This is a genomic window from Microbacterium sp. NPDC076768, from assembly GCF_040687205.1.
Classification (GTDB): domain Bacteria; phylum Actinomycetota; class Actinomycetes; order Actinomycetales; family Microbacteriaceae; genus Microbacterium.
The window spans coordinates 1-56,028 of the sequence record NZ_JBFBMU010000004.1; the positions used below are offsets into that span (position 1 = coordinate 1).

At 66.3% G+C, this 56,028-nt stretch carries 57 protein-coding genes (1 of these 57 only partly in view); 21 read left to right on the top strand and 36 right to left on the bottom strand.

Annotated elements, in window-relative coordinates:
• Positions 1-244 precede the first annotated feature (244 nt).
• The 32 genes from AB0O87_RS14230 to AB0O87_RS14385 form a co-directional block, all read right to left on the bottom strand.
• Positions 245-832: a hypothetical protein gene (locus AB0O87_RS14230; protein ID WP_234001773.1), complete on the bottom strand. Its 588-nt coding sequence runs from the start codon at positions 830-832 to the stop codon at positions 245-247.
• Positions 829-1,077, bottom strand: a complete 249-nt coding sequence (locus AB0O87_RS14235; protein ID WP_234001772.1) for a hypothetical protein — start codon at positions 1,075-1,077, stop codon at positions 829-831. The genes AB0O87_RS14230 and AB0O87_RS14235 overlap by 4 nt, the downstream gene beginning before the upstream one ends.
• Positions 1,074-1,787, bottom strand: a complete 714-nt coding sequence (locus tag AB0O87_RS14240) for a hypothetical protein (protein WP_234001771.1) — start codon at positions 1,785-1,787, stop codon at positions 1,074-1,076. Before AB0O87_RS14240 ends, AB0O87_RS14235 begins: the two co-directional genes overlap by 4 nt.
• A gap of 94 nt (positions 1,788-1,881) precedes the next feature.
• Positions 1,882-2,310: a DNA polymerase gene (locus AB0O87_RS14245; RefSeq protein WP_234001770.1), complete on the bottom strand. Its 429-nt coding sequence runs from the start codon at positions 2,308-2,310 to the stop codon at positions 1,882-1,884.
• A gap of 115 nt (positions 2,311-2,425) precedes the next feature.
• Entirely contained in the window at positions 2,426-2,785 is a 360-nt protein-coding gene (locus tag AB0O87_RS14250) for a hypothetical protein (protein ID WP_234001769.1), read from the bottom strand.
• Positions 2,786-2,833: 48 nt separating this feature from the next.
• The gene (locus tag AB0O87_RS14255; RefSeq protein ID WP_234001768.1) at positions 2,834-3,409 is read right to left on the bottom strand and encodes a hypothetical protein; all 576 of its coding nucleotides are present in this window, start codon (positions 3,407-3,409) and stop codon (positions 2,834-2,836) included.
• Positions 3,409-8,436: a CHC2 zinc finger domain-containing protein gene (locus tag AB0O87_RS14260; RefSeq protein ID WP_234001767.1), complete on the bottom strand. Its 5,028-nt coding sequence runs from the start codon at positions 8,434-8,436 to the stop codon at positions 3,409-3,411. The genes AB0O87_RS14255 and AB0O87_RS14260 overlap by 1 nt, the downstream gene beginning before the upstream one ends.
• A 218-nt stretch (positions 8,437-8,654) precedes the next feature.
• Positions 8,655-8,972 carry a hypothetical protein gene (locus AB0O87_RS14265; protein ID WP_234001766.1) on the bottom strand — a complete coding sequence of 106 codons (318 nt, stop codon included), beginning with the start codon at positions 8,970-8,972 and terminating at the stop codon, positions 8,655-8,657.
• Positions 8,973-9,472: 500 nt separating this feature from the next.
• A complete protein-coding gene (locus AB0O87_RS14270) occupies positions 9,473-10,519 on the bottom strand; it encodes a hypothetical protein (RefSeq protein WP_363517444.1) in 1,047 nt (348 codons plus the stop codon).
• 2 nt (positions 10,520-10,521) lie between these two features.
• Positions 10,522-10,668 (bottom strand): hypothetical protein, encoded by a 147-nt coding sequence (locus tag AB0O87_RS14275; protein WP_234001764.1) that lies wholly within the window; start codon positions 10,666-10,668, stop codon positions 10,522-10,524.
• A 9-nt stretch (positions 10,669-10,677) separates the two neighbouring features.
• Entirely contained in the window at positions 10,678-10,830 is a 153-nt protein-coding gene (locus AB0O87_RS14280; RefSeq protein ID WP_234001763.1) for a hypothetical protein, read from the bottom strand.
• Entirely contained in the window at positions 10,827-11,192 is a 366-nt protein-coding gene (locus tag AB0O87_RS14285) for a hypothetical protein (protein ID WP_193599371.1), read from the bottom strand. The genes AB0O87_RS14280 and AB0O87_RS14285 overlap by 4 nt, the downstream gene beginning before the upstream one ends.
• Complete coding sequence (locus tag AB0O87_RS14290; RefSeq protein ID WP_234001762.1) at positions 11,189-11,467, bottom strand: hypothetical protein; 279 nt, start codon at positions 11,465-11,467, stop codon at positions 11,189-11,191. Before AB0O87_RS14290 ends, AB0O87_RS14285 begins: the two co-directional genes overlap by 4 nt.
• Before the next feature lie 277 nt (positions 11,468-11,744).
• Positions 11,745-12,809, bottom strand: a complete 1,065-nt coding sequence (locus AB0O87_RS14295) for a PDDEXK nuclease domain-containing protein (RefSeq protein ID WP_234001760.1) — start codon at positions 12,807-12,809, stop codon at positions 11,745-11,747.
• A 45-nt stretch (positions 12,810-12,854) separates the two neighbouring features.
• Positions 12,855-13,688, bottom strand: a complete 834-nt coding sequence (locus AB0O87_RS14300) for a hypothetical protein (protein WP_363517450.1) — start codon at positions 13,686-13,688, stop codon at positions 12,855-12,857.
• A 45-nt stretch (positions 13,689-13,733) separates the two neighbouring features.
• Positions 13,734-14,330 carry an A24 family peptidase gene (locus AB0O87_RS14305; protein WP_234001758.1) on the bottom strand — a complete coding sequence of 199 codons (597 nt, stop codon included), beginning with the start codon at positions 14,328-14,330 and terminating at the stop codon, positions 13,734-13,736.
• 9 nt (positions 14,331-14,339) lie between these two features.
• Entirely contained in the window at positions 14,340-17,651 is a 3,312-nt protein-coding gene (locus AB0O87_RS14310) for a LysM peptidoglycan-binding domain-containing protein (protein ID WP_234001757.1), read from the bottom strand.
• A gap of 15 nt (positions 17,652-17,666) precedes the next feature.
• On the bottom strand, positions 17,667-18,698 hold the full coding sequence (locus tag AB0O87_RS14315; RefSeq protein WP_234001756.1) for a hypothetical protein: 1,032 nt from the start codon (positions 18,696-18,698) through the stop codon (positions 17,667-17,669).
• Positions 18,692-19,270: a hypothetical protein gene (locus AB0O87_RS14320; protein ID WP_234001755.1), complete on the bottom strand. Its 579-nt coding sequence runs from the start codon at positions 19,268-19,270 to the stop codon at positions 18,692-18,694. Before AB0O87_RS14320 ends, AB0O87_RS14315 begins: the two co-directional genes overlap by 7 nt.
• Positions 19,271-19,280: 10 nt before the next feature.
• A complete protein-coding gene (locus AB0O87_RS14325) occupies positions 19,281-19,691 on the bottom strand; it encodes a pilus assembly protein TadG-related protein (protein WP_234001754.1) in 411 nt (136 codons plus the stop codon).
• Complete coding sequence (locus AB0O87_RS14330) at positions 19,688-20,137, bottom strand: pilus assembly protein (protein WP_234001753.1); 450 nt, start codon at positions 20,135-20,137, stop codon at positions 19,688-19,690. Before AB0O87_RS14330 ends, AB0O87_RS14325 begins: the two co-directional genes overlap by 4 nt.
• Positions 20,137-20,550: a TadE/TadG family type IV pilus assembly protein gene (locus tag AB0O87_RS14335; RefSeq protein ID WP_276315069.1), complete on the bottom strand. Its 414-nt coding sequence runs from the start codon at positions 20,548-20,550 to the stop codon at positions 20,137-20,139. Before AB0O87_RS14335 ends, AB0O87_RS14330 begins: the two co-directional genes overlap by 1 nt.
• Before the next feature lie 15 nt (positions 20,551-20,565).
• Positions 20,566-20,760 (bottom strand): hypothetical protein, encoded by a 195-nt coding sequence (locus AB0O87_RS14340; RefSeq protein WP_234001752.1) that lies wholly within the window; start codon positions 20,758-20,760, stop codon positions 20,566-20,568.
• A gap of 101 nt (positions 20,761-20,861) precedes the next feature.
• Positions 20,862-21,743: a type II secretion system F family protein gene (locus AB0O87_RS14345; protein WP_234001751.1), complete on the bottom strand. Its 882-nt coding sequence runs from the start codon at positions 21,741-21,743 to the stop codon at positions 20,862-20,864.
• Positions 21,740-23,197, bottom strand: a complete 1,458-nt coding sequence (gene iscB, locus AB0O87_RS14350) for an RNA-guided endonuclease IscB (RefSeq protein WP_363517457.1) — start codon at positions 23,195-23,197, stop codon at positions 21,740-21,742. The genes AB0O87_RS14345 and iscB overlap by 4 nt, the downstream gene beginning before the upstream one ends.
• A 183-nt stretch (positions 23,198-23,380) precedes the next feature.
• Complete coding sequence (locus AB0O87_RS14355) at positions 23,381-24,262, bottom strand: type II secretion system F family protein (protein WP_234001750.1); 882 nt, start codon at positions 24,260-24,262, stop codon at positions 23,381-23,383.
• A 1-nt stretch (position 24,263) separates the two neighbouring features.
• On the bottom strand, positions 24,264-25,850 hold the full coding sequence (locus tag AB0O87_RS14360) for an ATPase, T2SS/T4P/T4SS family (RefSeq protein ID WP_234001749.1): 1,587 nt from the start codon (positions 25,848-25,850) through the stop codon (positions 24,264-24,266).
• Positions 25,847-26,674, bottom strand: coding sequence for a hypothetical protein (locus AB0O87_RS14365; protein WP_234001748.1), 828 nt, complete (start codon positions 26,672-26,674; stop codon positions 25,847-25,849). The genes AB0O87_RS14360 and AB0O87_RS14365 overlap by 4 nt, the downstream gene beginning before the upstream one ends.
• A 6-nt stretch (positions 26,675-26,680) precedes the next feature.
• Positions 26,681-27,373 (bottom strand): SAF domain-containing protein, encoded by a 693-nt coding sequence (locus AB0O87_RS14370; RefSeq protein WP_363517462.1) that lies wholly within the window; start codon positions 27,371-27,373, stop codon positions 26,681-26,683.
• 119 nt (positions 27,374-27,492) lie between these two features.
• On the bottom strand, positions 27,493-28,113 hold the full coding sequence (locus AB0O87_RS14375; RefSeq protein ID WP_234001746.1) for a hypothetical protein: 621 nt from the start codon (positions 28,111-28,113) through the stop codon (positions 27,493-27,495).
• A gap of 1 nt (position 28,114) precedes the next feature.
• On the bottom strand, positions 28,115-28,789 hold the full coding sequence (locus AB0O87_RS14380; protein ID WP_308195147.1) for a ParA family protein: 675 nt from the start codon (positions 28,787-28,789) through the stop codon (positions 28,115-28,117).
• An 838-nt stretch (positions 28,790-29,627) separates the two neighbouring features.
• Positions 29,628-30,392, bottom strand: a complete 765-nt coding sequence (locus AB0O87_RS14385) for a hypothetical protein (RefSeq protein WP_234001745.1) — start codon at positions 30,390-30,392, stop codon at positions 29,628-29,630.
• Between the two features lie 312 nt (positions 30,393-30,704).
• Here AB0O87_RS14385 and AB0O87_RS14390 point away from each other — a divergent pair, with 312 nt between their 5' ends.
• The 14 genes from AB0O87_RS14390 (at position 30,705) to AB0O87_RS14455 (ending at position 45,806) form a co-directional block, all read left to right on the top strand.
• On the top strand, positions 30,705-30,941 hold the full coding sequence (locus AB0O87_RS14390) for a hypothetical protein (protein ID WP_363517466.1): 237 nt from the start codon (positions 30,705-30,707) through the stop codon (positions 30,939-30,941).
• A complete protein-coding gene (locus AB0O87_RS14395; RefSeq protein WP_363517469.1) occupies positions 30,938-31,930 on the top strand; it encodes a conjugal transfer protein in 993 nt (330 codons plus the stop codon). The genes AB0O87_RS14390 and AB0O87_RS14395 overlap by 4 nt, the downstream gene beginning before the upstream one ends.
• Positions 31,931-31,947: 17 nt before the next feature.
• On the top strand, positions 31,948-32,271 hold the full coding sequence (locus tag AB0O87_RS14400; protein ID WP_363517471.1) for a hypothetical protein: 324 nt from the start codon (positions 31,948-31,950) through the stop codon (positions 32,269-32,271).
• 9 nt (positions 32,272-32,280) lie between these two features.
• The gene (locus AB0O87_RS14405) at positions 32,281-32,862 is read left to right on the top strand and encodes a hypothetical protein (protein ID WP_363517474.1); all 582 of its coding nucleotides are present in this window, start codon (positions 32,281-32,283) and stop codon (positions 32,860-32,862) included.
• Between the two features lie 2 nt (positions 32,863-32,864).
• Entirely contained in the window at positions 32,865-33,080 is a 216-nt protein-coding gene (locus tag AB0O87_RS14410; protein WP_363517477.1) for a hypothetical protein, read from the top strand.
• Positions 33,081-33,088: 8 nt separating this feature from the next.
• The gene (locus AB0O87_RS14415) at positions 33,089-35,623 is read left to right on the top strand and encodes an ATP-binding protein (RefSeq protein ID WP_363517479.1); all 2,535 of its coding nucleotides are present in this window, start codon (positions 33,089-33,091) and stop codon (positions 35,621-35,623) included.
• A complete protein-coding gene (locus AB0O87_RS14420) occupies positions 35,620-37,656 on the top strand; it encodes a hypothetical protein (RefSeq protein WP_363517482.1) in 2,037 nt (678 codons plus the stop codon). Before AB0O87_RS14415 ends, AB0O87_RS14420 begins: the two co-directional genes overlap by 4 nt.
• A gap of 6 nt (positions 37,657-37,662) precedes the next feature.
• Positions 37,663-38,910 carry a M23 family metallopeptidase gene (locus tag AB0O87_RS14425; protein WP_363517485.1) on the top strand — a complete coding sequence of 416 codons (1,248 nt, stop codon included), beginning with the start codon at positions 37,663-37,665 and terminating at the stop codon, positions 38,908-38,910.
• A gap of 124 nt (positions 38,911-39,034) precedes the next feature.
• Positions 39,035-39,628, top strand: a complete 594-nt coding sequence (locus AB0O87_RS14430) for a hypothetical protein (protein WP_363517488.1) — start codon at positions 39,035-39,037, stop codon at positions 39,626-39,628.
• 632 nt (positions 39,629-40,260) lie between these two features.
• Entirely contained in the window at positions 40,261-41,514 is a 1,254-nt protein-coding gene (locus tag AB0O87_RS14435; protein ID WP_363517491.1) for a DNA methyltransferase, read from the top strand.
• Between the two features lie 35 nt (positions 41,515-41,549).
• Positions 41,550-42,371: a DNA methyltransferase gene (locus AB0O87_RS14440; RefSeq protein ID WP_363517494.1), complete on the top strand. Its 822-nt coding sequence runs from the start codon at positions 41,550-41,552 to the stop codon at positions 42,369-42,371.
• On the top strand, positions 42,371-44,926 hold the full coding sequence (locus AB0O87_RS14445; protein ID WP_363517497.1) for a DEAD/DEAH box helicase family protein: 2,556 nt from the start codon (positions 42,371-42,373) through the stop codon (positions 44,924-44,926). Before AB0O87_RS14440 ends, AB0O87_RS14445 begins: the two co-directional genes overlap by 1 nt.
• Positions 44,927-44,971: 45 nt before the next feature.
• A complete protein-coding gene (locus AB0O87_RS14450) occupies positions 44,972-45,280 on the top strand; it encodes a hypothetical protein (protein ID WP_363517500.1) in 309 nt (102 codons plus the stop codon).
• Between the two features lie 319 nt (positions 45,281-45,599).
• A complete protein-coding gene (locus tag AB0O87_RS14455; protein ID WP_363517503.1) occupies positions 45,600-45,806 on the top strand; it encodes a hypothetical protein in 207 nt (68 codons plus the stop codon).
• A gap of 245 nt (positions 45,807-46,051) precedes the next feature.
• On the opposite strand, the gene AB0O87_RS14460 is transcribed toward AB0O87_RS14455, so the two are convergent.
• Complete coding sequence (locus AB0O87_RS14460; protein WP_042538242.1) at positions 46,052-47,569, bottom strand: SulP family inorganic anion transporter; 1,518 nt, start codon at positions 47,567-47,569, stop codon at positions 46,052-46,054.
• Positions 47,570-47,761: 192 nt separating this feature from the next.
• Between AB0O87_RS14460 and AB0O87_RS14465 the strand changes: the two genes are divergently transcribed.
• The 6 genes from AB0O87_RS14465 to AB0O87_RS14490 all read left to right on the top strand — a co-directional run bounded on the left by AB0O87_RS14465 (position 47,762) and on the right by AB0O87_RS14490 (position 51,385).
• On the top strand, positions 47,762-48,115 hold the full coding sequence (locus AB0O87_RS14465) for a MerR family transcriptional regulator (protein WP_042538356.1): 354 nt from the start codon (positions 47,762-47,764) through the stop codon (positions 48,113-48,115).
• Between the two features lie 245 nt (positions 48,116-48,360).
• Positions 48,361-49,515: a glutathione-independent formaldehyde dehydrogenase gene (locus AB0O87_RS14470; RefSeq protein ID WP_363517506.1), complete on the top strand. Its 1,155-nt coding sequence runs from the start codon at positions 48,361-48,363 to the stop codon at positions 49,513-49,515.
• A gap of 1 nt (position 49,516) precedes the next feature.
• On the top strand, positions 49,517-50,086 hold the full coding sequence (locus tag AB0O87_RS14475; RefSeq protein ID WP_363517509.1) for a type 1 glutamine amidotransferase domain-containing protein: 570 nt from the start codon (positions 49,517-49,519) through the stop codon (positions 50,084-50,086).
• Positions 50,083-50,385, top strand: a complete 303-nt coding sequence (locus tag AB0O87_RS14480) for an antibiotic biosynthesis monooxygenase (protein WP_206494300.1) — start codon at positions 50,083-50,085, stop codon at positions 50,383-50,385. Before AB0O87_RS14475 ends, AB0O87_RS14480 begins: the two co-directional genes overlap by 4 nt.
• Positions 50,386-50,715: 330 nt before the next feature.
• Positions 50,716-51,054, top strand: coding sequence for an ATP-dependent DNA ligase (locus AB0O87_RS14485; RefSeq protein ID WP_363517512.1), 339 nt, complete (start codon positions 50,716-50,718; stop codon positions 51,052-51,054).
• 55 nt (positions 51,055-51,109) lie between these two features.
• On the top strand, positions 51,110-51,385 hold the full coding sequence (locus AB0O87_RS14490; protein WP_140036073.1) for a hypothetical protein: 276 nt from the start codon (positions 51,110-51,112) through the stop codon (positions 51,383-51,385).
• Here AB0O87_RS14490 and AB0O87_RS14495 read toward each other — a convergent pair.
• From AB0O87_RS14495 to AB0O87_RS14505, 3 genes are all read right to left on the bottom strand, one after another.
• Positions 51,382-51,711: a hypothetical protein gene (locus AB0O87_RS14495; protein WP_363517516.1), complete on the bottom strand. Its 330-nt coding sequence runs from the start codon at positions 51,709-51,711 to the stop codon at positions 51,382-51,384. The genes AB0O87_RS14490 and AB0O87_RS14495 overlap by 4 nt on opposite strands.
• A 299-nt stretch (positions 51,712-52,010) precedes the next feature.
• Positions 52,011-52,196: a hypothetical protein gene (locus tag AB0O87_RS14500; protein ID WP_363517519.1), complete on the bottom strand. Its 186-nt coding sequence runs from the start codon at positions 52,194-52,196 to the stop codon at positions 52,011-52,013.
• A gap of 363 nt (positions 52,197-52,559) precedes the next feature.
• Complete coding sequence (locus AB0O87_RS14505) at positions 52,560-55,220, bottom strand: excinuclease ABC subunit UvrA (protein ID WP_363517522.1); 2,661 nt, start codon at positions 55,218-55,220, stop codon at positions 52,560-52,562.
• A 221-nt stretch (positions 55,221-55,441) separates the two neighbouring features.
• Here AB0O87_RS14505 and AB0O87_RS14510 point away from each other — a divergent pair, with 221 nt between their 5' ends.
• A protein-coding gene (locus tag AB0O87_RS14510) for a hypothetical protein (RefSeq protein WP_363517525.1) crosses the window boundary here: on the top strand, positions 55,442-56,028 show its 5' portion. It continues 109 nt past the right edge of the window; the window shows 587 of its 696 coding nt (coding positions 1-587); its start codon is at positions 55,442-55,444; the stop codon falls past the right edge of the window.

The following is a 56,028-nucleotide window of genomic DNA, read 5'->3' on the forward strand; positions in this document are numbered from 1 at the left end:
ACTGCGGACGATTCTCTCTCCTTCGCCGCTTTGTGGCGGCAGCGCCTTCGCCTTTCGAAGGCCCCCAGACGATGGTGTCGAACGTCGCAGCTGACTTCCCGTGAGGGCAAGTGGCTGCGCCACTGGCCTCGGGCAGCCGGCGAGCCGGCCGCGGGCGGAGGGCAGTTCGTCGAGGCAAGGGGCCGGCGTCGGCTTCGCTGCGCTCTGCCGGCGCCTCGGATCTCAGGTCGGCTGCTCCCCCGCGTCAGCGGGTGCGGTGGTTGCGGGTGGCAGCTGCGTGGATGCGCTCGAGGGCGGTTTCGACGGGAGTCCAGGGGCGCACGATCTCGTCGACGGTGGCCTGGGTGATGCCGTGGCTCTCCATTTGCCAGGTGACGCCGAGTCTGCCGTCCTCGAGGTACATCGGCCGACCGTCGTCCCAGCTGGCGTAGATGCCGATGGCGCGGGTGGCGTCGCGGGTGCGCATGAGGACGTTGGTCTCGATGATCTCGGTGATGATGGCGCCGGCGGCGCACCAGGAGACGTTGTGGCCGGCGAAGTCGGGATCCTCGTCGACGGGTCCGGTGGGGGTAACTGCGTAGAGCGTGCCGCGGGATGTGAGCGTGCCGGAGGGTGTGGTGATCTCGGTCTGGAAGGCGAACGCGCGGGCGAAGTCTTGGTTGGTGGAGAAGTAGACGCGGTCGGTGCGCGAGACGATGCCGAGCTCTGGGCGCTCTCGGGGCGTGTAGGGGATCCGCAGGCCGGCGGCTGCAGCGTCGAGCGGACTTAGCAGCGGAGCGCCGATTTCGAGCCCTGGGCAGCCACCGTGCCAGTAGGTCGGCGGGGATGTCATAGGGAGCTTTGCCAGACCCAGGGCTCGTCGGGAAGTTCGCCGCGCACGAAGTACTCGCGTGCGACATCCTCGGCGGTGGAAGAGAGATCGAGGCCGGCGTTGTCGGTGATCGCGTACCACTGCTGCACGACGTAGCGGATCGCGTCGAGAGTCGCACGGTCGGCGGTGACCACACGAGGGAGATCGCCGCTCTCGACGTCGTTAGTGAGAGCGGCGATCGCCTCATCGAGGGGGACGTGTGTCATGCGTTCTCCCGTGTGGTTGTGCGGACGCTGGTGCGGGCTTTCTTGCGGTAGGAGCGCAGCGGCTTCCTGGGTGCGTCGTCGAGGAAGGCCTTGCCGGCGCCGCTGGCGAGTTTGGTGTTGCGCAGCTGGACCCGGTAGGGGTAGACGTCCTCGAGGAGCTCGCTGCGGGCGACGATTGCTGCCCAGTAGCTCGGGAAGGTGGAGATCTCGACGAGCTCACCGCCGGCGGTGAGGCGTTTGTCCGCGGCGCGGTCGCGATCGGTACGTGCCATGCGGACGGTGAGGACGGGCATGTTCTTGATCTTGATGATCGCGAGATCCCACTGCTCGAGGTAGCCCTTGTATCCCCACAGTGCGACGGCATTCGCGGTGTCTGTCGAGATCTTGGTGACGGCGCCGCGGGCGTAGACGAGATCCTTGCGCTCCTGCTCGAATGCGCCCTGTGGGGGGCGGACGAGGCCGATGACGTGCTCGATTCGTCGTGGGGGCACGCCGTCACGGATCCACCGGCGGATGGTGCCCTCGGAGACGCCGAACGTGTCTGAGGCTGTGCCGGCGTCGACGTGGCCGAGGCGGTTGAAGCTGCCGAGTGCGGCGCCCATGATCTGGCTGAGCTTGCGCGCACCCCAGGCCTGCTCGAGCGCTTCGACGTTCGCGCTCTCGGGTGTGAACCAGAGTGGTGCGGGGTCGTAGGTCGACGAGTCGTCCACTATCAGCCTCCCTAGTGAATGTGACATTCACAGCTTAGGCGGTGCCGATGTCGTGGTCAACGCCTGGCGCGGTGTGTTGGGGTGTGGCTGTGTGCTACTTCCCGCGGAAGCGGAGGACGTGGCCGACGAAAGCTGAACCGGTCTCGTCATAGAGCTTCTTGAGCGCCGGTGTCGAGACGGAGAGATCCTCGGTGCGGGGCAGGCCGAGATCCTCGAAGAGCGCGGCCTGCAGCTGCTCCCGGCTGCGCAGGTTGATCTCACGGCCGAGCTCGGCGTATGCGTTCTGGGCTGCCTCTTCCTGGTCGCTGTCGCCGGCGGTCTCCTCGAGGCGCCGCTTGATGAAGGCGTCGGCCTCTTTCTTGTGGAAGAGCGGCGAGCGCGCACCCTCGGGGAGCGCGGACTTGGGGAAACCGGCCTTGCGCTGCTTGGTGCCGGTGGCGTAGACGCGCACGGTCTGCTGAGAGACGTTGAGCTTCTCGGCGATGTAGGCGTAGTCGACGAGCTCGGGCATGGTGGCTGCCATCGGCTGGTCCTTTCTCTGAGGGCGGGCATTCCGTTCACGCCTGATAAAAGCGTGACATTCACTACATAGAGCGTATCGCGCTGGCCGGCGGATTCGAGTAGCTGCGAATCGAGGGCTACTCGAATCGAGGGTGGATCGTCTCGCGGAACCCTGCGTGGTGCAGCGCGTTGACGAGGACGAGATAGCTGTGGTCCTGGTGGGTGGGGAAGGGGTGGCCGCGCTCGGGAATGTCCACGACCCGGAGCGAGACCCACTCCGGGAGGTTGGCCATGTATCCCGACAGTGTGACGCCGAGTCCGTAGGGGGCGAGGAGCGCCACGATGCGGCCGATCTGGTCGTGGTGAACGACGATCGTGCTGTCCTGGCCCGCGGCTATGCCGTAACTAAACGAGATCGCCTCCTGGCCGGCCGGGATGGGGCCGGCGGGCGTGGCGGGCTGGCTGGTGACGACGAAGTCGACGGTTCGTTCAGGCATCGGGGCCTTCCTTCGTTTCGCGGCTACTCGTGGGCGAGGTCGGTAGTATCAGCGCCACTCGACGCCTTTGATGCCGTGGAACTGCCAGCCGTCGACGTAGCGGGTGTCGTAGAGGCCGGTGAGGTAGTCGGTGGCGCCGGCGTCGCCGCCCTGCACCCAGGCGTCGTATAGGTGTTGTTGCTCGGACGGTGACATGTCGAGGTTGCTGAACCGTTCGGCGACGTACTTCTTGTCGTTGGGGTCTGAGGAAGGGCCCTGTAGGGCGTTGACGCGGATGGTGCGCTGCCGGGTGGGGAGCTGGGCCTGGACGCGCTTGGCGAGCTGTCCGCGGCCGCGCTGGGTCGTCACGGATTGGCGGACGCGCTTGGTGATCTCTTTGGTGATCGCGGCGCGGGGGTTCTGGGCGCCGCGGATCCAGCGCTGCACGGTGCCCTGGGAGACGCCGAGCTTTTTGGCGGCGAGGCCGGTCGCGATCGGGAAGCGATCGCTCTTGCCGGGGAAGAGGAACTTGAGCATCGCGCGAGTGTCGGGGTGCTCCGCGGCGTAGTCAGGGATCTTCTGACCGGTGAGGCCCTCGAACATCGCTTTCATCTGGCGGGCTTGGGCGCCCTTGCTGAGTGCCATCAGATCAGCTCCTCGAGGTACTTCTTGCCCTTGTAGGAGCCGTCACCGTTGAGGAACTCGGCGTGATGCGCGAGCGGGTCGGATCCTTCGTACTTGTACTGGCCCAGGCCGCGGCCGAACCAGGAGGGGTCGCCGGGCCAGGCCTCGAGCGGGTCGGTGTGGTCGCTGGTGTAGACGACGGTGTCTTTCTCGATGGCGACGGGCCACCGGCCGCTGCGCTCGGCGTTGGCGAGGACGCGGCGGATGATGTTGGCGCGGGATTTCGCGACGATCATGTCGTGGCGGTGCGGGGCCCAAACGGCGAGGGTGTCGTGGTCGCCGCGGTAGTCGAGCATGCCGATCGCGGCGGCGTAGACGATCTTGAGCAGGTCACGGGCGGCCTGGTCGTCGACGTCGCTGGTGTCGAGGGCGGTGCGGGCGTCGCGGATGCGCTTGTACCAGGCCTCGAAGACCTTGGCCTTGCGGTCCCACAACCACGCTTCGTGGATCTCGAGCTCGAGGCCCATTTCGCTCGCGAGCTCGAGGGTAGGTGTGCTGACCCAGATCTGGGAGCCAGCGAACCCGTCGCGGACGATGCCCTGGGCGGCGAAGATGTCGGGGATCAGCCAGCTGCCCGGTTCGGGGGCGGTGATCAGCCAGTAGCCGGGCTTGTTCGTGGCCTTGGTGAACTGCAGCGGCCCCGCGTAGTGGGTGGGTGTGCCGACGCCGACTTCGGTGCTGGCTGCGGCGAGGTAGGAACCGCCCCGGTCGAACCCGTGTGCCCAGTGCTGTCCGATCTCATCGCCGAACAGCTTGCGCTGCCAGTTGAAGTCACCCTCGGCCATCATCTGGTCCTTGACGGGCGCTGGCCGGTCCTGCGGGTAGTAGATCTCGTCGTGCTTGTCGCGGGGAAGCAGCGCGCGCATGAGCTTGGTGCCGGTCGTGCCGGCGCTGCTGCGGTAGGGGAACTTGAGCGCCGCGGTGAACTTCCCCAGTCGGCGTGCGATGGTCGCGGGGTCCGGGTCGCCGTCGAGGATGGTGCTGATGAAGCGGAAGTCCTGGGCGGGGATGAGCGCGATGTGGACACCGATACCGCGGTTGTCTTCGCGCCACACGTCGATGCTGCCGGTCATGGATCCGTCGCCGCTGAGGGAGAACCCGGTTTCGGTCGCCATGGTGATGAACGGGTGGCCCTTGGTGGCCTCGCGCAGCAGCTTGCCGTAGTCGGAGTCGGTGGACTCGGGCAGGGTGTCCAGCGGGAGGCCGAGGGCGAGGGCGGCATCCATGGTGAGGTAGATCTGGCCGCGCTCGGTCTTGCGGGCACCGTTCGTGCCCTGGTTGATGCGGGTGCCGAGGTTCAGGTCCGTGGCGAGCTGCGCGAGCTGACCGGCATGCTCGAGCTGTCCCTTGATGCGGATCAGCTCACCGTTGGACAGCCACAGCCCGTCTGTGTGGAGCACTCCCAGTGGGGCGCGGAAGTCCTCGGGCGACGTCGCAGAGGCAGGCCGCGTCGGTGCGGCCGCGTCACGGGGTGCAGAGTTGGCGGGCTGTGGTGCGGCGGCGGCGGGCTGCTCGGTCTCGGCCGGGGCGGCAGGGGCGGTCGGCTGGGGGGGCGTGGGCTCCGCGGGAGCGGTGGGCGTCTCATCGACCGTGGGGGCATCGAACAGCGACGGCACACCGCCCTCGGGGGTTGTCTGGGGGCCTTCTCCCCCGTTGTCGATGCCGGTGTCGTCAGAGGGGGCGTCGGGGCCGCTGCCGGTGAGCGCTGACAGCGGGATGTCCCACACGCGGTGCTGCATCGCGCGGCCGGTGCGGCGGACGACGCTGCGCTTGCCCGCGCCGTCTGCGATGAGCCACCCGTGGGAGAGCATCGACGAGGAGAGCGAGGTCTTGGTGTCGCTGAACGCCTCGTCGGCCCGCTGCGACATCTGCTTGGCAACGGCGACGGCGGTGGTCGGGAACAGGTAGAGGCGGTCTTTGTTGATGACGCCGACGCGCTGCCCGTTGGGGCGCCACTGCGGGTGCATGCCGGCGGATTGGTCGCTCCATCCCAGCGAGCTCGCGTCCTCGGGCACGGCGCTGTCCAGGCCGGCCAGGTGGGCGTTGCCGTTGGCGATCGCCTCGCGCAGGTATTCCATCAGCTGCTCGCCGGGGTCGGACGCGGACGAGTCCTGCAGGCTGATTGCCTCGGCGATGCCGGCGCGCGCCCAGCCGTAGAAGTCGCGGGCTTCGTCGTCGCTGATGACGTCGAGGTCGCGGAGCATCATGAGCATGATCACGATGCCGCGGTCCAGGACCACGGCGGATTGCACGAGGCGGTCGTGGAGTCCGCCGTGCCCGTTCTGGTTGGGGATCGTCTTGCGCCAGTAGGCCTGCGTGCACAGGCGGTGCTCGCTGTCTTCCTCAGCTTCGGTGAAGTCGTCGACGAGCTGCTTGCGACGAGCGGCCGTCCACTGCACGAGCGAGGAGCCGATGAGAGCGCGGGCCTGGCGGCCACGCCGGGACTCGAGGCGTCCGAAGATCTCGCCGCCGTTTTCGAGTGTGGAGGGGTCCAGCGGCAGGTTGACGATGCGGGAGTCGGCGGATCCCTGGGCTGACAGCTCGCCGGATGTGATGATGCTGGCGAGGATCGGGCGGTCGGCCTCGGCGCCGCCGCGCTGCTTGCCGCGGATGCGCCCGATGCCGTTGAACACGATGCGGCCGAGAGTGCTGATGCGGCGGATCGCGTCGCTGGCGTTGCCGTCCGGGGCGAAGTCGTCGACGATCACGGGGACATGGCTGATCCCGGAGAGGGTGCGCTGCAGGCCGATCGCGGTGGATCCGCCGGAGGCACCGGAGATCAGGCCCTTGGTGTTGTGGGTGAGGGCCGGGGCGAAGTACTGCACGGCTAGGCGGCTGTGTGAGGTCTTGTAGGACGCGAACCCGCCCACCAGGTGCAGCAGGATCGGGCCGGGCAGGACCGGGGCGGTCCACGAGTGGCCGAGCAGAGGGGCGATCACACGGGCGGGGAGCTCGGATTCCCGCAGCGCCACGGTGCCCTCGAGCCACGCCTGGCGTAGCGTGTCGCGGTCTGTGGTGGGTTCGGGCATCGCGTAGATGTCGGAGGTCTTTGCTACGTCCACGTCGACGTCGACCGCGCCGCCCTTGGCGATTGCGCCGGTCGCGTGGACGAAGTAGTCGCCGGTGTCGGTGGTGCGCCACCCGACCGTGGTGTGCACGATGCTGTTGTTCCTCGGCGGCTTGATCGCGTTCATCGCATCCCACGCCTGATCGGCGCCACGGCGGCTGTTCGACTCGAGGAACCCAGGCCAGGGCATCGCCTTCGACCACGACCCGTCGCGGATCTGGTCTTCGGTGTACTTGAGGGTGACCGACTCGGTCTTGAATTGACCGGTCTCGGTGTCGCGCGTCGGGTAGCCGCGGTCGTTCGGAACCCACCGGGAGAACTTGATCACGTACATGTGCGGGGGCCGGGCGATCTCATTGTCGGTGCCGTCGTCCTCGACGGCGACTGTCTGAACCTCCGCCCACCCGCGCATGACCCGGAAGTACTTGTTCTCCTCGTCACCGGGGGTGTGCTTGATGAGCACGGTCTGCCCCTCGACGATGTCGTAGTGGTTGCCCTGGATGAATGGGCGCTTCTCGGGCTGGTCCTCGGGGGTGTCGTTCCCGAAGAACACTCCCCCGTTGCCGCCTCCGCTGCCGGTCTGCGTGCGGGGCGCGGAAGGGGTGATTTCGATGGTCTCGGCCGGCTGCTGCTCGTCGAGGTCGGGGCGGATCGCGACGAGCGACGATGCGACCGCCTGGGGGACGTCGAGGCCCGCGACGATGTAGGTGTCACGGGCGATCCGCGCACCCTCGGCGGTCGCGGCCGCGTACTCGTCCAGGGCGATGCGGCCGCGACCGCCGAGCTGCTCCGGGGTGAGGACAGGGTCGATCGCTTTGATCCGCTCGAGGCGGTTGAGCGACTCCCGCGCCCACGCCTCGGCGTGCTGCTCGGAAGTCGCCCGGTCCTGCTGGCTCTGCTCGAGCTGTGCGGTCGCTTCCTTGAGGCACACGGCAACGCCGGTGCGCCCGTGCACGAGCTTGTCGGCCTCGGCTGCGGCGACGATCGCGCGGGCGTCGTCGACGGTGATCTCGAGGAGCGTCGCGACCGTTCCGCCGGCGTCCATGTGGTCGGTGAAGTCCGACTTGCGGTCGTCGAGGTTGGGCAGGAAGATCCGCGCCGGGATGCCGAGTTCGGCCAGCTGCGCACCGACACCCGCGGCACGCTGTGCGCCGGCGGGATCGTTGTCGACGACCAGGTTGACCGTGGCGCCCCGGAAGTGCTCGAGCAGCTCGGCGGGGAACGCCGTGGCGCCGCCGGCATTGGTGGTCGCGGTCAGGCCCTCGGCGATTGCGCTGTCGGCGTCCTTCTCCCCCTCGAGCAGCCACACGTCACCGCCGCCGGCGACCGCTGTGCGGATCGCGGCGAGGTTGTAGAGCAGGGGGGCGAAGCCTTCGGGCTTGCGCTTGACCCAGCGGCCGTTGGCGCCGCGGTAGCTCTGGGTGAACCGCTTGTGCCGCTGCCCGTCCAGGGTGGTCTCTTCGCGGTGGACGCGCTGCAGGACGACGCCGTTGTCGTCGACGTACTCGTAGACCTTGACCTGGCGCCACGTCGCGCCGGTCAGGTCCGGGGTCTGGGGGGCGAGCTCATCCTGTGTTAGCCGCGGCGGCAGCGTCGGCCGCTTCGCCCGCGGGGCGTGCGAAGCGTTACGGCGATCGGCGGGCAGTGGCGCATCGAACAGATCGCTGACGGTCAGGCCCAGCGCGCCGCACACGTCGCGGAGGTCGAAGGCATCGCCACAGCCGAAGCAATGCATCATCACCTTGCCGCCGGCGTGGTCGTAGCGGATGCTCAGCGAGGGTTGTGCGTCGCCGTGCACAGGGCACAGGGCCATGTGCTGGTTGCCGCGGCGCCGAGGCTTCCACCCTCCGCGGTCGAGCGCCTCGAGGACGCGGTCGAGGGAGTTGGTAGCCGTCGACGTCCCGGTGTACTCAAGCGTCATCGCTGCAGCACACCCCCTCGGGAGCGCGCAGCAGATTCCAGCGGGTGCGACACGACGGTCACATCAACGCTAGACATCCGCAATATCGCGGCTATAATCATGCTTACCTGCTGATTCTGATTCTGATTCAGACGTTCGTTGCAGCCTCTTGCAGGAGACTGTGACCCCAAAGCACTCAAGACCCCCGATGGTTTGCAGACCAGAGGGGGTCGAGTCTTTTATGCGGACCGAAGCATAGGCAGCTCCTCTGCGTGTGCGGTCTCTTCGGCATGGCGCCGTTCTGCAGCCTTACGGATCTCCTGGTTGATGTACTCGGGGATCTCGAGGCCCTTAGATGCGGCAAGCTGGATCGCTGCCCAGCTGCCGATGGGGATACCGAGCGCATCCGCATCGCGGGAGTATTGCTCGTACTGATCGTCCGGAACCCGGACGGTGATTGCCGTTCGCTTTCCGCGCGGCCGTGTGCCTCGGCGACGGGGCGATGCCTCGTCGCCGGTCGCAGCGACTGGCTCGCCGCGGTGCTCTTTGTCAGCCATACGGCATGTCTACCAGAACTCTGATGCCGCATTGGGATTTTCCTTGCTGCGTCGCGCAGCCGTGTCTTCGCGCCCATGTCAGGTATAGGCCCAACAGCGGACGCTTCGCGGACATCGGTTCCCGAAAAAAGTTTGGCGGCACCGTTGGTACACCTTTCCCGCCTCGCGCGGGCACGCATGTGTGAGGGCTTGCGCTGAAAAGGTGTACCAGGTGTACCAGGCACGAGAAAAAACCAGATCAAAAGGCGAAAAAGCCTGGTACACCTTTACGAATCACAGGTGTACCACTCGAAAAGAAAGCCCAGATCAAGCCGGGATTCATTGGTACACCTCAAAAGTGTATCGTTGCGCGCGAGGAGCCATTTTCCGATACGCCGGTGTGCGCAAGGGGTCCGCGAGGATGTCGGGAATTGGGTTTGCGTGACACTAGGGCTCTTTGCCTGACACTCGGATCGAGCCCGACGACACCGACATGGGGGTCGGCGTGTCGGCGTGTCGCGTTAGATCTCGCGGTCGGTGGGGATCTTCCAGACGCGGGTGGGTTCCCCGCCGATCCGCACGGTCACGGTTCCGGTCTTGGATGTGATCAGGTGCAGGCGCCGCAGCGCCGCGGTGATCGCTTTCGTGCTGAGAGTTGGGTCGCCGTGTGTGGCGCGGATGAATGGCAGCGCCTCAGTCGGGCGGATGTATAGGTAGTCGCGATCGGTGCGCCCGATCACCCACTCCTTGCTGTCGCTGGCGTTGTCGGTGAGTTCTCCGCCGTTGGCGAGGAGATACCTGACGGCATCGCGCAGAGCCCAGACGATCTGATCGTCGGGGCTGAGCCATGAGGTCGCCGGGGTAGCGAGGGTGTCGAGCCCGAGGGTGCGCAGGATCGTATCGCCGAGGTAGAACGCTGCGTCGAGGCGGCGGGGCTTGTCGTAGTCGGGATGGCGAGCGATATTGATCGCGTGCTCGTTGAGGTCCAGGTGGCGTGTGCTCTGTTGCAGGTAGCTCGCGATGATGCGTCGGCCGGCGGCTGCCGGTTCGCTCTCCATGGCGCGAAGTGGTCGAAGGCTGCGGAGACGCTGGGGCAACTCGATCGTGATGGAGCGTCCGGCGCTGAGTGGCTGGATGGTCTGCGAGCTGGCGATGATGAGAGCGGAAGCGTCGCTGAGTGTGGTCGAGAACGAGACGAAAGACTCGATCTCGATCTCGTCGAGCATGCTCAAGGTCGACCGGGAACTGGTCTGCGGTACCTCGTCGAGGACGAGCGGCCTGCCAGGTGTCACGGCACGGCGAATCCCGTTGAGCGTGGGCGGGTCTATGTGCGGTCGTTCGACCTCGCCGGCGAGCTCGGCGAGTGCATTCGCGAGGGACTCCCTCGTGAGGCGTGTTCCGCCGACGATGAAGATCGGGGTGGGGAGGGGCTCGATGTGCGAGTAGGCGATCGCTCGGATGAGCTTGTCGGCATGGAGGGGGAATGCTTCGCGCAGGGGCTCGATCCCCGCGGCCCAGGCGCCTCGCGCGTGAGCTGCGGGGATCGGATCGGTGGCGAGTGCGTCCATGGTCAAGTGTCGGTATCCGTGCGGATGACGATGAGCTCGTGGCCTTCGGGGATTTGCGCCTCGAGCAGCTCGCGAGCCTCCTGGTAGCTATCAGCCTCGACGGTGATCCGTTCGGTGGCGGTGCTGCGAATGGTTCCGATGACGCGCATGTGCGGACCTTAGTGGTGGTCTCTGACGTTGGACGGCGGTGGGGCGTCGGAGCTGTGCGCTGGCTCGTCGTCGTGCTGTGAGGCGCGGGCGAAGGCGTCGGCGATGAGGCTGCCCAGCAGCGCACCACCGGGCGTCTCTGCCCAACCTCGCTCCGTGGTCACGCGCTGGCCTGCAGGTGCCGTTGCACGTACTCGTCGAGCGCGGCTCGGACGACGTCGGAGTCGCTCTTCATCCCCAGCTGCGCACGCAGCTGATCGACCTCCCGCTTGCGGGTCGGTGTGACGCGGGTGCGGATCGTCGGGGACGAGCCAGCGCCGGCGGCCGTTCCCCCCACGCGGGGTCGTCCTCCCACCGCGCGTGCGACGGCCTGTGTGCTTCCGAGGGCGTCGAGAAGCATCTGCTGGCCGATGGCTGCGGCGTCCGCCCCGTGGGCGCTCTCCCCCGGCGTCGACGCGCCGGTGGGCTGTTCCTCGAGAGCGGCGAGGGCTGCGTAGCGCTCCTGGTCCTTCTTGCTGAGGGTCATCCGGTCTCCTCCTCCATCTGTTGGCGGTAGTAAGAGCCCAGCGGCATGACGTGATAGACGACGAAGGTGCCGCCGGGCTTGAGTTCAATGAGGACTTCGATCAGCCGATCGGTCTGCGCGTGTTGTGGGCCGACGAAGAGGCGGCGCTGGTTGCGTCCGTCGCGGTCGTTGATCTTGACTTTGGTGCTCGTGTAGATCGAGTTCTGCATGGCGTAGAGAGCATCGGTGTGGGTGATGTCGTGCTTGTCGGCTGACTCCGCCCACTCGATTCCCATACAGGTATTGTGCCACAAAACCGGCTAGCGGGGAAGCCCGTCTGTGGAGAACCGCGTTGCGCGTGTGGGCCGGAGGCGTACCTTCGCAGGATGGTCGACGATGAGTTGGCGGACGGCGCTCAGCCGCACTGCTGCGGCGTGGTGATGCGCGATCGCCCCGGCGTCCTGGTGTGCGTGGTGTGCGGCGGTGAGGCCTCCCTGCCGCGCGTTGCCGCTCCCCCGGTGTTTGTCGGGGCGAGCCTCTACGGCGGGTGAGCCCGGATGTTCTGGGCCGCGGCTAGAGGCTCTCGGGTTGGTTGGTGGCATCCTCGGGCTCGGTGAGCTCAACGAGGGCACCCAGTGCGTGGGTGAGTTGATCGGCGTCTGGGAGCGCCTCTTGCTCGGCTGTGGGCAGCGAGTCGTAGGTGTACGTGGAGATCGCCATCGGCTGAGTCGTCCCACGAAGCGCGTAGCGGACCACCGATTCGTTCTTCCCCGTGCACAGCAGGATCCCGACAGTTGGAGCATGAGCAGGCTGACGGAGTCGCTCGTCGACGAGAGCGACATAGAAGCCGAGCTTGCCGGCGTACTCAGGCTCGAACCGCCCGATCTTGAGCTCGACGACCACGTAGCGCAGCTGGATGGTGTGGAAGAACAGGAGATCCAGAACGTACTCGTCGCCGTCGACGTCGAATCTCATCTGGCGTCCGGCGAAGGTGAAACCGGGGCCGAGCTCGCGCAGCGTGTCGACGATGCGGTCCATGAGTGCTTGCTCGAGGTCGCGTTCCGCGATGCCGCGGCTGAGCCCGAGGAAGTCGAACACGAATGGATCTCTGACCATGCCCTGAGCCTGGGCGGCGTCAGCTGGCTCGAGCTGAGCATCGAAGTTCGTCGGCGCAGCGCCGATGCGTGGGCGCAGCTGGTTCATGATCTGGTGCTCGAGCACGGCCCTCGTCCACCCGTTCGCGGTGGACTCGACCGCGTACCACTCTCGTTCCTCCGGGTCATCGAGCCTGTCGAGGAGGAGCCGGACGTGACCCCAGGCAAGTTGTCCCACAGCCTGTGGGACATTTGATGGCCACGCCGCGGCCAACGCTCGCATGTACATCAGATTCGAGCGGTTGAAGCCGCTGGTGTCGGGGAACTCGGTGCGGAGATCCTCGGCCAGTCGCGCGACGATCTTGGCGCCCCAGCCGGACTGCTGCTGCTGCTCGAGGATCGTCTTGCCGATGGTCCAGTAGAGCCCCACCATCTCGTTCTGCACGGCACGCTGGGCGCTGCGCTGCGCCGCACGCACCCGCGCTTTGAGGTCAGCGAGGACGCGATCGTACCCGTCTGGGTGCTCGATCTCGCCGGATGCCATGATCGAAGCGTATCCGCGGCCGCAGACCTGGCTCGCGACCGGGGGCTACTCCCCTGTGATGACTTCGACGAGACGGGGCGCGATCGCTGCCGGCGCCGGCGTGATCGGGTGCGAGGCGAACTCGGCCGGCTCGGCTTCCCGCCAAATGATCCGCCGCTCGTTGCACCAGGTGCAGTGCCCTGCCCAGCGGTACGGGTCGGCCTCGTGAAGCCTGGTGCGCAGCGGCGCCGCGTAGGGGCTCTGAACGCCTGCGCGCCAGCGGATGCGAGGGTGGAGCGCGGCCCCGGCGAGGTACAGGCGTCGGCCGATGCCCAGCCCGGCGTACAGCTCCCAGCGGTTGCCGTCGTCACGCGGGTTGTCCGGGTTGATTGAGGGGATGTCGTAGGGCTTGGAGAACACGTCACCGAACCCGTCAACAGGGTCGACGGCGAACCGTGCGCGGAGACCGCTGGCGGCGTGCTGCAGCACGGTCATTGGGTCACCATCAGGCGTCGTGGTGCGCAGCAGGTAGATCGTGCGGTCGTCGACGACGGCCCTGACCCGGTCGACGTTCTCGCGCGCGATCTGTTCCGCGGCCGCAGCGGTGAGATGCATGTGGAGTTGCTCGTCGTCACCAGCCTGCAGCACTGCCTCGGCCGCGGCTTCCTCGGCGAGGCCGGGGAGCTGCTCGAGTAGTCGCGGGTGCCACTCGTTGGCGTGCCGGGAGGTCCGCGCCCAGGCATTCGCGATCTCAGTGCGCAGCAGCTCGCGCGCCCACCGTTGCGCGGCCGCGTCGAGGCCATCGCTCTCCTCGAGCTCGCGGAGCCGTTCCCGTGCTCGCCTGCGCCCCCACCAGCCCGCGGCCGAGACCTCGCGGTGCGCGTGCCGGCGGTCCAGCACACGCCGCAGGTACTCCCCCTCGGGGCTGTAGTACTCGTCGGACATTCAGCTGGCGATGGTTGCGGTGATCCCGACGATCGCGCCGGCCGCGATCATGTACGGCCCGAACGGCAGATCCGTGCTGTCATGCCCGCGGCTGCGTCGCACTGCCGCGGTGATCGCGTGCGGAAACGCGAGCACGTAGGCGAGCGCGAGCGCAAGGAACGGGAGGTACCAGGTGTGCCATCCGGTGAGCAGTCCGACGCTGAGGGCGAGCTTGACATCCCCGAATCCGACTTGCCCGGCCAGGCCGATCGCGGCCAGCAGGACCGCGAGCCCGATGCCGCCACTGATCGCGGCGATTGCGGGACCGACTGCGCCGGCGGTGAGAGCGAGTGCCAGGACGGCGCCGGCGAGGATCGCCGCGAGCGTCAAGGTGAGTGTGTCGGGCAGGCGACGCTCCCGCAGGTCCGTGCGCGTCAGGAACGCCCCGTAGACGGCGTAGACGGCGATCATGCCCCAACTGCCCACCGTGAGTCGCAGATCGGCGCTCAGCGGCGCTGTGACGGCCGCTGACAGCGCGAAACCCCCCACGGCGGCGAGCGGGTACCGCAACGTCGGGAATCGTCGCGCACGCACGCCCTGGGGGGCTTCACGAGTCATGGTCATGGATCAGCTGGCGATCGCGTGCCGCTGTCGCAGCTGCGCGATCAAGGTCTGTGTCTCGGGCTCGGGCTCGTAGTCCTCGTCGACGGCGGCAAGGCTCTGCTCGAGCTGCGTGATGAGACGCTCGACGCCGGCGTGGTCGCCGGCCTGGTGCTCGGCGCGCAGCCCGTCTCGCCAGAAGACCTCGTTGACGGGGTCGACCATGCGTCCGATCGCTGACGCGAGCCTGGCGTGGCGGACCTTGCCGGTGCTCAGGCTGCGGGTGGATACCTCGTGGGCGACGTCACCGATCGCGGCGATCATCTCGTTGCGGAGCCGGTCGGCGAACACGTAACGCTTGTCGGGAACGCCACTGATCGGCTGTCCCTTGACGAGCTCGAGCGCAGCCAGCAGCCGATCCGTGGATGTGTCGGAGATCTCGTCGCCGACGAGACTGAGGAAGTCCTGCCAGTCGGATCGGACATCTTCGTGCAGCCGGTACTCACCGGTTGTGACGTAGGGCACGTACCACTCGCCGTCGTCGTTCTGGCCGAGCCACCGGCGGGTTTTGGACGTCAGGCTGTTGCGGTCGTCGTTTGCCTTCTCTCCGGTGGCGATCTGGCCGGGGAAGAACACAGCGTGCACCTGCTCGGCGCTGGCGTTGGGGTGCACGGACAGGAATGCCACCAGCTCGGTGCCCCTGCGAACCCTCGATCGCCACTGGGCGGCGGTGTTCGGGTTCACCGGCGCCTCGCCACGTCCACCGCGGACCTCCACCGGGCCGAGCATCTGCAGGTACGGGCCACGGTGCAGCGGGGTGACCGCCGCGAGAGCCTCATCCTGCCCCGCCGCGGCATCGACGTCGACCATGTCGTGATCTGCCGCATCCACCGGCTCCTCGTTGACGGCGGCAGCCGCGGCGACGTCGGCCTCGGTGGCCTCCTCGGCCTCGGCCGCGGCCGGCTCGGAGATCTCGACGTCGGCTTCCTCGTCGACGAGCGGGAGCTGCTCGGCTTCGATCTCGGCTGCGGGGATCTCGTCGAGCTCGAGTTCGTCGTCGAGGGCGACGCCGGTGGCGGCACCCTCGGTTGCGATGTCGAACAGCGCGAGGATCTCGTTGTACTCGCGGGTACCGACCAGCTGGGGGGTGATCGGGATCGCGACGCCGGTTCCGGGGATCTCGAGCTGCGCGCGACGGTCCTCGGTGAGTGCCAGGTTCCAGCTGCCCGTCAGGTGGCCGGCGCTGACAGCGGCGATGCCGACCCGCGGGATCCGGGTGACGAGCTCGCTGATGGCCTCGCGCGTGGCATCGTCCGGGTTGTCGCCGAGGATGATGATCTCCGGCGCCCAGGCCTCCGCGTCCGCCCCGGTGGTGCGGGCCTGCTCGAGTCCGTCGACGCCGAGCTCGGCGAGGGCCGCTTCGACGGCCGCGGCCTGTCCGTGCAGGTTGCGCAGCAGCGTCTCGGTGTCCTCGACGTGACGCACTCGGCCGCTGCCGAGCGCGAGCGGTAGGCGATCGCCGACACCGACGAGGGTGACCTGCACGTCCTCAGACCAGGTGTTCGCGGCGAGCTCGATCGCGATGGCGGTGAGCACACCCTGGCGTAGTTCCCCGGTGGCTCCGATGACGTTGAGCGCACCGATCCGCTCGAGGTCGACGAAGATGTGCCCGTTGTTGTCGTCGTGGCCGATCATGACCAGCGCCGGGTACGGCGCGGACGGAACCGTGTCGAGCGGCTCGAGGTCGGTCAGCGCGACCATCCAGGCGAGCTTGTCGTCGGGGTCGTACTGGGTGAACGGTGCAGGCAGGTCTGTGGGCTCGTCGAGGTAGACGGCCACAGAGCTCTCGTCGAGGCGGAGTGCGTACAGCGCGGGGAGCCGGTTGCCGGTGTCCTGCGCCCACACGGCCAGGTGCCGCAGCGCCGTGTCGACCGCCTCGGCGCCCAGCGGGTTCTCCACGGCGCGCAGCTCGAGCTCGACACTGGACACCGTTTCGTCGGGCATCGCGATCCGCTGACGTGGCTTGCGATCGCGGCGCTGCTTGAGCCGGCGCCATCCGAGCAGAGTGAGCAGGCCGGCGGCGAGCGTGGCGCCGATGCCGCCGATGGTGGCGACCATGAAGTAGTCCTCGATACCGCTCGTGTCGGCCTCGTCGACGTCGACCGGCGCTGCGGGAGCGGCAGCCACGTCGGCGGGTGCCTGCGTCGCCTCGGTGGTGAAGCCCAGGCCACTCGTCGCCTCATCCTCGGCCGCGGCATCCGCGCCCTCGTCCGTCGCCGCTGCTCCGGCTCCCTCATCGGCAGCCCCGCCGGCACCGGCGGCGCCGGCGCCCTCATCAGCCTCGACGTCGACAGCGCCGGCGGCGCCCTCGTCTGTGTCGGCGGCTCCGGTGCTCCCAGTGCCCGTCGAGCCTGCAGCGTCGTCGCTCGGGGCGACCGGAACCGTGGTGACCACGGGGATGTTGACCTGCTGGCCGGGGTAGATCCAGTTCGGGTCGGTGATCGTGCCACCGCCGGGCTGAACAACGTCTTTGGACGCTTCGAAGATCTCCGGGTAGCGGGCCCCGTCGCCGAGCTCGTCGGCCGCGATGTCCCACAGGGTGTCACCGGAGACGATTCCCCGCTGCTCGTAGGTGACCTGAGTGACCGTCTCCGCTTCGACACTGGCGGTCTCGGCCGCGGCGCCGGCGACACCCGGAACGAAAGCATCAGCCGGCAGAGTGAGCACCCAACCCTCCTGCAGCCAGCCCGATGCGCTGAGCGCTCCCCCATCGGCCTGCTGGACACCGATGTTGAGCGCGGAGATCTCCGTGGCCCGTTCCCGATCCCCCAACGTGGTCTCCGCGATCCGCGCCAGAGTGTCGGTGCCCGAGACGACGTACTGCGGCCCAGCCTCGACGACGGGAGTCTCCTCATCGGCAGCCTCGGCCGCGGCGACCGATACGACGGATGCGCTCATGGACACCGAGGGCTGCACGGGAACCTCAGACGCGAACGCTGCAGCGGGCGAGAACAGTGCGATGACCGCGGCGAGCAGACCGCCCATGACCCTCTGCTGGACACCGAGACCGGGGATCCGCGGCCGCGGCACGCCGCGCAGCTGCGCAGGCAGCTCGGCGAGGAAGCCGACAGCGAATGTCGCCCACGCGATCCACGCAGCGATCGGCATGATCGTTCCGACCAGGAAGGATCCGGTGTAGTCGCGCATCGTGAACCCTGCCACGAGCTCGTCCCACGACGGCAGCGGGTTACCGGCGAAGAATACGAGCCCGGCGGGGATCCCGACGAGGAGCACGGCGAGCAGGATCAGCGACCCGAGGCCCTTGCCGATGCGGTTCATGATGCCTCCTGGGGGTTAGGGAACGATGACGGTCTGCAGCTCGTTAACCTCGAGGTCAACCGCGCTGCTTGTGGTCGTGTTGACAGTGCCAGCGGCACCCGAAACCGAAGTCCAGGTCACCGTCCAACTGCTCGTGGCGGTGACTGTAAAACGATCGCCCGGACTAGTGCTTGAGGTTCTCGTGTATTGGTAACCACAGGTCGGTGACGTTGTCATGCCGTAGCCGATGTTGTAGGGCGTGCCGGTGTTGCCGCAGACGGTCGACGATCCGTCGCCCATGGTCCACCGGATGGAAGTCACCTGAGCGGTGGCCGTAATGGTCTGCCCGCCGAGCGTTGCGGTTTGCGAATATGGGCCCCAGCTGGTCGGAGTTGGGTTGTTGACCCACAGCCAGAGCGGGACGCCAACGTATCCTCGGCGGTGGCCCCATGCGGGGTTGATCTCCGGTGCCATGCCGATGTCGATCGCGACGAGGGGGAAGCTGTCTATCAGCATCGCCGCGGCTCTACCGGGCGTCAGAACTTGCAGGCCCGGCGGGACGGAGTTGGACCAGAACGTGTAGTTGTCGTCCCCGATGCCGATGCCGCCGCTACCCGCGGCGATCCAGACCGAGTTGCAGTTGTAGTACCCGGCGTCAGCGTCATAGCCGGGAGGGATCGCTGGCCAAGCACCATCGACCATCGACACGTAGCACTGTCGGTCGTTCGACCAGTACTTCTGACTGTTGCCACACTCGATCGTGAAGTACCACTGCGTATACCCACCAGAAGTCGATAGGACGTAGATGTCCTCGGGATTCATCCCCATCGCCTTCGCATTGTTCTCGGTCGTCAGGTAATAGCACGTTGCCGCTCCACGGGTCCAACCGTTCGCGTCAGCACCCACGGGATCACTCGGCGCCGCTGAGAGCGCCGAGTAGCAAACCGAGACTGTGCCGGTGGACTCGCAGTACACGCCGTCAGCAGCCTGGGCGGCAGTAGGCAGCGCGACGAGAGTGGCGATTGCCAGGATGACGACGACGAGGGCGGCACGGATACGGGTCAGCATGTGTCCCCCGTCTTGATCATGTTGCTCACCTTCCACGCCTCGTCCTCAGCCACGTAGACCACCTGGTAGTCCACGGGATACTGCAGCGTTGAGGGGCGAGGAGCCGGGCTGCCATCGCTCGTGGTGATGACCAGGGTTGAGAAGTCGGTGCAGCTCGGCAGAGTGACCATGCCGAACTCAACACCCTCGTAGGTCTGTGTATACGCAGACGTGAAGTCTGCCGTCACAGCGCCAGTGGTCACATATCCCTGCGCGTTGTACAGGTCGATCTCGTCAGTTGCGCTCTGCAACGCCTGGCCAGTCAAGACCGCATCAAAGCGCTCGATCCCGTCACCTCCCGCGGCCGAGACTTCGCCACGGATCACTAGGGACTCTTCGGCGACCTCGGTCGCTGCCGCGATCGCCTCATCCTCGGAGCTGGGGGGAGCAACGGGACCGGCTGTTGCCGTGGGGCTCGTAGACGTGGTGGGAGTTGTTGTCGGCGTGGGTGTGGTGGTTCCTGTGCATCCCGCAAGGAGTGCCAGGCCAGCGACAAACCCTGCGATCACAGTGAGCGTGCGCGTGGTGGTCATGTGGGTCTCCTTATTGAGTGATCAGCTCTGCGGTGGCTGTGGCTTGGATGGGAAACGGCATGGGGAGGAAGGTCGCGGAGTAGTCGGTGTCGACGGTGACGGTGATGCGGTTGCCGCTGACGGAGGCGCTTCCTCCGACACCAGCAGCTGCGAGGTAGCCGTTGGCCGCGCTGACGGCACGGCTGCTGTCGATCGCGGTGGATCCGTCGATGATCGCTTGGCCGCTGACGGCGTTTGCTGCGGCGCGTGCTGCGCTGGCCGCGGTGGTGTAGGCCTGCTGGTTGGCTTGCACCTTGCCTGCGCCGTCGACGACGAGGCCGACGATGGCAAGGAATGCCACGGTCATGATGACGAAGTAGATCGTTGCGACGCCCTTGTCCTCGTGGAGCTTGGCGCGGACTTTCTGGATCGTGACGTTCATCGCCGCTCCCTGTAGGCGTCGACAGGGGAGACGGCGTTGCCGGTGAGGACGCGCGTGCCGGGCAGTCCGACCATCGCTGCGTCGCTGAGGGCGACGGTGCAGGACACGGTCGCGCCGACTCGGCCGGTGGTGCCGATAGGGGCGCTCAGGCCGGAGACGTCGATGTTGACGGAGAGTGTGGTGCAGTTGACGCCGGACTGAGCCATTGAGATCCGGGCCATGTCTTCGGCGGCGGCTTGTGCCCCCGCCGTGGTGCGGGCGAGGGATGCTTCGCGAGCTGCAGCTGACGCGGCGGACTCGACGGCGTTGCCGGCCAGGCTGAGGCGCCCGGCTGCGGCGAGCAGCACGAGGAGCATGGCGAGCGCGGGGGCGAGGATGGCGATCTCGAGGCCGGCGGAGCCGCGGTCGTCCCGGAGCTTGGCGATGAGCGTTCGGATGGTGCGCATCAGTTCACCCACCTTTCGGTGGGGCCGGTTACGGTGACGTCGATGGCTGTGGTGAGTCCGGGGACGAATGAGGGGGCGGTGCCGGTGACGATGACGGTGACCGTGTTGGCGCCGCGGTCGACCGCGACGGATGCGCCGCTGATCGGTGAGCCGGACTGGGTGAGGACGGCGAGCCCGGCGGTGGAGCCGTCTGTGCTGCTGGCGTTGTAGGCGCGTGCGGCGTTGTAGGCGCTGGTGGCGGCGGCGTGGGCGAGGTTGTTCGCGTGGAGGATGATGCCCAGGTGCAGGAAGATCGCGAGGATCAGCAGCAGCACCGGCGCGATGATCGTGTTCTGCAGCGTGGCCGCACCACGATCACCGGCGAGCGCTTGTGTGAGGCGCTGCCGGTGATCGTGGTTGGTAGTGCGAACCATCTGCGGGTGGGTCTTTCAGCCGGTGGGGATCTGGCCGGCGTAGGCCTGGATCGCGGTGACGATGATCGCCACGACGGCGACGGCGGCGATCGCGATGCCGGCGGTCCAGATGACCTGCTCGAGGGTGATGGAGCCGCGTTCGGGCTCTTCGGTGAAGCGAGCTGCCCGTCCGCGCATGCGGGACAGGAACTCTCGGCTCAGGGTCGACATAGGATCCTGGTTCCTTTCTTTGTGTGGGTGGGTGGTGCTTGGTCTAGTGGGTATAGGCCTCGGTTTGGGCCCTTCGCGGACATCGGTGGATAAACAACTTTTCAGAAGAAGGCGTTGAGCACGAACGGTGTACCGAGGAGGAGCATGAAGAGGACGCCGGTGAGTGTCATCGGGATGGTCATCTTGTTGGTCGCTTTGTTCGCCTCCGTCACTTCGTCATTGAGAAGTCGGTCGCGGAGGTTCTGCCCCCGCGCCCTGAGTGTCTCATATACCGATGCTCCTTGCTCCCCTGAAAGTCGGATTACCTTGGCGATTTCAGCCAGGTCGGGGACGTCGATCTCGTGGGAGAGATGCTCGAGCGCATCCCAGGGCGCGGTGCCGGCGTAGCGGGCTTCGGTGAGGGTTTGGCGGATTCTGACGAAGGCCCAGTTGCGGCCGACTTGGGCGGCGGACTCGAGGGCTTTGCCGGGAGAGGCGCCGCTGATGCGCTCGGATCCGACGAGCTCCATGTAGACGGCGACGGAGCGGGAGAACTCTTTGCGGGCGGCTTCGGCCTGGTCGCGGACGAGCAGGTTGGGGAGGACCCATCCGCCGATCGCGAGGGGTATGCCGAACAGGGCGGGGATGTAGAACGCGGTGAGGCCGAGGACTTGGAAGATCAGTCCGATCGCGAGGGGTGCGATGAGGCCGAGGCCGGCGGAGAGCACCTTCTGGTACAGGAACCGGTTGACGCTCATGCCGATCAGGCGCAGGTCGCTGGTGGGGATCTTGAGGGAGGCGCTGTCGCCTGCGCGTCGGAGGACTGCTGATCCGATGCGGTTCTCGAGGGTGGCTGCGTAGGCGGGGTCGGCGGCGACGGTTGTGGTGCCGATCCGGTCGAGTGCTGCGGAGAGCCGCGGCTGGGTGGGTACCAGCGCGGCGACGACGAGCGCGAGGCCGAGGCCGGCGACGAGGCCGGGCAGGACGATCAGAGCGAGGTTCATGATGTGGTGCCTTTCTGCGTGTAGGCGTAGCCATCGGCGCGTTGAATGAGGGTGAAGTGCCTGTGGTGGAGGCCCTGCACGGTTCCGGCAGTGGTCGTGATGTTGAACGACCCGGTTGCGCGGACGGCAACCCTGCCGAAATAGATCCCTGCTTTCGTGCCGTCTGGGACGAAAGCTCGGGAGTGGTCGCCGGTCGCGAACCCGTAGTGCCGCTTCTGACGGGTGAAGTAACCGCGGGGGAATCCGGCCGCAGTGACGATAGACCGCTGATAGCGCCCACGCCCGGTGCAGCGGATGACGCTCGTACTCGCGGGCCACCCTGTCAGCGCGTCAAGATCGCCGACCGCGAGCGCGTCGAGAGCGTGAGTCTTAGGGGCGCCAAGCCGGGTTCTGTTCCATTTGGTGACTGCCCCGGTACTCGTAGCCACGCGAACACCGAGGCTCTCGGCTCGCCGGACGATGGCATACCGCGTGGTGTTCACGGCAGCTGCGTCGCGCAGCGGGGCCTTCGCCTGAGCCATGATCTGGTGGAGACGTGCCGGGTCGGTGACGAACTCCTCGATCGGCATTGCGCCCTTCGCCTGGTTGCAGGGGATGCACGCGAGCGTCAAGTTGGACACCCGATCGCTACCGCCTCGTGCGCGAGCGCGAATGTGGTCGATGTTCAGAGGGACATCTGTTGCCCCGCAGTAGACGCAGGCCCGTTCCCACTTCGCAAGTAGGTATTCGCGGACGTTCGTGCCCGCAAGAGTTCCCTGCTGGTATTCGACGCCGGCGATGTTCGGATGTTGGAGAAGCTGCATATCGAACCGGACTTGTTCGATGACGATTCCTGTGACAGGAAACCACCGAGCGAGGCGACGGAGCCACGATTCGACGGTGTCGAGTCGGTGCCGAAGCGAGGGCGGCAGCCAACCCGGAGGCCGAGTGCGGTTGAGGAATCGGGGCGCGCGATAACGGAGGTTCCGGTTTCGACGACTTCGCCGCAGGCCCGCCCTAGCTTGCAGTGCTTGCTTGATGGCTAGGCCGCGGTGGACGAGCTCGCCTAGCCAGATGCCCGTGCGCGAGGTGTGAACCTCACCCCTGGACGTATCGAGAGAACCCCTTTCCACGACGACAGCGATGCCTGTCCCTACCGAGCCTGGGTCGACGCCGACGACAACCCCGTCGACGACAGAGCCCTCCTCGCTGCGATCCTTCAATCGAATGGTGAACACCGGGGCTACGCGGATAACGACCGCCCGCCCTTTTGACAGCAGCTCTCGAGCCCGGCCAGGCCGGGTTGGCTGCAGCGGGCGTCCGCGACGGTCAAGAACCGCCACAGACGCCTGACGAGTGCCGCGGTCACCCGCGACAGGCGACATCGCAGCCGAGGCCATGATGTCGTGACGCCGAACCCGCTTGTGCAGATTCGGGCTCCCCTCGCCCATGTCAACGACCCGATGCCCGCTCATGCGGACGTCTGCGCCCCGTTTCGTGGCTACCCCAGCCGTGTCTGCTGGCGCGGATTCGAGAGCACGGGGCTGAGGAAGCACCCCGAGGTCGGTCTTCTGTCGTGTCGTCAACGTAGTCACCCCCTTCAAGGTGTCTCGGGCTGGTCAATCGAGCTCTCACGAGCGGGCCAGAGGCCCGGTCCGTCAGGGCGGGGTGACTGACTTCTCACCAGCTTTCTCGGTGGGGACGAGCAGTCGGGGTGCGGGTTCGCCGCGGCTGATGCGTCGCATCCACAGCAGCACGAGTGCGTAGCTGACGAGGTATGCGGCGAACAGGAGTTGCCCGATCGGGGTGCCGTAGGGCGCGGAGTACTGCTGCGCGAGGACGAGCAGCACCAGCAGCGCGACGGTGAAGTAAACGACGAAGCGGGCTTCGTTGCGAGGGGTTGCCCGGTCTGCTTCGATCTGCCGGCGCATCTTGACCCGCTCGAAGATGCTCTTGGCGAGGTCTTCGAGGGACGCGGCGAGGCCGGATCCGCGCAGCTCGGCCTTGCGGAGTAGGTGCATCACGAGCACGTCCGCGGTCTCGTCGTTCAGGTCGTCGGCGAATGCCTGCAGCGCCGCGGTGGTTGTCCACCGGGCGTTGAGGCGTGCGACGAGCTGCGTGACCTGGGGGCGGATCGCTTCGGGGCAGCTGCTCAGCGAGGCGGCGATGGTGCGCTCGAGGCCGGCACCGGAGACGGTGAGTCCGGCGAGGCTGCGCGTCCATGACTCGAGCGCGTCGAGCTTGGCGATCGTGTTCTCCTCGGGCCCCTTCTGCAGCAGCCAGGGCAGCCCGACCGCGGCGACGGGCACGGCGATCACGAGCAGCCACCATCCGGTGAACAGCGCGAACACCAGGCCGACTACGGCACCGCCGATGAGCTGGATCTGCTGCGTGCGGGTGAAGTCGCGTGTCGCGCGGCCGCGGAGTGCGCTGCGGGTGGGCAGGCCGCGGGTGTCGGGCCGGTAGGAGGCGCCGAGGATCACCAGGATCGCGCCGACGACGGCTACCAAGATGCACAGGGCGAGGGTGGCGGTGGTCATCTCACACTCCCAGGTTCGCGGTGTCGAAGCCGTGGTACTTGAGCTCGTCAAGCAGTCGCGGCGAGGGCATGTCGGCGGTGATGAGGCTGCCGGTGGAACGGTCGAAGCGGAACACCTGAGAAGCCACGGGGCGGGAGTTGTTCTGCTCTTCACCGGGGAGGATCTCGGCGATCTCGGTGACGACACGGCGGGGCTTGCCGGTTGCCGGGTCGATGATCTTCGAGATCTGCACGACGATCTTGATGTTCTGTTCGATCATCCGGTAGGCGTACACGGGAGTCGTGTTGTTGCCGCGGGAGAGCATCAGCGCCGACATGCGGTCGATCGAGTCGTCCGCGCTGGCAGCGTGCAGGGTGGACAGCGATCCGACACCGGACTGCATTGCCTGCATCATGGCGTAGATCTCGGGACCACGGACCTCACCGACGATGAAGCGCTGCGTGTCCAAACGCAGCGTGTCGTACACGAGGTCTTCCGGGGTGATCTCGCCGGGCAGGCGCCCATCGGAGCCGCGCTCCCCCTCCCCCGGCTTCGCCTCGAGCGCGACCACCCGCGGGTGCCGGTCGTTGATCTTGTGGAGGTACAGCTCACGCTCCATCTCGATCGTGACGATCTTCTCTTCGGCGGGGATGCAGTCGGCGAGCGCGCGCAGCAGCGTGGTCTTGCCCGCTCCGGGGAATCCGCTGGTGACGACGGACACGCCGGCGGTGACTGCTGCGCGGAGGAAGGCTGCGGCCTGTCGGGTGAGGGTGCCGCGCTCTACGAGCTGGTCGAGGGTGACGTCGACGAGGCGGTGGATGCGGATGACGATCGTGGGTCGTGTGGCGACGGGTTCGGCGATCGCGGCGAGGCGTGCCCCGCCGGGCAGGTCCATGTGCAGGCGGGGGCGGGCGCTGGTGAAGGATCGTCCGCCCTCGCCGGAGCGGGAGGCGAGCATGTTGATCTCTCGCTCGAGCTCACGGTCGTTCGCGGCGATCGGGTAGTTGTACTTGACGACGCGGCCGTCCGCGTAGGAGATCCAGATGTCGTCGAACCCGTTGATGTGGATGTTCTCGACGTCGGGCTCGTCGACGAGCGGCTGCAGTCGGCCGAGGCGGAACAGCTGGTCGAACACCGCTTGCCGGATCGCGTTCTGCATCGCCGGCGTCCAGCGGATTTCACCGGGGCGTCGGGTCTGCTCGTCGACGCGGGCGCGGACCCGGTCGACGATGTGGTCTTGGGCTGTCTGCTCGCGCTGGTCGGCGGTGATGTCCATGGATTCGCTGAATACGGCGGCGAGCTCGCGGGAGACTTCGTCACGGATGACTGCGATCTCGGTCCAGGGCAGGTCGCTGCGTGCGTCGAGGGTCGCTGCCGGGGTCACGGCCGGGGTGGGCGGCTCCGGCGCGCGCGGTGCGGCCGGGGCCGGTGCTGCGGGAGCGGACACGTCGGGCGCCTGCCGTTGCGCTGCGCGGGTCAGGTGGGCGGCGGCGTGGCCGAGGTTGCGCAGGTTGTTGTCGGCCGGTGGTGCGGCCGGGGTGGGCTGCGCGGGTTGCGTGAAGAACGGGATGTTTCCCAGGTCTGCGGGGTCGGGCGTGGAGTCGCTCACTGCTGTCCCTCCCAGTCGGTGGTCGTGTAGGTGCGGGCATTGAGGACATCGCCGTAGCTGTGGAGCAGCGCTCCGATGGCTCGGGTGTAGGGGGTGCGCTGAGCGCCGAGGGTTGGTGCGCCGACCGAGTAGGTCGCGGCGCCCTTCGGATCCCAGGGCATGGTGCCCAGCAGGTTCATGCCGATCTGCTGGGTGACGGTCTTGAGGGGCCAGGTTTCCTGCGTGGTGGGGCGTTCGGTGACGAGCAGGTCGACGTAGCTGGCGTGTCCGATCTCGTTGAGCGCGTTCAGGAGCCACTCGGGGACGGTGTTGCGGTTCTCGTCGAGGGAGCGCCAGTGTGCGAGCACACCGGCCACGGACGGCAGTGTGCGATCGGTGAACAGGGTGATGCTGTCTGCCTCGCGCAGCAGCGGGAGCCGAGGGTCGTTGGCGTGCAGGCGCCCGCCGTCGACGATGATGTCGTAGCCGGTGGCTTCGTAGGGGCGTAGCGCGTCGAGCAGTGCTCGCCAGAAGTGAGGGCCGGCGCCGGCGGCACCCTGCAGGCTCTTGAAGCCAGGGATCAGGACCGCGCGCGGGCTGAGCTCGACGGTCTGCTCCCAGAGCTTCTCGGCGGTGAGAGCGCCGTACTGGTCAGCGACGGCAGCTTCGGTGAGGCCGGTGCTGTGGTAGACCTGCCCGCGGATGAGTCCGGGGATGATGCTGCTGGTCTTGGTGGTGTCAGCCTCGACGAGGATCACGGGCTTGGACCAGTTCAGCGCTAGCGCGCCGGCTGCTGTGGTCACGCCCGGCGCGCCGGAGGCGCTGGCCAGGAAGATGATTGCCATGCCGGCTCACTCCCCCGTCGAGTCGATGACCAGCGCGACGCGGCCGGTGGCGGCGCGCGCGGCGATGTCGGGAGCCTCACGGTTCGGCACGACCAGGTCGACGACCCACACCTGGGTCTCGTTGTCGTAGGTGGCGGTGAACACCGTGGCGTCGAAGCTCTGCGGGGTCTCGACGGGCGGGTCGCCCTGGGTGACGGGGGTCTCGACGACGCGGACCTGGTCGCCGGCGGCGAGCTGGTATCCGGGCATCTGCGCCTGCGTGAGGGTGACGCCCACGATCGAGGAGCCGGCCGGCACCGCGAGGGTGGCGCCGGTGTTGGCGGACGTGATCAGTGTGCCGGCGGGCAGATCGACGAGCGCGGTGGTGCCGACGAGGTCTGTGGCGTCGGCTGCGGGTACGGCGTCGACCTGTTGTCCACCGGCGAGCTGGATGGTGGTGAGGTCGTCTGCGGTGATCGTCTCGCCACGGGACACATCGACGCTTGTCGCCATGACGCTGACGGTACGAGTGAGGTTGGTGGTGACCCACCACACGCCGATCCCGCCGAGGAGGACGAGCGCGATGCCGAGGGCGATCACCGCGGGGCGGCGACGAGACTTCGTCGGCTGCAGGACGGCAGCAGTGCGCGCCGGGGTCTGCTCGGCGGGCTCGGAGGCTTCTTTCGTGCGCTTGCTCTTGCGATCAGTTGTGGTGGTCATTTGGAGGTCAGTCCTTCATCGTGGGCGGATGGGGTGTAGGTGTCGTAGCAATCCGGTGAGTGTCTCATATACCGCTGTCGCGAAAGGAGATCTTCTCCTGTGACTGGACACCGCACCGTCTAGTCGAGAGGCGGAAGGAATGCCTCGTAGGCGGTGATGATGACGAAGTTCCGGGAGGGAGCATCGAGTTCAGTGGTGACGCGATCGAGGATCGCGCGGTAGGACGGGGCGACGCGCACGGTGTGCTTGACCCGCGGACCCGCGTCGGTGACGGGAGCCGGACGCTTCTGCCTGTTGAACAGATCGGTCCAGTCCTCGTCGGTCTCTTCGCCGCCGGCGGTTGCCTGGCGGATCAGCTCGGGGAGACGCTTGTACGTGGCCGAGACGGCATCCAGGAGTACCGTCTGGTGGCTCTTTCGCGTCTTGGTCATGTACGCCTGCAGTCGATCGTTGAGCGGGACCGGAAGGTGGACGGGGACGCCTTTGGTCGCAGTCTCGCGCTCCTCCCCCTCGGCGTCGTCCTCGTCCTCGGCGGTGGTTCGCGCCGTCCGGCTCGGCTGCTTCCGCGGCGCGGGCTTCTTTGCCGTAGGCGTCGGTTCAACCTCAACGGGCGCGGCGGGCGCTTCTGTGGCCGCGATGGTCGCGGTCGGCTGTTCGGCCGGCTGCTCGACTTCTGTGGCCGCGGGTGCTGCTGCCGGGGCTCCACGGCGGGTGAGCTTGCTCAGATCCTGACGTGCCATGTCAGGCCTCCTTCAACTGGTTGGCCCACAGCGATGTGAGCTCCAACGCGACGCTGGTGTAGTCGGAGATCGCTGCTTGGTTCTTGCGGGTGTCGGTGTACTGCGTGACGACCTTGCCGTCGTAGGGGGCGTCTTCGACGCTGGCGGACAGGCGGATGTGTCGCTGGAATCGGGGCAACCCGATCTGTCCCTCAATGAACTCGACGGTGTCGAGCTGCTCTTCCCAGTCCTCGAGGCGTCGACCACCGCGGCGGGTGTCGATCTTGTTCAGCAGGAGCCGATAGGGAACGCCGGTCGGAATGATGTGTTCGACGAGCGTGTCGGCAACGGACTCGATCGCCATGGTGGCCGCTTCCAGGGGAAGGATGATGAAGTCCGCGACCCGCAGGACGGCGGTGAGGACGCCGGTGTTCTCGTGACTTCCGGGTGTGTCCACGAGAACGATGTCGTAGTCGTCGAGGTCTCGCAGTCCGATGATGTTGTTCGGGTCGACGTCTGCGGCGAAGTCGAAGGGAAGCTCCTCCCCCGCCCGCTCAGCCCAGCGGGCCGCGGACTGCTGCGGGTCGACATCGACGACGAGCACCCTGTTCGCTCGGGCAAGCGCGGCCGCGAGGTTCATGACGGTGGTGGTCTTGCCCACCCCGCCCTTCTGGTTGCAGACGCCGATGATCCTCACGACCGGCCTCCTCGGTCGAGCGGCGTGCGGTCAGCGGTTGCGCCAGTGAGGCGCGCGTGAGGCGGGGGTGTGGCGCGGGTATGGGGCAACAGTGGCGGGTTCATAGGCGCCAGTATAGCGTCACATTCACGCCTCTATGCAACAACAATTGCGCGTGTCGGGCGCAGTTGTTGCGCGCGGAACGACGCAGACCATGCGCGTCTAGCGCGCAGACCGAGTGCTAGACAGGCGCGATAAGCGTGCAGGAACAGCGCTAGTAATCGCGTGTTACTTGCGCCAGATACGCGCCAGGTAGGCGCAAGTAAGACGGTAGACAAGCGCACGACTCGCGCACGGTGAGCGCCCAGAGAGCGCAGGATATCGCGCAATATGTAGCGGAGGGCATGCGCGATGCGAGCGCGCATATAGCGGGGGTTATTGCGCTTGGTATAGCGATCCTTGAGCACGAGTACAGCGCGGGCATCGCATCCGGTGTAGCGGGTGTCGAGCGACGTTCCAGCGCGGTAGTGGCGACGGTGCTGCGGGACTACAGCGTCGCACATTGCGAGCGCATGGCGCGATTGTGGCGCGCCACGCCCGCCGGGGCTGGTGTGAGCGTGCGGGGAGGGGAGATTGGGGGTGACGCGAGTATCGGATGTCGGCGTGAACGGTCCTGAGCGGCCCGCTGAGGCGATATTGGCCATGAGATGGGCTCCGGGTTCGGCGGAGGGGAAGACAGGGCCCCTGGGGGCCATCCAAGGGCCCTGTCTGTCTGGGGGGCTGGGTCGAGCAGAGCGGACCCGGCCGATGGGGGTGTGTGTCAGCTGATAGCTGCCTTGCGCCCCCTGGATGGCTGTGTTCAGCTGCGGCGGGGGGCGTAGGAGACCTTGGTCTCCATGTCGCCGCAGACTGCCTGCATGAGCTTGGTGCGGATGCGGCACACACGCCGGTTGAGGGTTTCGCGGCTGACGCCGAGCTCGTCGGCGGCTTCCTCGCGGGCGGTACCGGGGTCACCTTCGGCCAGCTCGATGCGGGCGAGCAGCTGGACCTCGTCGCGGCGGAGGGTGCCGGAGTCGATGGCCCAAGTGAGGATGGTCACGAGGTCTCGGAAGACGTCATCGGTCTCGTCGGGGCCGGCGATCTTCTCGAGCACTTCGTCCTCGACGGCGAGGTCGTCCACGCTGTGCTCGCTGCCGAACCAGATGCCGAGGTTCTTGATCGTCTCGAGTCGGATGTTCCCGGAGACGGAGTTGGTGCGCTCGAGCGGGTAGGTGTGAATGACCTCCCAGAGCACGCCGATCGTCGCGGTGCGGGCATCGGCGGGGGAGTGCTGCCAGAGGCTCCGCATGCTCGTGCAGCTGCTCGGAAGCCGCAGCGCCAGGGGCATGAACGACTTGAGGATGACGCGGCCGGCGAAGGTGTCGCCGGCGTGCTCGAGCGTGAGCAGCTCGAGCAGAAGCGCGTCTCGATGTTCGGAAGCCTGCGGCTGCCGGATGAGGTTCACGGCCTCGTCGCCGGTCAGCTCGCCGAGCGTTCCGAAGTCGTGAGTGGTGTGCGAGTGGAAGCTGTTCCACTCGTCGAACAGCTGGTCGGCAAGAGGTGAGGTCTTCGCCCAAGCAGTCATGAGAAATGGCCCTTCGTCGTGACGTCGGTTGACGAAGGGCCACGTTCCTCAGCACCCCTGGTTCAGATCCTGGAAAGTTCCATCGACCTGGGAGCGCGCCCGCAGACGAATCGGTCGGAGCCGCCGGAACCGCGCCGATCTGGCCGCTGTAAATACCCGGTCATGCGCTGTTTCCGGGTGGCGCTGTACACACGCAATATCCGCGCAAGATTTCTTCGCCCTGCGATGTCCGCGAAGGGCCGGAAACCCGGCCTATACCGATATGCCCCCATTGACCGGGCGGCACAAGGACTCCGCGGAAGGGACAGAAACGTGAGCGAGAGCAGCACCGCAGCCAGCGCCGACGACGCCATGTGGGAAGGGTTCAAGCCGGACGCTGCGCGTGCGATTCGTGCACGCCAGGGATTCGAGGAAGCGGTCGCGCGTACCCTCGACGCGCCCTTCGACCCGTCCACGCACGGTCGCATGGTCCAGGCGGTCGAGGAGCTGTCGGCAGCGGTGCCGTCAGCTCTGCGAGTGGCTCATCTGCGAGTCGGGGGGGCCGCATGATGGCCCGGCGCGAGAAGGCTGCCAAGCCGGCCAAGGCGACGAAGACCTCTCCGGCGCAGGGGAGCAGCTGGACCCACGGCCGACAGATGGGCGGAAAGGTGCTGTCCGCGGTCCTGTTCGCCGCGATCGCGTGCGGCCCGATCGCCCTGTTCGCTGCGGCCGCGCGACCGGCACCCGTGGTCGCCGCCGCACCCGAGACGCAGGATGCGGGGCTGAGCACGCAGCAGCAGACCGCCGGCGGATACGCGGAGGGGTTCGTGGCGTCATGGCTGAGCGCAACGAAGGACGAGCCTGGCGACCTGGCCACCTACGTCGACCTGGCTGCGCTGCGCCAGCTGTCGGTCACGGCCTGGGAGTACCGCGATCTGTCCGTCGTCGCGATCGCTCCCGTCGTCGGATCGGAGTTCGTGAATGTCGTCGTCGCCGCGAACATCAAAGAGCTCTCGGTCACGGACAGCGACGACACGAGCACGACGAGCTGGCCGCGCCGCTACTTCCAGGTGGCGATCGCCACCAGCGGTGACACGGTGCGCGCGGTCGGTCTCCCCGCGCAGATCTCCGCGCCGGTACAGGGCACGACGACGTCGCTGGTCTACAAGCAGACGATCGGCTCCTCCGACCCGTCCGCTCAGACCGTGTCCGCATTCCTCGGCGCCTACCTGGCGGGGTCGGGCGATCTGTCCCGGTATAGCGCCCCGGACACGTCCTTCGTGGCTGTCGCGCCGGCGCCCTACGTGAACGTCGACATCGAGGAGCTGCGGTCGGATCTGACTCCCGCAGCGTCTCCGAGCGATGGCGACACCCTCAAGGTGCTCACGACCGTGTCATTGCTGAGCCCACTGGACCAGCAGGTCACGTCGACGTACACGCTCACCCTCACCGCGCGAGCCTCCCGCTGGGAGGTCAGCGCCATTGATCTTGCACCGCAAGCGGTCTCTGACAAGGGATCGACAACACCCACGCCGACACCGTCCGGTAGCGGCAACTAAGGAAGGAAACACCAACCATGTTCGATTGGATCAACGGCATCGTTGCGGACGGCACCACGGCGTTCCGAGCGATCGTGTTCCTCGCAGCGGCAGTGATCTTCTTCGTCGTCGCGGCGAAGGTCAGGTTCGCGATGGCGACCACCATCATCACCGGCATCGCGTGCGGCCTGGCCATGTTCCTCGCCGCCGGCGGCGGCGAGTGGGTCATGGGTCTCATCCAGACCGAGACCGTCGACGCCATCGGAGTGACGATCCACGAGATCGCAGCTCCGGCCGACGTCCTGGTATTCAACGAGACCACCACCGCGACCGGCGACACGGTCTACCGGCTGGTCGCGTAAGGGGCGAACGTGGCCGATCGCGACGAAGAGAGAGAGGTTGCGCGTTTCTACACGCGCAGCCGCCGGTTCCCGAAGTTCATCGGCCGTCTCCACGACGGTACGAAGATCCCAGGGGGCCCTTACACGCTGACACAGGGCGTCGTCTTGGCGATCGTCCTGGTCGTCGCGCTGCTGACGCAGAGCGTGTGGGGGACTGGCTCTCCGATCGTCGACATCCCTGTCGCTGCCTTCGTGTCCTGGGGCGCAGCGTGGGGAGCCGGAAGGATCCCGGCCACACGCCGGAACCTGCTGAGCATCATCACCAGCGGCATGTCCGCGATGACCCGCCCCGCAGCCGGCCGCTACCGCGGAGTGACCATGCGGGTCCGCCCGCCCCACTTCGCAAGCGGAGGAACAACGATCGCCGAGCCGGTCGGAGCCACGCTCACCCGCCCCGAGGGCGAGAACACCGCACCCGCACCCGCACCGGAGGCGCCTGTCGTGGCGCAGCCGGTCCTACAGCAGCGCTCGACGCCGCTGCCGGCGCACGCACCCGCTCACGCGGTCAGCGGCGTCGAGCGTCTGCTGCAGCAAGCCCGAGGAGGCAACTGACCATGAGCAGCATCGACATCCCGATCGGCATCCGCGGGCGAGGCCGCGGCTCCTCCATCAAGACCCTCGTGGTCGAGGCGGAGACCGAGCGCGAGCCGATCTACCTGGATCCCGCTGCCACAAGCTACGCAGCCCTCCTCCCCATCCTCGGCGGCACGCCGATCACGGCCTCCCTCGGCGGCGGTCGCGATCTGCTGCTGACCGAGCCGACCGACTGAGAAACGAGATGACGATGCAGATTCCAGCGACAGCAATGACGAGCAACCTGATGTGGACTCGCTCGGGCGTGGTGTGGGCGACGTGGCGACTGCAGCCCCTCCCGTATGCCTACGCCACCGCAGCGGCGAAGCAGCTCGTCAAGGCGCACCACCAGGCGCTCTTCCAGGCGCACCGTGGCGAGGGCCTGCTGCTGGGTCTGTGCGCGGACCTGGACCCCGTTTCGGTCGTCGAGCGCATGCTGGACGGCGTTCGCATCGACGAGTGCCCGGACTGGGCGCGAGAGGTCGAGCTGACGCTGGACGCGCTCGAGCAGATCCCGCTCGGCACACGCGCGTTCTGGTTCTCCGTGCCGCTGGCAGCAGGTTCGATGAAAGGCCGCGCGATGTCGGCGCTGCGCGCAGCCGACACCAAGCTGCGCGACACACTGGCACTGCCTCGTCAGCTGCCCACCGACTCCGAGATTGCCACTGCCGCACGGATGGCCAAGGAGATCGAGGTCCGCATTCCGTCCGCTTTCCAGCCCACGCGCGCCACCCCGGCAGAGCAGATCTGGATCGCCCTCCACTCACAGCAGCGCGGTCTCTCCGCAGATCTCGCCGCGCCCGTCCCGCCCGCCGAGGGCATCGAGGACGGTTTCGCCGCCGACGAGCTCGCCCACTTCCAGATGCCGTCCGCGATGCCGAACCCGTGGCTCGACGAGGGCGGGCAGAGCGACGTCGCCCCCAAGTCCGGGCAGCAGTTCCTCCCGTTCAAGCGCCGCTACCTCAAGGTGCACAGCCCCTACGCGGACGAGACGTCGTCCTACCAGGTCGTGCAGGCGATGGTCGCGGCGCCCAAGGCGGGCTGGATCTCGCCCGGTGTCGAGTGGATCTCGCACGTCGACCAGTTCCCCCTCGACGTCGACTGGGGGATCCGGTTCTCCGTCACCGGCGCCGACGAGGTCAAGCGCCGCAACAAGAAAGCCGAAACCGCGCTCGAGGAGCAGTACAAGCACCAGGAGGGCACCGCAACGATCACCGGCGGTGGATCTGATCTCGGCGAGATCGCGGAGACCCTCGCCGCTTACCACGCCTCCCTCAACCGCTCTGACAAGGAGGTCGAGGTCCAGGCGACGGTGCTGTTCGCAGTCGGGGCAGACACCGCCGAGCTCGCGAAGGCCAAGGGCCGGTTCGTGGCCGACGAGTACAAGCGGGCCGACTTCCTGCTCGAGGCGCCACTGGGTGGCCAGGAGGAGCTCTGGTGGGCGATGCTGCCCGGCACCCCCACCGGGCGTCTCGTCCGCGAGCTCACCCAGATCACCACTGGCCGGGAGTTCGCCACAGGCGTCCCCCTTTCCAGCAATGAGCTCGGCGATGAGAAGGGCGCCCGCTTCGGCGAGAACATCAGCACCGCCCGCCACACCCCGATCCTGCGCGACGCAGACGGCAGCATTCAGGCCGATACCAGCGCCAGCTTCGGCGTCGTTGCCGAGCTGGGCGCTGGTAAGAGCGTGCTGCTCAAGGGCGACATGGGCGACACCGTCGACCGCAACGGCCGGGTCGTCGCGATCGACCGCACCGAGGCCAAGGAGTACGCGGTCTTCGCGCAGAGCCTCCGCCCGGACACCACGACGATCGTCGACCTGATGGCACCGGAGTACTCGCTGGACCCGCTGCGCGTGTTCGGGCCCCTCGTCGGCGCCCGCATGGTGCAGTCGCTCTTCGCAGTGATGCTCGGCATCCGGGCCCGCGACTCCCGAGGCGTCGCTCTGTCCCGCCTGCTCGAGCCGGAGTACGTCGCCGCGCATGACGTCACCAGCCTCGGCCGTCTCCGCGCACACCTGAAAACGATCGCCTCGGCTGAGAGTGAGGAGCTTGCCGGCCTGATCAACCTGGTCGCGTCGAAGGACATCGGGGAGGTTCTCTTCAACGACGGGCTGCCCGCCGTCGACCTGAAATCGCGTGCACTGGTCTTCCTCACCCACGGGCTGTCCCTGCCGGACAAGACCGAGCTCGAGCACGCGCACCTGTTCGAGGAGATGCCCCTGGAAAAGATCTACGGCCGAGCGATGTACGCGATGCTGATGGGGATCTCCCGCGAGGTCTGCTTCATGAACCCCGGTGAGCTCGCCGGTGCCTACTTCGACGAGTGCCACCACATCACCCAGTCACCCGAGGGTGAGCGCGACCTGCGCATCGGCATCCGCGACGGCCGCAAGCACCGCGCGTTCTTCGCACTCGGTTCCCACGACCCCGCGGACTTCGGCGAGACCCAGACCCGCGGTCTTCTCAAGACCCGCTACGTGATGCGACAAACCGACAAGGATCTCGCCCGTCGTGCGATCGAGTGGCTGACAGGCGAGCCGGCAGACGCGGCAATCGTCAAGGTTGTCACCGAGGAGCTGTCCCCGCTCGGCTCTGACGGGAAGGTCGCGCCCGACCGGCGCGGCGAGGGCCTGGTTCGTGACCAGCGTGGCCGGATCGGGAAGTTCCGCAAGACGCTCCCCGAGCGCCCCGACCGTCGCGAAGCGGTGCTGTCGACCCCGTCGTTGGTGACGCCATGATCACGTTCTACCGGCACACCTTCGAGACCCTGGGCGGCGTGTTCTGGCGGGCCCGATTCTGGGTACGCGAGCACCCCCGGTGGAGCAAGGTCTTCGCCGTCATCCTGATCGACCTGTTCCTGGTCCTCTTCGGCAACACCTACTGGGCCTTCGCAGCTGACGGCGGGGGTGCATCCCCATTCATGCTCGGCGGTGACATCACAGACAGCAGCGGCGTACCCCTGACCAACTACACGGTGCTGCCCCTGGACCGCGGCGACGTGTTCACGATGGGGAAGTTCTTCATCTCCATGTGGATCGACCCGATCTGGACCGGGCACCTGGGGCTGGTGTCGTGGATGATCTGGTTCTGCAACTGGCTGCTCTCCTTCGAGTGGGTCGACATTGTCGCGGCACCGTTCGGCGCCCTCGCCGATCTCGTCCAGGACTTCCTCGGCGAGATCGCGTGGATCCCGTTCGCGCTGACGATCGCCGGTGGCGCCGCGGGCCTAGCGATCATGCTCGGGCGGCACTCCACCGGATGGGCGGAGCTGTTCATCTCAGCCTGCTGCGCCGTCCTGGCCACCGGGCTGCTCGCCAACCCGATCGCCACACTCACCGCTGCTGGCGGCGCCTTCGACACGGCCCAGGAGTACGGCGGGCAGATCGCCGCGGTCGTCGTCACCGATGACATCAACAGCACCGACCTCGACTCCGAAAATTTGCTCTCCGCGGCCGTCACGTCGCAGCTCGTGGACATCTTCGTGAAGATCCCGTCGCAGACAATCGCTTTCGGCCACGCCCTCGAGGGCGCATGCGCCACGACATTCACTGAAACGATGACCAGCTCGTCGCCGGTCTTCACCGGCGGCAACGAGGTCCGCGACGCGGTCGGCGAGTGCGACGAAGCGGCGAAGACGTTCAACCAGAACCCCAACTTCGGACAGGTGCTCACTGCCGTCACGATGACCCCCGGCGCCCTGACCCTGTTCATCCTCCCGATGGCGTTCGGTGTGCTGTTCCTGGTCACCGTTCTCGGCTTCCTGATCTCCGCGCTCAAGACGATGTGGAACGTGTACATCGGGATCCTGCCCGTCAACCGGTACCCACTGTGGAAGTCGCTCGCCGACACCTTCATGGGCCTGGTCGCGATCGTCTTCATGGCGGTGGTCATGGCTGCCGTCCTCAAACTGACGGTCGCCACGATCACGGGCCTCAGCCAGCTCGGCATCCCCCTCGTCGCGCAGATGACCTTCTCATCGCTGGTGATGATCGTCCTGGTGTTCCTGATCATCCGGGCACGCCGGATCGCAAAGAAGACCGGCCGCTCCATCGCCGAGCAGCTCTCGAAGTACGGCATGGGCAAGGGCGGGCCTACGCAGCGGGACGGGGTCAAGACCGTCGCCGCGATGGGCGCGGTATCCACGATCGCGGCTGCAGCTCTCCGCCGCCCCGACAGAACGGTCGACGCCCGATCCATCAATGTCGGCGCCGCCGCCGCACCCGACATCGGCGAAATGGCCGCTACACGCCCGCCCGCGGCGCCTATGCCGCCTTCCAGGCCCTCCGGCGGCTCACCGGGCCGTCCGGCTCTCCCATCCCCGCAGAAGGGCTCCGGGGGCGGTTCCGCGGCCTCCGCCGCGGGGAGGGCGTCGAAGACGGCAGATCTCGTGTTCACGGCCGCGCGAATCGGGAAGGGTGCCGCTGCGGGCGGCGTGGCCGGCGCCGCCGGCGCCGCTGCGCTCGAGGTCGGTGGCCGGGTGGCGACCAAAGGCACGTCGAAGGCGATCGCCGCGGCCGCATCCAGCGGCGTCAGCAAGCAGCGAGCGGCGGGGGATCCGAAGGTGGTCCCAATGGTCGTAGACCCGACACCGACACCACGCCGCACCCCGGATGGTCCCCGCCGCATCGTCGTGGACTCCTCAGGCATGGGCCACATCGAACGACGCTCCGCGTCCTCCGGGGTGACTGACATCACGTCGCTGCCGCCACGAGCGCCGCGCTCCCCGCGCAGCGGTGACATGCGCGCCCGGCTGGCGATCGCGCAGAAGTAACCGCGCATGTCCGCATCAGGAGTACTCGAGCGCCCGGCAGACGTCGCCGGCGCCGCCAGCGGGGGAGAAGACGGCGACGGAGGCGGCTCGCGCAAGGTCATCCTCTGGGTGATCGCGCTGGTCATGGTGCCGATCGTGCTCTTCGCCGGCTACACGATGTTCCTGATGATGGCGATCGCCGGCGCATCCGGCGGAGGGTCGTCGCAGTGCACGGCCGGTTCGCTGACCACCGACGAGCTCGAGGTCCAGACCACCGGCGGCGCGACACGGACCCTGGGACCGACCGAACTCGGTCACGCGGCCACGATCCTGTCCGTCGCGCGGTCCCTGGGGGTCTCCGCGCGCGGCCAGCAGATCGCGATGATGACTGCGCTGCAGGAGTCCGGCTTGAAGATGTACGCCAACTCCTCGGTCCCCGCATCCCTCGACTACCCGCACGACGCGGTCGGCAGCGACCACGACTCAGTCAACTACTTCCAGCAGCGAGTGTCGGGCTGGGGCACCGTCGAGGAGCTCATGGATCCCGTCTACGCCGCCAAGGCGTTCTTCGGCGGCAAGGACGGGCCGAACGGCGGATCCCCTCGAGGGCTGCTCGACATCCCCGGCTGGGAAGACATGGGCTTGGGAGAGGCAGCCCAGACAGTGCAGGTCTCGGCATTCCCGAGCGCCTACGACAAGTGGGAGTCGGCGGCACAGCAGATCATCACCGCGGTCGGCGGCTCGATCACCTGTGACAGCAGCACCGTCGTCGGCCAGGCCGCATTCCCCCTCGCAGCCGGCTACCAGATGACCTCCGGCTACGGGCCCCGCGATATCACCGTCCCAGGCGCCTCGAGCTGGCATGTCGGAATCGACCTGCAGCGCTGGCCCAACCCGTGCGGCGACCCCGTCTACGCAGTCCTGCCCGGCACAGTCACCCTCAGCAGCTCGCTGTGGCTGTCAATCAAGCACCCCGATGGGTTCATCGTCTCCTACCTGCACATGTACAAGAGCGAGCGTCTCGTCGACGTCGGAGACACCATCACTGCCGGTCAGCAGATCGGCGTCGTCGGCAACGTGCCGCCCAGCGGAGGATGCCACCTACACCTGGCCATCAACAAGAACGGGACGACCAACGCGGCCGTCGCCGCGCTGCAGGAAGCGACCGATCTGGGCGCTCCTGCCCAGTACGCAGGCTTCGTGAATCCCGAGGATTTTCTCCGCCTGTACGGCATCGAGATTTGCCCCACAGACGGCACTTGCCGGCGGCTCTAACCCCCTGGAAACCCGCGCGATATCACGGTTCGCGCCCTACTGACGACCTGGAAACCGGCCTGTAGTGTGGGATCAGCCCCGGCCCGAAACGGGGCCGAAGCCTCCCCCATTCAGACGGTGACTCGTGCCCTCAACAGATGTCAGCGCCACTGGTGACGCCGACCGACCCGCAGGGTCGGTGTCAGCCACCGGCTACCGCTCGATCGCATACTTCCTGCCGGTGGCGTTGCACGCGCGACTCAAGGCGGCGTGGTGGTCGACGAGAGACGAGCCGGAAGGTGCGCCCTCGCTGGCGGGCCTGGTCGAGGTCGCGATCGGGAGAGAAGCCGACCGCCTCGAGCAGCTCTACAACTCCGGAGATCCATTCCCGGCATCGCCCGCCCGAGCTCAGGGCGTGAACCCGCGAGGGGCCACGGGATACCGCCACCAGACCTACTACCTGCCGGTGGCGTTGCACGCGCGACTCAAGGCGGCGTGGTGGTCGACGAGGGACGAGCCGGAAGGTGCGCCGTCGCTGGCGGGCCTGGTCGAGGTCGCCTTTGAGCGAGAAGCCGACCGCCTCGAGCAGCTCTACAACTCCGGAGATCCGTTCCCGCCGGCGCCAGCCAAGGCACGAGGAATCAGCCGCACTGCGGCGCAGCGTCAAGGCGAGTGGCTGCGAGGCGAGTGGGAGCGTCGTCGGCAGGCGCAGACCCCGCCGGGCGACGCCGACGACTGATCCTCGCGGCACCGGGCAGGGTGCAGCAACGGATATGCGCCGCAGTATGCCGCCGATGTGCGCCGCGATATTGCGCCATAACTGCGCGGGGGTGGCGGCTGGAAATATTTCCCAGGGGGAGGGGTTCAAGCCCGATTCGACAACCGTGCCTGCGGCAGAACGCCAATCGGGCTTGATCCTATCACCCGTGTCAAGCGCGGGTGTGGCGGAGGTATTGCGCTGATGTCCGATCTCACGAGAAGTGTCGGAGTCTCACGAAAGGTGTCGGAGCGTCTCACGAAAGTGGCGGAGTCTCAGGAGGCCTGTCGGATCGCGGCGGCGCCATCTCCCTGCCGCAAACGATCGTTTCTGGCGCGACAGCACTCACCACGTCTTCGGGCCTGCCGGTAACGTCAGTCGTAAGTCCCAATGGGCAGAGGGTTTCGGCTGATTGTCCGCATTTGGCGGCGGTTTTCGGCAGATGTGCACAACGACGCGACGACCATAGGGAATCGCCTAGTAACCAATCTCGCCCCGAGGGGGCGCCGGCTCACTGCTGGGCGCGGCGCAGCGGCCACTAGGCTGAAGACGAGTTCGCGCCGCACGCCTGGAGCGGCTGCGGGCTCATTCTCGTCTGCCTACGAAGGGTTGAGATGTCGCGGCTTTCCGACCTGTTGCGTGTTGCCAGTCAGCTCGATCCGCAACTCGCCAAGGATCTCGAGGAAGAGATCCAGCCGCTACAGAAGCGACTTCCGTTCGGTCTGAATTTTGAGCGCCACGCTCCCGAAGCCGTCGAGCTCGCTGGCCACAAGATCCGTAAGGGAAGCAAGGTTCGGATCCTTCCACCCCGAGGGACGGGAGGACAGGGAGACCGTCGTCTTTGGCGCGTCGAGTCAATCGCTGACGGTGAGGCTGTGCTTTCAACACCCGCCAGCGAGGACGTCGAGACCTCCTCGGCGCCACTCGATGATCTCCTTCTCGTAGCCGAGTTCCGTGATCGCATCTATCCGGGCCTGCGCCCGGACGGTGAGGTCGCTCGTGGCGGCGATAAGCCCTTCCACACTGTTATCAACGGCGAAAATTTCCACGTCCTGGAGCAGCTCACCTTCACTCACGAGAGGGCCGTAGACGCGATCTACATCGACCCGCCGTACAACACGGGGGCACGCGATTGGAAGTACAACAACGACTACGTAGAGGGCGACGATCTCTACCGGCATTCGAAGTGGCTCGCCTTCATGGAGCGGCGACTCAAGCTCGCGAAGCGGCTCCTGAAACCGGCCAATTCAGTTCTCATCGTGAGCATCGACGAGAAGGAGTATCTGCGGCTTGGACTGCTGCTGGAGCAAACCTTCCCGGAGGCGGACATTCAGATGGTCAGCTCGCAGATCAACCCGGCTGCCTCTGCACGGATGGGATCTTTCGGCCGCGTCGACGAGTACATCTATTTCGTCAGGCTTGGGGGGCTGTGGCCCAGCGTGTTGCCCTGTCGAGGGAGTGGGTTTCGTCCAAGGGCCGCACTCACACTGGAGCGCCACGGTGGGACATGCTGCGCCGGTCTGGCGGTGGTGCCAGGCGACAAGACTCTCCCGGAGGTTTCTACCCGATCTACGTCGATCCCGCCGGCCCCAAAGTTAAAGCAGTTGGGACACCGCTTCCCACGGGGGTCTCGGATGCGCCCCTTGTTGAGGGCGCTGTCGCCGTTCTCCCCCTCCGCAAGGACGGATCGGAAGGGCGATGGATGTGGAGCAGTCAGGAATTTGAGCGAAGACTCGCACAGGGGCGGGTTCGAATCAGCGGCAACGCGAGACGCGGCTTTGTCGTCTCCATCCTCAAAGACGGCGAGTACGCCAAGATCGTCGACGGCGAGTACACCCCAACCGGCCAGGGGTCCGACGGATCTTTGACTTTCGAACGCGACGAAACTGATCTGGTTCGAGCCGTGCCCGGGACGCAGTGGAGGATCTCGTCTCACGACGCAACGCAGTACGGTTCCCGGCTACTCCGCGATTCGCTGCTCCCAGGACGAGAATTCCCCTTCCCTAAGAGTCTGTACGCGGTTGAGGACGCACTGCGATTCTTCATCGCGGACAACCCCAATGCCGTTGTCGTGGACTTCTTCTCTGGCTCCGGCACGACCGCTCACGCGGTGATGCGACTCAACAAGCAGTACGGCGGTTCGCGCCAGTGCATCTCCGTGACGAACAACGAAGTATCTGCGGAGGAGCAAGGGAAGCTCCGTGCGCAGGGCCTCCGCCCCGGGGATCCCGAATGGGAGCAATGGGGCATCTGCGACTACATCACGAAACCACGTATTCGAGCTGCAATCACAGGCGCAACCGCGACCGGGGAACCAATCAGAGGCGAATACAGGTTTGTCGACGAGTTCCCCATCGCGGACGGCTTTGCGGAGAACGCTGCCTTCTTCACGCTCACGTACGAATCGCCATTCATGGTGAGCACTGACCGCGCCTTCGCGGCAATCGCCCCCATGTTGTGGCTTCGGGCTGGCGCGCGTGGTGACCGAATCGATTCCGTCGATCAGGGCTTCGCAGTGGTCGACAGCTATGGGGTCCTGCGCGACCTAGACCAGGCCGCGGAGTTCGTTGATGCGCTGCGGGAACGAGACGGGATCCGAATCGCTTACATCGTCACGGACGATGAAGGCCGGTATCAACAAGTCGCCAGCGAGCTGCCCCATATCGAGACAGTTCGCCTGTACGAGGACTATCTCCGCAACTGCGAAAGCACGGGTGACTTCTGATGCGCTTCACTCTGAAGGACTACCAATCAGACGCGGTAGGGGACACCCTCCGGGAGCTGGCCTCCGCGCGAGATTTCTATCGCAGCGCTAGCAAGCGAGTGTCTTCCGTCGCTCTAACCGCCACGACGGGTGCCGGGAAGACGGTAATGGCCGCCGCGGTCATCGAGGCACTTTTCTGGGGAAACGATGAGTTCAGTGTGGTTCCGGATCCCGGCGCTGTTGTGCTGTGGTTCAGCGACGATCCCGCGCTGAACCAGCAGACCCGGCATCGTCTAGAGCAAGCATCGGACAGGCTGCGCAACCGTCTCGTGACGGTGGAGCACCCCTTCCGCTATCCGAAGCTGCAACCGGGCCGGGTGTACTTCCTCAACACCTCGAAGCTCTCCAAGAACAGTCTCCTGGTTCGGGGGCACGATGACACCAACACTCTCGCCGGCATGGAGTCTCACCCCGACACGGTGCCGTTCACGTTCTGGGACACGCTGCGCAGCACCATCGACGACGATGACCTGACGCTGTATATGGTGCTCGACGAGGCGCACCGCGGGATGGGCAAGCGACCGTCGGACACCCCGACAATCGTCAAGCGCCTCATCAACGGACACAGTGGAGTCCCGCCGGTACCGATCGTCTGGGGCGTCTCCGCGACCGTGCAGCGGTTCGAAGAAGCGATGAACGCGGCCGAAGTGCAGGCAAACCGAGTGCACCTTGGAACTGTTCAGGTCGACCCGGTGAGAATCCAAGAGTCCGGGCTCCTGAAAGATGACATCGTGCTCGATTTCCCCGCGGAGACGGGGGACTTCAACACGGTCCTTCTGCGGCGAGGAGTCCGCAAGGTCAAGGCACTCTCCGCCGCGTGGGCGACGTACGCCGCGGAGCAGGATGATGAGCCGATCAAACCGCTCATGGTGCTGCAAGTACCGAACAAGCCAGCACCTGCGGAGGTTGCTTCAGCTATCGACGTGATCCGTGATGAATGGCCAGAGCTGGAGTCCGACGCGATCGCGCATGTGTTTGGTGAGCACACCGCGCAGACCTTCGGTGCCCACAACGTCCCGTACGTCTCGCCAGAGCGCGTGCAGGACGCTTCTTACATTCGAGTGCTGCTCGCAAAAGATGCGATCAGCACAGGGTGGGACTGCCCGCGCGCTGAGGTCATGGTCTCGTTCCGCCCCGCAAAGGACGAAACCCACATCACCCAGCTTCTCGGCCGAATGATCCGCACCCCGCTCGCTCGTCGTGTGGAGGGGGACGACCTATTGAATAGCGTCGAGTGCATCCTGCCGCGTTTCAACAAGGCCACTGCGAGTCTCGTGCTGGAAAAGATCATGGGGAGCGACCTCATGGACTCTGACGGCGGCACCGGACAACGCATACTCATCGACCCACAGGTAATGACGGCGAACCCGGCGATTCCTGATGAAGTGTGGGAGCGGTTCGGATCCCTTCCCGCCGAGACCCTTCCACGCAAGCACGCCAACCCAATCAAACGGGTTACCTCGCTGGCTCACGCTTTGGCAGCCGATCGGCTCGTGCCCGACGCCGGCAAGCTAGCCCACGAGCGCCTCCACGGCGTCCTGAACGGTCTTGCCGCGCAGTACTCGAAAGAGTTCAGTAAAGCGGTGGAGAACGTGCTGACTGTCGAAGGCGGCACCGTGCGCGGGCAGACTCGTCACGGCCTGCGGCGCGACGAGTCCTGGACCGAGGCCGCAGACGACCGTGCCATTCAAGACGCCTACCGCGCCGGAGCCCGCACGATCACTCCCGACGTCGCGCGCACCTACGTGGAGCACCTGGCCAACGATGCCGAAGACGAGGACGCGTACCGCGATGCAAACGTGCGCGTCGCTGCGCTGGCGATGCTCCCGCAAACACGACCTGCACTAGACGCAGCCGCCGACGCGATCGCGCAGGAATGGCTCTCGGGGTTCAGGGTCGCGATCAAGGCGCTTTCCGAATCGCGCCAGAGTCTCTATGCCGAGATCACTGCTATGAGCACCGATCCTCAGCTGATCTCTGTCGCGCTGCCGAAGAACCGGCAGGAAGAGACGAAGCGCACTATCGGCGAGACCCAGCAGCTCCTAGAACGGCGAGCCCTGCACCTCTTGGCTGACGACGACGGCATGTTCCCTGTCGGAAAGCTCAACCCCGATGAAATCGCCGTACTTGACACGGAAATCGCCCGAGGAAATCTCCTCGGTTGGTATCGAAATCCCACTGGCGGGCGAGACTCGATGAGCATCGCTTACCAAGACCGACACGGCGACTGGCGAACACTGCGGCCAGACTTCCTCTTCTTCGTCGACAGCGACGAAGGCGTCCGAGCCAACATCGTCGATCCTCACGGACACTGGCTACCCGACGCGATCTGGAAGCTGCACGGCATGGCTCGCTATGCCGCCGTATACGGCGACGAGTACCACCGCATCGAATCCATCTCACGCATCGACGGCGAGCTGCGCGTCCTTGACTTCACGAACCCGGACGTCCGAGCGCACGTTCTCGAGGAATCAGACGCCGACTTCGCCTACCGGCGCTGGTCAGTGACGTACTAAGCCCGCCCCTCAGGCTTAGGCAACGACGACTGCGAGAATAGACAGATGCTCTCGCTTTTCGATGATGATCCATCAACGGAAGACGCACCCACTGCACCCGTGATGATGTCGGATCTTCAGCGGTCTGAGATCCGATCTCTCTTCGAATCGCTGGAGGTTCGAACTGCTCGCGAGCAGTTCGAACTCGTCGCCGAGGTCACGGGAACGCGTATCACGTCGGTTGGGCAGCTCGACGGCGCGACCGCTCATCGTTTGATCGCGCGCCTTCAATCTCGCATGGCGAATCAGGGACGCGTGTCGACCGGCAGCAGCTGGGATGATCGCACGGAGGACACCTGGATCGATCGGCTCTAGCAGGAGAAATCGATCGAGCGGCTGCTCAGTAGCATGGGCCTCATGGTGGAATCTGGGGAAGTAGAGAACTCAGGAACGAAGTTCTCGCAGGTGTTGGATGCAGCCGCAAAGTTGCCCGGCGTAAGAATCAATCGTGCTGCGTACCCCCGCAAAGCGCTTAAGCGCTACTGCACCGACGAGCAGATCGACCGAGCGATCGCTCAGAACCCTGCGGCAGCCGGAATATCACCTGAGGTCATCAAGGAGGTAGCGAACACCTCCATCGGATACGAGACGAGCAAGGAAGCTTTTCGCGGGCGGAATTGCGAAAGCAATCCCTGTGCTCGGGGCGGTGTTCTCTGGCGGGCTGACGCTCGGTACCTTCCTCCCGATGTCCAAGCGACTGCAGAGACATCTGGCAAGCCTTGAACTCACGAAGCCCGACCACCGCTCAGCGGCTAGCGACGCGGATGTCATCGACCTCGAGGTGACCCACCAGGAGGATCAGCCGACCGCTGCGGAGAACGCCGGCGCCCAAGAGTCCTGAGCGAGCCTCACCGAGCTAAGCAGACACTTGCCGAAAACGATCGTTTACGGCGTGATTTCGTATTCTGCTCTGCGAGGGGTGCCGCAAACGTGCACCGGAAGCCGGTTTCGGCAGACTGTTTCGGCGCGCTGGAGGGCCGAGCCTCGCGCTCGATGCCGAGCTCGAGGGTCGAGGAGCGGCGGCGTCGGTGGATGACGAAGAAGGGGCGGCCCGAGGCCGCCCCTTCTTCTTGCGTGAATCGTGACTCAGTGCCCGGCGCCGAGGTTTCCGGTGAGGCGGCCGTGGAACGCTGCTGCGGTGTCGTTCAGGCCTTGGATGGTGACGGTCTTCCCGTGGTTTTCGTACTTGGTGACGATGGCGTCGAGGGCGGCCACGGTGGAAGCGTCCCAGACGTGGGAGTGACTCATGTCGATGACTACCGTGTCGGGGTCGTCGCCGTACTCGAACTGGGTGGTGAGGTCGTTGCTGGAGGCGAAGAAGAGTTCTCCATCGACGGCGTAATGCGCTGTGTCGCCGTCGTCACTGAGGGTGCGGGTGACGCTGACGAAGTGTGCGACGCGTCGGGCGAACATGATCATCGCGGCCACGACTCCGAGGATGACGCCAACGGCGAGGTTGTGGGTCCAGACGGTGGCGATGACGGTGATGAGCATGACGGCGGTCTCGCTCTTCGGCATGCGCTTGAGCGTGCTCAGGCGGATGCTGTGCCAGTCGAAGGTCGCAATCGAGACGAGGATCATGACGGCGACGAGCGCTGCCATGGGAATGATCGCCACCACGTCGCCGAGCGCGAGCACGAGGACCAGCAGGAAGACGCCGGCGAGGAAGGTCGAGATCCGGGTGCGTGCGCCGGAGGCTTTGACGTTGATCATGGTCTGGCCGATCATCGCGCAGCCACCCATGCCGCCGAACGCGCCGGAGAGAACGTTCGCGGCGCCCTGTCCAAGTGCCTCGCGGGTCTTGCGAGAGTGGGTGTCGGTGATGTCGTCAACGAGCTTCGCGGTCATGAGCGACTCGAGCAGGCCGACCACGGCCATAGCCAGCGCGTAGGGAGCGATGATCTGCAGCGTCTCGAAGGTGAGCGGCACATTCGGAATGAACAGCGCCGGCAAGCTCTCGGGAAGTTCTCCCTGGTCGCCGACGTTCGGCACGTTCCACGCGAAGACCACGACTGCAGCGGTGAGCAGCACGATCGCGACGAGTGGCGCCGGGATCACCTTCGTGATCCGCGGCATCAGATACATCACCAGCAGGCCGACCGCGACGAGCGGGTAGACCAGCCAGGGAACGCCGATGAGCTGAGGGAACTGCGAAGTGAAGATGAGGATCGCCAGAGCGTTCACGAACCCGACCATCACCGAGCGCGGGATGAACCGCATGAGCTTGGCGACCCCGAGCAACGCGAGGACGATCTGGATGAGTCCACCGAGCAGGACCGTGGCGATGAAGTAGTCCATGCCGTACTCACGAGCGACGGGCGCGATGACGAGCGCGATTGCTCCGGTGGCCGCGGTGATCATGGCAGGGCGTCCGCCGAGGAACGCGATCGCGACGGCCATGATGAAGGACGAGAACAGGCCGACTCGGGGGTCGACGCCCGCGATGATCGAGAACGCGATCGCCTCCGGGATCAGGGCAAGGGCGACGACGAGGCCCGCGAGGACTTCACGGGTCAAAAGGCGCGGGCTGCGCAGCGCCTGCATGACGGTGGGTTCGATGCGGTAACGCGACGCGGAGTCGCGGGTGGGGGTGACGGCAGTCATGTGCCCTCCGGGTGCTGGGCTCTCTCGTGAGAGCGCGGGAAACGAATGGGAGCGCAGCGGTGCGCAGGCGTCGGTCAGGCCGACACGGAAAGATAAGGGGAGCGGGCGCGAGAGCCGCGCCGATCTAGACTCTAACGTAACGTGAGTGTTGTGGGGAAATCAGTGGAAGACGAACACAGGACCGTCGAGACGATGCGGATCGGCGAAGTGGCCGAGCGCACGGCGCTCTCGTTCCGCTCGCTTCGACACTGGGACGACGTGGGGCTCGTGCAGCCGTCCGCGCGCACGGAGGGCGGGTTCCGGCTTTACACCGAGAAAGATGTCGATCGCATCCTCATCATCCGCAGAATGAAACCGTTGGGATACACCCTCGACGAGATGCGCGAACTCCTCGACGTCGTCGACGCCCTCACCGTCGACCCGAGCGACGTGGCGTTGCGCGCCCGGATCGATGACATCCGCGACGGCGCCGACCAGCGTCGCCAGAAACTCACGGAGCAGCTCGCCATGGCCGACGAGTTCGTGCAACTGCTCGGTCAGCTCTAAAGAGAGACGGATGCACCGCGTTGGAGGCCTCGGCCCATAGTCGATCGGTCTGCCGAAAACGATCGTTTACGGTGCACTCGCGATAGAGGCCACGGATCGTGTCGAAAACGCACATCAGAACGTGGTTTCGGCGGGCGTTCAATGTCTTGCGAAGGGCTGGCGTTGCCAATGCCCTACCAGTAGGCTATCGAGGCCAGTAGGTTCTCGAGCAACACCATTTGATCGGAGTAGACATGAAAGCAGTAGTGTACGAGGGACCCCGTCAGGTCAGCACGAAGGACGTCCCGGACGCGAAGATCGAACGACCCACCGATGTGCTGGTCAGGGTGACGACGACGAACATCTGCGGCTCGGACCTCCACATGTACGAGGGGCGGACCTCCTTCGAGGTAGGCCGGACGTTCGGTCACGAGAACATGGGGGAAGTCATCGAGGTCGGTAGTGGCGTGGAGAAGGTCAGGGTCGGAGATCGGGTTGTGCTCCCGTTCAACATCTCGTGCGGATTCTGCAAGAACTGCGAACGCGGCCTGACCAACTACTGTCTCACCACCCAGCCCGAACCGTCCTTCGCCGGTGCAGCCTATGGGTTCGCCGACATGGGTTCTTATGGCGGTGGCCAAGCGGAATTGCTCCGTGTGCCTTTCGGTGATCACAATGCGCTGCGCCTGGGCGAGGATGCGGAGGAGAGGGAGAACGACTACGTCATGCTCTCTGACGTCTTCCCCACCGGCTACCACGCCACCGAGATGGCCGGCGTGATACCCGGCGACAGCGTGGTGATCGCTGGGGCGGGGCCGGTCGGATTGATGGCCGCCCTGTCCGCGATGATCAAGGGTGCCGCAAAGGTGATGGTGGTCGATCGCCACCCTGACCGGCTCGCGCTGGCCGAGCAGATCGGCGCGATTGCCATCGACGACTCCAAGGTTGACCCCGTGCAAGCTGTTCTCGACGAGACGATGGGGCTCGGAGCTGACCGTGGCTGCGAATGCGTGGGCTACCAGGCCCACGATCCTCAGGGCAACGAGGACACCGCCGCCACCCTGAACATGCTCATCAACTCGGTCCGCTTCACCGGAGGAATCGGCACCGTTGGTGTGTTCGTCCCCCAGGACCCTGGAGGCAAGGATGATCTCGCGAGGCAGGGAAAGGCGGCCATCGATTTCGGCACACATTGGTTCAAGGGGCAGACCATGGGAAGCGGACAGGCCCCCGTCAAGCGGTACAACCGCCAGCTGCGGGACTTGATCGCGGCCGGCAAGGCGACTCCCTCGTGGATCGTCTCCCACGAGATCTCGCTGGACCAAGCCGCCGATGCCTACAAGAACTTCGACGCCAGGTCCAAGGGTTGGACCAAGGTCCTCATCAAGCCCGGCATGTCGACCGAGAAGAAGGCGAACTGATATGACCGAGACGCTGCAGGGCAGGAGAGTTGCCATCCTCGCCGCCGACGGGGTCGAGCGAGTCGAGCTCGAGAAGCCCCGCGAGGCGCTGGAGCAGGCTGGTGCACAGACCGAGGTTCTGTCGATCCATGACGGTGAGATTCAGGCGCGTGAGAACGATCTGGATGCAGCAGGCACGTTCACCGTTGACGGGTTGGTCGCGGACGCGTCTGTCACACACTATGACGCCCTGCTTCTCCCCGGGGGTACGGTGAACCCCGACCAACTCCGGGTTGACCCCGACGCGGTCTCCTTCGTCCGCGAGTTCGTCGAAAGCGGCAAGCCCGTGGCGGCGATCTGTCACGGGCCGTGGACGCTGATCGAGGCCGGTGTGGTCGACGGTCGCACCTTGACGTCCTTCCCGAGCATCCGCACGGACCTGCGCAACGCCGGTGCTGACGTCGTCGACCAAGACGTCGTGGTGGACGGGAACCTGATCACCAGCCGCTCGCCCGATGACCTGCCTGCGTTCTGCGATACGATCGTGGCGAAATTTGCGAGCAATTCGACCCAGGAAGAGGTGATGTCATGAGCGTGACGAAGGGACTGCTTGTCAGGGTGGAGGCCCTGCCCGGCAAGGAAGACGAGGTCCAGGAATTTCTCGGCATCGGGCGAGGGCTCGTCGAGGAGGAACCGGCCACCGTCGCATGGTTCGCGATCCGTCTCGGCCCGTCCTCCTTCGGGATCTTCGACGTGTTCCCCGATGACGCCGGCCGCGACGCGCACCTGTCCGGCGCCGTCGCGGTCGCTCTCGGCGAGCAGACCGGCAAACTGTTCAGCGAGCCCACGATCGAAAAGTTGGACGTCCTGGGCTCCAAACTCCCCGCCTGAGACCATGATCTCGTCGAGCGTCGCCGGTACCTCACCCTTGTTGGCATAGTCCACGGGTGAGGTACCGGCGACGGTGCGGCGAGTACCCGTGCGATGGTTCTACCGTCAGGATGGGGTCACGCCTGTCGTTTCCTCCAATGCCGCGGCGAGGTATCTCGCCGAAACACCGACGCCCTTGTCCGCGACGTGCGCGGGCGTGCCAGCTGCAACCACGGTCACGCCGGCGTCGCCCGCGCCGGGGCCAAGAAAGCGTACCGGGTCGTCCGATTTGGGCAGACGACGAGGGGCGTGTGCGGGATACTGGTGATGCACCCGGCAGGAAGGTCGATCATGGGTAAGTTCACGTACGAGGGCGGTCAGAAGGTCGAGATCGAGGACCGTGCTCTGACTCATGTGCAGCTCGTCATCACGGCAAAGTTGCGTCGCGGGGAGCCGTTCCCGTTCACCTGGCGGGAAGATGTCAGCATCGGTGGCGGCCGGACGACGGTGTGGATCCACCCGGGCAGCAACCTCGTGTTCAAGTACTACGGGAGCCGCACACCCCCGGTCAATCGCGCATGGATAGATGCGTTGGCGTTCACGGCGAACTCGCCGTCCGGCCTCTACATGGTCCCGGAGCCAGCGGAGGGCACCAGGCTGGAACAGGACCTGGAGCTTGCCTCAAAGTAGCCCGCTGGCGCAACCCCTTTCGGTGACGGAGCGGGGTCCTTGTAAGGTGCTCTCTATGCATGAGCGGACGGTGGAGCAGACTCACGTCAGCATCGACGGCTCTCGTTTCGTGCTTTCCCCGTCGCAGGACGTGGACGCGTTATGCGAGCAGCTGGAAGCTGCCGTGGCGGGGGCGGGATTGGTCGTGCGGTTCACGACGATGGAGGGCCGTCAGGTGAGAGCGTTGATCACGCCGCGTAGCCGGGTGCTGATCACCGATGAGAGCGTGATGTACGAGTCGGACGACGCGGTGCTGTCGCTGGGCGCGTCCGGGAACTGGGATCTGCTCTAGGCGTTGCTGGCCTCGAGCTCGGGCGTTTCCAGGACCTCGTCGACGAGCATGATCCCGCCGCTGGAGTTCGCGGTGTGCATCAGCTGCTCTACCCACTTCACGTTGATCTGGGGTGCCTCGGGTTCATCGAACAAGAACCGCAGCGGGATCGAGGGGTGAACCCAGATCGTGGAGCGCCCGCCGGGCTCTTTTTCGGGGTGCTTCCAGGACAGAGTGAACGACTCGTTGCGGCGCAGCTTGGTCGCGATGACGATCTTCAGGTGTGCGAGAGCACGGTCCTCGATATGGATCGCATCATCGGATGCCCCGTAGTGAAGAGTCGCCATAAGCTCACCCTAGCGGCAGCCGAGACCGGTGCCGCACGCAATCGCGCCGTCGAAAACCAGCGTGTGTCAGGCGGATCCTGACCAGGGGGCGCCGTGTTCCGCGCGCCGGGACGGAGGTGGGTGATCGGGCGGCTGCTGAAGACTCTGGGGGAGGGAGAGCAACCGCCCGACCGCGTCGAAGATACCGGTCCCCAGGAAGGTACCCCCACCCATCGATGTCGCAGAAGCGAAGCAACAGTCCCACCTTTTCCCAGGTCGCGCAAGACTACCTTCGAGTAGGAGCCGCGCAGGGAGCCAGTTCAGGGGAGCTGGTCGAGGACGAGTTCCCCACGCGCGACGACGTGCTCCATCATCCGCTCGATCCGTGCGGGGTCGCTAGGCCGCAGCACGGCATCGTCGAAAGCGAAGATGAGGGGGATGCTCGGATGCAGCCAGATCGTCAGACGGCTGGCCGGAACCTCATCGCGGGGGAGCCACGTCATCATGAAGCTCTCCTGGCGGCGCAGCTTCGTCCCGATCACGATCTTCAGATGCGTGAGAGTCTGGTCGTCGACCTGAATCGGGCGGCCGGGAGCTGTTGTATTCGAGTGTTCCCATGACGTGAACCTACTCGGTCCCCGCGCACATACGAACCACCTGAAGCTGCTCGAGCATCGCGCGGGGCGCCAATTACGCACCGACTGATGCGGAAGCGGTTCGACGCTTGCAAGCGCAATCCCGCGGCTGAATACCGGATGCCCCGCCTTGGATCAACCCCTCTTCCGGAGATCCGGGACCGCACTATCTTCGGCGTACCGGGGGTGTCCCCAGCATCGGTCCGATACTCACATCGCACCGCGGCCCGCTCGTCACGATGGGGTCACGTTAGCGGCCGCCTGCAGTGCGGCGGCGAGGTAGCCCGCGGAAGCACCGACGCCCTTGTCCGCGACCTGGACGGGCGTGCCAGCTGCAACCACGGTCCCGCCGGCGTCGCCCGCGCCGGGGCCAAGATCGATCACGTGATCGGCTACTGCGATAACGCGCATGTCCAGCTCGGCGGCGACGACCGTGTTGCCCGCGTCGACCAGCGTCTGCAGATGCGTGACCAGACGATCCGTGTCGGCGCAGTGTAGCCCGGACGTCGGCTCGTCCAGTACGTACAGCGTGTCTCCGCGCTGCGCCCGCTGCAACTCGGTAGCGAGCTTGACACGCTGCGCTTCACCCCCGGAGAGCTCGGTTGCCGGTTGACCCAGCCGGAGGTAATCGAGTCCGACATCCGACAAAGCGGTCAGCGACCGCGTGATCTCCTCATCGCCCGCGAAGAAGCGGTTCGACTCCTCGACGCTCATGGACAACACGTCCGCTATCGTGCGCCCCCTCCACGTGATCTCGAGCGTTGATGCCTTGTATCGGCTGCCGTGGCAGTCGGGGCATTCGGTGTACACGGAAGGCAGGAAGAGGAGCTCGACCATCACCGATCCCTCGCCCTCGCAGGTCGGGCAGCGCCCGCCGGCGACATTGAAGGAGAATCGTCCAGGTTTGTACCCACGGGAACGAGCTTCCGGGGTATCTGCGAATCGACGACGGACATGGTCGAACAGCCTGGTGTAGGTGGCGACGTTGGACCGCGGGGTCCGGCCGATGGGCCGCTGGTCGATGACGACCAGCCGCTGTACACCGGTGACGGGCCCGGCGACGCGCCCATCGAGACGTTCCGGCGCATCCGAGAGGAACGACTCGTCGCTGACCGGCTCGTTATCGGCCCGGACAGCCCGGCCAAGGCGATCGCCAAGCAGCGATGGAAGCGCCTGACTGACCAGACTCGACTTGCCGGCCCCAGACACGCCCGTAACGGCGGTGAAGACACCCAAGGGGATATCGACCGTGAGGTCGTGCAGGTTGTTCCGCGTCACGTTCTCCAGGCGCAGCCAACTGCGTGCCTCACGGGGTGTGCGAAGAGGGAGACCGCGGCCACCGAAGAGGTATCCGCGGGTCACGGACTCCTCAATATCGGCGAGCCCGTCGGGCGGGCCGCTATAGAGCACGCGGCCGCCGTGTTCACCGGCGCCGGGGCCGATGTCGACCAGCCAGTCCGCGTGCCGCATCACAGCCACGGAGTGTTCGACGATGAACAGGCTGTTCCCTCGCCCCTTGAGTCCATCCAGGATCTCGAGGAGCGCCGCCACGTCCTGCGGATGCAGTCCCGCCGATGGTTCGTCGAGGACGTAGACGACCCCGAAAAGATCAGAGCTGAGTTGCGTCGCGAGCCGGAGTCTCTGTAGCTCGCCGCCCGACAGTGTCGGGGTCGTCCGGCTCAATGACAAGTAACCCAGCCCCAGATCGACCAGTGGACGAAGCCGCTGCAACACCCCTGAAGCGAGCTGGACCGCAGCAGCACGCTTCTCTGGCGCTCGGCTTGCGGTGGGTCGCACATCGGGCGTAGGGGCAAGCGGAGCCTTGCCCGCAGCGCCCTGCCCTTCCCCCGCGGCACGCAGAGAGGCAGCGTCGGAAGAGGCGGCCTCGTGGTCCTCCAAGCGTGCGACGACTCCCGACAGGGTCGTGGCAAGTTCCCGGAGCGGCAGTTGAGAGAGTTCAGCGATGTCGAATCCTTCGAACGTGACAGACAGCGCCTCGGGCTTCAGCCGCTTGCCATCGCAGACGGGGCAGATCGCAGCGGTGAGGAACTGCGCGACGCGCCGCTTCATCGAGGCGCTCTTCGTGTTCGCGAACGTGTCCAGAATGTACCGGCGAGCCCCGACGAATGTGCCCGAGTAGCTCGGCTCCACGCCTGCTTCGATCGCAGCTTTGGACTCAGAGAGGGTGAGTCGGGAGTGGACCGGAACGAAGGGGGTTTCATCGGTGTACAGGATCCAGTCCCTGTCTTTTTTCGGCAGGTCCCGCCACGGCACATCGACGTCGTAACCGAGAGCAACCAGCACGTCGCGCAGCTGGTGGCCGTGCCACGCGGTCGGCCAGGAAGCGATGGCGCGTTCGCGGATGGTGAGCGAGGGGTCCGGGATCATCTGCTGCTCGTTCACCGCGTACACGCGTCCGATGCCGTGGCATTCCGAACAGGCCCCTTGGACCGTGTTCGCGGAGAAGTCCTCCGCATACAACATCGGCTGCCCGTCCGGGTAGTCCCCGGCCCTCGAGTACAGCATCCGCACCAAGCTCGACAACGTGGTGATGCTGCCCACGGTCGATCGGGCATTCCCGGCACCGCGCTGCTGCTGCAGGGCGACCGCAGGCGGCATCCCCGTGATCGAGTCGACATCGGGCACTCCCGCCTGATCGATCAGGCGGCGGGCGTATGGTGCGATCGATTCCAAATAGCGTCGCTGTGACTCGGCGTACAGCGTCCCGAACGCCAGCGAGGACTTTCCCGATCCGGACACACCGGTGAAGACGACCGTTGCATCGCGCGGCACCGTGAGGTCGACATCCTGCAGATTGTGTTCTCGGGCGCCGAGAACGCGAACGTCGGGCTGCACGGAGAGCTTCGGCGTCACGAACGCAGCGGATTCAACCATGGTCGAATGTTAGCAACGTACGGAAAGGCCTGCGGCCTGCGGCCCGCGGCCTGCGGCCTGCGGAAAGGGTTACACACCAATAACGGCGCGGTGTGCGGCAGTGGTGTGCTCGGCCTGTATACACCGTAAGTCTGTTCGGAGCAAGGGTCCTGACCGAGGCGGGGGAGACGGTCTAGAACGGGTTCCACCGACTGTTCGGTCGGTCCGCGAGAGGAGCACTAATGTCGGACAACTATGAGACGACCAGCCCGAGCGGCTCGGGCGTGAACGCCCCCGGTTCTTCGGGCAAGGTGGATGCTGTCAAGCAGGAAGCCACCGACCTGAAGGACACGGCGGCAACTCAGGCGAAGGACGTTCTTGGCACCGCCAAGGATGAGGCTGCGACCGTCGTGGGGGAGGCGAAGACGCAGGCGAAGGATCTGTATGCGCAGACGCAGCGGGAGCTGTCGGAGCAGGCGAACACCCAGCAACAGCGTCTTGCCGGTGGTCTTCGCTCTGTCAGCGACGAGCTCGGCTCCATGGCCACTAACTCGGAAGGCAGTGGCGTCGCCAGCGATCTGGTCCAGCAGGTGTCGGGGCGTTTGTCTGCTGCCGCAACCTGGCTCGGCGACCGGGACCCTGGTTCTGTGCTCACGGAGGTCAAGCGCTACGCACGTCGCAAGCCCGGCACGTTCATCCTCGCCGCCGCGATCGGCGGCATCGTTGTGGGGCGCCTCACCCGCGCCCTCGCCGCGAATGCTTCCGACGATAAAGACGCCGCTCCCGTGCCGGCACCTCCGCAGGTGCACCCTGACCCGTCCGTGCCCGT

Excerpts from the sequence above, each read along its gene's own strand:
- AB0O87_RS14425 (WP_363517485.1), top strand. The coding sequence starts at position 37,663 with ATGTCCGCATCAGGAGTACTCGAGCGCCCGGCAGACGTCGCCGGCGCC.
- AB0O87_RS14325 (WP_234001754.1), bottom strand. The coding sequence starts at position 19,691 with ATGAACGTCACGATCCAGAAAGTCCGCGCCAAGCTCCACGAGGACAAG.
- AB0O87_RS14370 (WP_363517462.1), bottom strand. The coding sequence starts at position 27,373 with ATGACCACCACAACTGATCGCAAGAGCAAGCGCACGAAAGAAGCCTCC.
- AB0O87_RS14445 (WP_363517497.1), top strand. The coding sequence starts at position 42,371 with ATGCGCTTCACTCTGAAGGACTACCAATCAGACGCGGTAGGGGACACC.
- AB0O87_RS14365 (WP_234001748.1), bottom strand. The coding sequence starts at position 26,674 with ATGGCAATCATCTTCCTGGCCAGCGCCTCCGGCGCGCCGGGCGTGACC.
- AB0O87_RS14270 (WP_363517444.1), bottom strand. The coding sequence starts at position 10,519 with ATGGACGCACTCGCCACCGATCCGATCCCCGCAGCTCACGCGCGAGGC.
- AB0O87_RS14460 (WP_042538242.1), bottom strand. The coding sequence starts at position 47,569 with ATGACTGCCGTCACCCCCACCCGCGACTCCGCGTCGCGTTACCGCATC.
- AB0O87_RS14505 (WP_363517522.1), bottom strand. The coding sequence starts at position 55,220 with ATGGTTGAATCCGCTGCGTTCGTGACGCCGAAGCTCTCCGTGCAGCCC.
- AB0O87_RS14420 (WP_363517482.1), top strand. The coding sequence starts at position 35,620 with ATGATCACGTTCTACCGGCACACCTTCGAGACCCTGGGCGGCGTGTTC.
- AB0O87_RS14450 (WP_363517500.1), top strand. The coding sequence starts at position 44,972 with ATGCTCTCGCTTTTCGATGATGATCCATCAACGGAAGACGCACCCACT.
- AB0O87_RS14335 (WP_276315069.1), bottom strand. The coding sequence starts at position 20,550 with ATGGTTCGCACTACCAACCACGATCACCGGCAGCGCCTCACACAAGCG.
- AB0O87_RS14395 (WP_363517469.1), top strand. The coding sequence starts at position 30,938 with ATGATGGCCCGGCGCGAGAAGGCTGCCAAGCCGGCCAAGGCGACGAAG.
- AB0O87_RS14485 (WP_363517512.1), top strand. The coding sequence starts at position 50,716 with ATGGGTAAGTTCACGTACGAGGGCGGTCAGAAGGTCGAGATCGAGGAC.
- AB0O87_RS14340 (WP_234001752.1), bottom strand. The coding sequence starts at position 20,760 with ATGTCGACCCTGAGCCGAGAGTTCCTGTCCCGCATGCGCGGACGGGCA.
- AB0O87_RS14410 (WP_363517477.1), top strand. The coding sequence starts at position 32,865 with ATGAGCAGCATCGACATCCCGATCGGCATCCGCGGGCGAGGCCGCGGC.
- AB0O87_RS14415 (WP_363517479.1), top strand. The coding sequence starts at position 33,089 with ATGACGATGCAGATTCCAGCGACAGCAATGACGAGCAACCTGATGTGG.
- AB0O87_RS14480 (WP_206494300.1), top strand. The coding sequence starts at position 50,083 with ATGAGCGTGACGAAGGGACTGCTTGTCAGGGTGGAGGCCCTGCCCGGC.
- AB0O87_RS14265 (WP_234001766.1), bottom strand. The coding sequence starts at position 8,972 with ATGGCTGACAAAGAGCACCGCGGCGAGCCAGTCGCTGCGACCGGCGAC.
- AB0O87_RS14315 (WP_234001756.1), bottom strand. The coding sequence starts at position 18,698 with ATGCTGACCCGTATCCGTGCCGCCCTCGTCGTCGTCATCCTGGCAATC.
- AB0O87_RS14235 (WP_234001772.1), bottom strand. The coding sequence starts at position 1,077 with ATGACACACGTCCCCCTCGATGAGGCGATCGCCGCTCTCACTAACGAC.
- AB0O87_RS14435 (WP_363517491.1), top strand. The coding sequence starts at position 40,261 with ATGTCGCGGCTTTCCGACCTGTTGCGTGTTGCCAGTCAGCTCGATCCG.
- AB0O87_RS14290 (WP_234001762.1), bottom strand. The coding sequence starts at position 11,467 with ATGGGAATCGAGTGGGCGGAGTCAGCCGACAAGCACGACATCACCCAC.
- AB0O87_RS14375 (WP_234001746.1), bottom strand. The coding sequence starts at position 28,113 with ATGGCACGTCAGGATCTGAGCAAGCTCACCCGCCGTGGAGCCCCGGCA.
- AB0O87_RS14285 (WP_193599371.1), bottom strand. The coding sequence starts at position 11,192 with ATGACCCTCAGCAAGAAGGACCAGGAGCGCTACGCAGCCCTCGCCGCT.
- iscB (WP_363517457.1), bottom strand. The coding sequence starts at position 23,197 with ATGAGCGGGCATCGGGTCGTTGACATGGGCGAGGGGAGCCCGAATCTG.
- AB0O87_RS14320 (WP_234001755.1), bottom strand. The coding sequence starts at position 19,270 with ATGACCACCACGCGCACGCTCACTGTGATCGCAGGGTTTGTCGCTGGC.
- AB0O87_RS14490 (WP_140036073.1), top strand. The coding sequence starts at position 51,110 with ATGCATGAGCGGACGGTGGAGCAGACTCACGTCAGCATCGACGGCTCT.
- AB0O87_RS14295 (WP_234001760.1), bottom strand. The coding sequence starts at position 12,809 with ATGGCATCCGGCGAGATCGAGCACCCAGACGGGTACGATCGCGTCCTC.
- AB0O87_RS14310 (WP_234001757.1), bottom strand. The coding sequence starts at position 17,651 with ATGAACCGCATCGGCAAGGGCCTCGGGTCGCTGATCCTGCTCGCCGTG.
- AB0O87_RS14255 (WP_234001768.1), bottom strand. The coding sequence starts at position 3,409 with ATGGCACTCAGCAAGGGCGCCCAAGCCCGCCAGATGAAAGCGATGTTC.
- AB0O87_RS14250 (WP_234001769.1), bottom strand. The coding sequence starts at position 2,785 with ATGCCTGAACGAACCGTCGACTTCGTCGTCACCAGCCAGCCCGCCACG.
- AB0O87_RS14475 (WP_363517509.1), top strand. The coding sequence starts at position 49,517 with ATGACCGAGACGCTGCAGGGCAGGAGAGTTGCCATCCTCGCCGCCGAC.
- AB0O87_RS14465 (WP_042538356.1), top strand. The coding sequence starts at position 47,762 with ATGCGGATCGGCGAAGTGGCCGAGCGCACGGCGCTCTCGTTCCGCTCG.
- AB0O87_RS14345 (WP_234001751.1), bottom strand. The coding sequence starts at position 21,743 with ATGAACCTCGCTCTGATCGTCCTGCCCGGCCTCGTCGCCGGCCTCGGC.
- AB0O87_RS14495 (WP_363517516.1), bottom strand. The coding sequence starts at position 51,711 with ATGGCGACTCTTCACTACGGGGCATCCGATGATGCGATCCATATCGAG.
- AB0O87_RS14245 (WP_234001770.1), bottom strand. The coding sequence starts at position 2,310 with ATGGCAGCCACCATGCCCGAGCTCGTCGACTACGCCTACATCGCCGAG.
- AB0O87_RS14400 (WP_363517471.1), top strand. The coding sequence starts at position 31,948 with ATGTTCGATTGGATCAACGGCATCGTTGCGGACGGCACCACGGCGTTC.
- AB0O87_RS14330 (WP_234001753.1), bottom strand. The coding sequence starts at position 20,137 with ATGCGCACCATCCGAACGCTCATCGCCAAGCTCCGGGACGACCGCGGC.
- AB0O87_RS14260 (WP_234001767.1), bottom strand. The coding sequence starts at position 8,436 with ATGACGCTTGAGTACACCGGGACGTCGACGGCTACCAACTCCCTCGAC.
- AB0O87_RS14275 (WP_234001764.1), bottom strand. The coding sequence starts at position 10,668 with ATGCGCGTCATCGGAACCATTCGCAGCACCGCCACCGAACGGATCACC.
- AB0O87_RS14230 (WP_234001773.1), bottom strand. The coding sequence starts at position 832 with ATGACATCCCCGCCGACCTACTGGCACGGTGGCTGCCCAGGGCTCGAA.
- AB0O87_RS14305 (WP_234001758.1), bottom strand. The coding sequence starts at position 14,330 with ATGACTCGTGAAGCCCCCCAGGGCGTGCGTGCGCGACGATTCCCGACG.
- AB0O87_RS14500 (WP_363517519.1), bottom strand. The coding sequence starts at position 52,196 with ATGATGACGTGGCTCCCCCGCGATGAGGTTCCGGCCAGCCGTCTGACG.
- AB0O87_RS14385 (WP_234001745.1), bottom strand. The coding sequence starts at position 30,392 with ATGACTGCTTGGGCGAAGACCTCACCTCTTGCCGACCAGCTGTTCGAC.
- AB0O87_RS14355 (WP_234001750.1), bottom strand. The coding sequence starts at position 24,262 with ATGACCACCGCCACCCTCGCCCTGTGCATCTTGGTAGCCGTCGTCGGC.